Origin of the sequence: Pseudomonas sp. MIACH (assembly GCF_001269925.1) — a bacterium.
In the GTDB taxonomy this organism is placed as follows: domain Bacteria; phylum Pseudomonadota; class Gammaproteobacteria; order Pseudomonadales; family Pseudomonadaceae; genus Aquipseudomonas.
In genome coordinates this window covers 1-56,876 of the sequence record NZ_LHVO01000035.1, presented here as the reverse complement: position 1 = coordinate 56,876, position 56,876 = coordinate 1, and the positions used below count along the sequence as shown (strand labels likewise).

The 56,876-nt window shown below is 60.5% G+C and carries 52 protein-coding genes (1 of these 52 running past the window's edge); 23 read left to right on the top strand and 29 right to left on the bottom strand.

What is annotated here, in order from left to right:
• Together AD670_RS14895 and AD670_RS14890 are read right to left on the bottom strand one after the other, a co-directional pair.
• Positions 1–178, bottom strand: partial view of an NEL-type E3 ubiquitin ligase domain-containing protein gene (locus AD670_RS14895; protein WP_053133575.1) — the 5' end (the start) only. 6,311 nt of this gene lie to the left of the window's left edge; 178 of the gene's 6,489 nt are visible here — the first part of the coding sequence; the start codon lies at positions 176–178; its stop codon lies beyond the left edge, outside the window.
• A gap of 62 nt (positions 179–240) precedes the next feature.
• Complete coding sequence (locus AD670_RS14890) at positions 241–1,377, bottom strand: OpgC family protein (protein ID WP_053133572.1); 1,137 nt, start codon at positions 1,375–1,377, stop codon at positions 241–243.
• A 223-nt stretch (positions 1,378–1,600) separates the two neighbouring features.
• On the opposite strand from AD670_RS14890, the gene AD670_RS14885 reads away from it, so the two are divergent.
• The 3 genes from AD670_RS14885 to AD670_RS14875 are packed head-to-tail and all read left to right on the top strand — an operon-like array spanning position 1,601 to position 4,433.
• Positions 1,601–1,975, top strand: a complete 375-nt coding sequence (locus AD670_RS14885) for a GtrA family protein (RefSeq protein WP_053133569.1) — start codon at positions 1,601–1,603, stop codon at positions 1,973–1,975.
• Positions 1,972–2,925: a glycosyltransferase family 2 protein gene (locus AD670_RS14880; protein ID WP_053133566.1), complete on the top strand. Its 954-nt coding sequence runs from the start codon at positions 1,972–1,974 to the stop codon at positions 2,923–2,925. Before AD670_RS14885 ends, AD670_RS14880 begins: the two co-directional genes overlap by 4 nt.
• A 26-nt stretch (positions 2,926–2,951) precedes the next feature.
• Positions 2,952–4,433 (top strand): glucosyltransferase domain-containing protein, encoded by a 1,482-nt coding sequence (locus AD670_RS14875; protein WP_053133563.1) that lies wholly within the window; start codon positions 2,952–2,954, stop codon positions 4,431–4,433.
• A gap of 192 nt (positions 4,434–4,625) precedes the next feature.
• Here AD670_RS14875 and AD670_RS14870 read toward each other — a convergent pair whose 3' ends face one another.
• The 8 genes from AD670_RS14870 to AD670_RS14835 all read right to left on the bottom strand — a co-directional run bounded on the left by AD670_RS14870 (position 4,626) and on the right by AD670_RS14835 (position 16,742).
• A complete protein-coding gene (locus tag AD670_RS14870; protein ID WP_053133560.1) occupies positions 4,626–4,910 on the bottom strand; it encodes a putative quinol monooxygenase in 285 nt (94 codons plus the stop codon).
• Between the two features lie 12 nt (positions 4,911–4,922).
• Positions 4,923–6,542, bottom strand: coding sequence for an FMN-binding glutamate synthase family protein (locus AD670_RS14865; protein WP_053133557.1), 1,620 nt, complete (start codon positions 6,540–6,542; stop codon positions 4,923–4,925).
• A gap of 81 nt (positions 6,543–6,623) precedes the next feature.
• Positions 6,624–8,888 carry a glycoside hydrolase family 3 N-terminal domain-containing protein gene (locus AD670_RS14860; RefSeq protein WP_053133554.1) on the bottom strand — a complete coding sequence of 755 codons (2,265 nt, stop codon included), beginning with the start codon at positions 8,886–8,888 and terminating at the stop codon, positions 6,624–6,626.
• Positions 8,885–10,516 carry a glucan biosynthesis protein gene (locus tag AD670_RS14855; RefSeq protein WP_053133551.1) on the bottom strand — a complete coding sequence of 544 codons (1,632 nt, stop codon included), beginning with the start codon at positions 10,514–10,516 and terminating at the stop codon, positions 8,885–8,887. The genes AD670_RS14860 and AD670_RS14855 overlap by 4 nt, the downstream gene beginning before the upstream one ends.
• A gap of 159 nt (positions 10,517–10,675) precedes the next feature.
• Positions 10,676–12,055, bottom strand: a complete 1,380-nt coding sequence (locus AD670_RS14850) for an ATP-binding protein (RefSeq protein WP_053133548.1) — start codon at positions 12,053–12,055, stop codon at positions 10,676–10,678.
• Positions 12,052–13,863, bottom strand: a complete 1,812-nt coding sequence (locus AD670_RS14845; RefSeq protein ID WP_053133544.1) for a DAHL domain-containing protein — start codon at positions 13,861–13,863, stop codon at positions 12,052–12,054. Before AD670_RS14845 ends, AD670_RS14850 begins: the two co-directional genes overlap by 4 nt.
• A gap of 10 nt (positions 13,864–13,873) precedes the next feature.
• Positions 13,874–14,863: a cytochrome-c peroxidase gene (locus AD670_RS14840; RefSeq protein ID WP_371263183.1), complete on the bottom strand. Its 990-nt coding sequence runs from the start codon at positions 14,861–14,863 to the stop codon at positions 13,874–13,876.
• A 4-nt stretch (positions 14,864–14,867) separates the two neighbouring features.
• Positions 14,868–16,742, bottom strand: coding sequence for a bifunctional diguanylate cyclase/phosphodiesterase (locus tag AD670_RS14835; protein WP_053133539.1), 1,875 nt, complete (start codon positions 16,740–16,742; stop codon positions 14,868–14,870).
• Positions 16,743–16,961: 219 nt separating this feature from the next.
• On the opposite strand from AD670_RS14835, the gene AD670_RS14830 reads away from it, so the two are divergent.
• The 3 genes from AD670_RS14830 to AD670_RS14820 are packed head-to-tail and all read left to right on the top strand — an operon-like array spanning position 16,962 to position 19,236.
• A complete protein-coding gene (locus AD670_RS14830) occupies positions 16,962–18,278 on the top strand; it encodes an HD domain-containing phosphohydrolase (RefSeq protein WP_053133536.1) in 1,317 nt (438 codons plus the stop codon).
• Positions 18,279–18,310: 32 nt separating this feature from the next.
• The gene (locus tag AD670_RS14825; protein ID WP_053133532.1) at positions 18,311–18,724 is read left to right on the top strand and encodes an NUDIX domain-containing protein; all 414 of its coding nucleotides are present in this window, start codon (positions 18,311–18,313) and stop codon (positions 18,722–18,724) included.
• A 5-nt stretch (positions 18,725–18,729) separates the two neighbouring features.
• Positions 18,730–19,236 (top strand): GNAT family N-acetyltransferase, encoded by a 507-nt coding sequence (locus tag AD670_RS14820; protein WP_053133529.1) that lies wholly within the window; start codon positions 18,730–18,732, stop codon positions 19,234–19,236.
• Positions 19,237–19,340: 104 nt separating this feature from the next.
• Here the strand turns inward: AD670_RS14820 and metR are convergent, their stop codons facing one another.
• Positions 19,341–20,258 carry a transcriptional regulator MetR gene (metR, locus tag AD670_RS14815; protein ID WP_053133526.1) on the bottom strand — a complete coding sequence of 306 codons (918 nt, stop codon included), beginning with the start codon at positions 20,256–20,258 and terminating at the stop codon, positions 19,341–19,343.
• 182 nt (positions 20,259–20,440) lie between these two features.
• On the opposite strand from metR, the gene AD670_RS14810 reads away from it, so the two are divergent.
• From AD670_RS14810 to AD670_RS14790, 5 genes are all read left to right on the top strand, one after another.
• Positions 20,441–21,460 carry an alpha/beta fold hydrolase gene (locus AD670_RS14810; protein WP_053133523.1) on the top strand — a complete coding sequence of 340 codons (1,020 nt, stop codon included), beginning with the start codon at positions 20,441–20,443 and terminating at the stop codon, positions 21,458–21,460.
• A gap of 55 nt (positions 21,461–21,515) precedes the next feature.
• Positions 21,516–22,169, top strand: a complete 654-nt coding sequence (locus AD670_RS14805; RefSeq protein WP_053133520.1) for a DsbA family oxidoreductase — start codon at positions 21,516–21,518, stop codon at positions 22,167–22,169.
• A gap of 126 nt (positions 22,170–22,295) precedes the next feature.
• Positions 22,296–23,216 (top strand): arginase family protein, encoded by a 921-nt coding sequence (locus AD670_RS14800; RefSeq protein WP_053133516.1) that lies wholly within the window; start codon positions 22,296–22,298, stop codon positions 23,214–23,216.
• Positions 23,213–23,593: a transporter gene (locus AD670_RS14795; RefSeq protein WP_053133513.1), complete on the top strand. Its 381-nt coding sequence runs from the start codon at positions 23,213–23,215 to the stop codon at positions 23,591–23,593. The genes AD670_RS14800 and AD670_RS14795 overlap by 4 nt, the downstream gene beginning before the upstream one ends.
• A complete protein-coding gene (locus tag AD670_RS14790; RefSeq protein ID WP_053133510.1) occupies positions 23,590–23,994 on the top strand; it encodes an EamA family transporter in 405 nt (134 codons plus the stop codon). Before AD670_RS14795 ends, AD670_RS14790 begins: the two co-directional genes overlap by 4 nt.
• A 55-nt stretch (positions 23,995–24,049) precedes the next feature.
• On the opposite strand, the gene AD670_RS14785 is transcribed toward AD670_RS14790, so the two are convergent.
• The gene (locus AD670_RS14785) at positions 24,050–24,820 is read right to left on the bottom strand and encodes a MipA/OmpV family protein (protein ID WP_053133508.1); all 771 of its coding nucleotides are present in this window, start codon (positions 24,818–24,820) and stop codon (positions 24,050–24,052) included.
• A 214-nt stretch (positions 24,821–25,034) separates the two neighbouring features.
• Here AD670_RS14785 and AD670_RS14780 point away from each other — a divergent pair, with 214 nt between their 5' ends.
• Genes AD670_RS14780 through AD670_RS14755 form a run of 6 tightly spaced genes read left to right on the top strand, consistent with a single transcriptional unit; the run spans position 25,035 to position 32,391 of the window.
• Entirely contained in the window at positions 25,035–25,736 is a 702-nt protein-coding gene (locus tag AD670_RS14780) for an MtnX-like HAD-IB family phosphatase (RefSeq protein ID WP_053133505.1), read from the top strand.
• Positions 25,729–27,123, top strand: coding sequence for an aspartate aminotransferase family protein (locus AD670_RS14775; RefSeq protein WP_053133503.1), 1,395 nt, complete (start codon positions 25,729–25,731; stop codon positions 27,121–27,123). Before AD670_RS14780 ends, AD670_RS14775 begins: the two co-directional genes overlap by 8 nt.
• Complete coding sequence (locus AD670_RS14770) at positions 27,120–28,079, top strand: carboxylesterase (RefSeq protein ID WP_053133500.1); 960 nt, start codon at positions 27,120–27,122, stop codon at positions 28,077–28,079. The genes AD670_RS14775 and AD670_RS14770 overlap by 4 nt, the downstream gene beginning before the upstream one ends.
• A 31-nt stretch (positions 28,080–28,110) precedes the next feature.
• Positions 28,111–29,235, top strand: coding sequence for a GNAT family N-acetyltransferase (locus AD670_RS14765; RefSeq protein WP_053133497.1), 1,125 nt, complete (start codon positions 28,111–28,113; stop codon positions 29,233–29,235).
• Complete coding sequence (locus AD670_RS14760; protein ID WP_053133494.1) at positions 29,235–31,004, top strand: HAMP domain-containing sensor histidine kinase; 1,770 nt, start codon at positions 29,235–29,237, stop codon at positions 31,002–31,004. Before AD670_RS14765 ends, AD670_RS14760 begins: the two co-directional genes overlap by 1 nt.
• A complete protein-coding gene (locus AD670_RS14755) occupies positions 30,994–32,391 on the top strand; it encodes a sigma-54 dependent transcriptional regulator (protein WP_053133491.1) in 1,398 nt (465 codons plus the stop codon). Before AD670_RS14760 ends, AD670_RS14755 begins: the two co-directional genes overlap by 11 nt.
• Before the next feature lie 30 nt (positions 32,392–32,421).
• On the opposite strand, the gene AD670_RS14750 is transcribed toward AD670_RS14755, so the two are convergent.
• The 11 genes from AD670_RS14750 to AD670_RS14700 form a co-directional block, all read right to left on the bottom strand.
• Positions 32,422–32,760 carry a GlpM family protein gene (locus AD670_RS14750; protein WP_053133487.1) on the bottom strand — a complete coding sequence of 113 codons (339 nt, stop codon included), beginning with the start codon at positions 32,758–32,760 and terminating at the stop codon, positions 32,422–32,424.
• Positions 32,760–34,097, bottom strand: coding sequence for a sigma-54 dependent transcriptional regulator (locus AD670_RS14745; RefSeq protein WP_053133484.1), 1,338 nt, complete (start codon positions 34,095–34,097; stop codon positions 32,760–32,762). The genes AD670_RS14750 and AD670_RS14745 overlap by 1 nt, the downstream gene beginning before the upstream one ends.
• A complete protein-coding gene (locus AD670_RS14740) occupies positions 34,094–35,995 on the bottom strand; it encodes a sensor histidine kinase (RefSeq protein WP_053133481.1) in 1,902 nt (633 codons plus the stop codon). Before AD670_RS14740 ends, AD670_RS14745 begins: the two co-directional genes overlap by 4 nt.
• A gap of 158 nt (positions 35,996–36,153) precedes the next feature.
• Positions 36,154–36,888: an amino acid ABC transporter ATP-binding protein gene (locus AD670_RS14735; RefSeq protein WP_003208734.1), complete on the bottom strand. Its 735-nt coding sequence runs from the start codon at positions 36,886–36,888 to the stop codon at positions 36,154–36,156.
• Entirely contained in the window at positions 36,885–37,556 is a 672-nt protein-coding gene (locus tag AD670_RS14730; protein ID WP_053133478.1) for an amino acid ABC transporter permease, read from the bottom strand. The genes AD670_RS14735 and AD670_RS14730 overlap by 4 nt, the downstream gene beginning before the upstream one ends.
• The gene (locus AD670_RS14725; protein ID WP_053133475.1) at positions 37,556–38,302 is read right to left on the bottom strand and encodes an amino acid ABC transporter permease; all 747 of its coding nucleotides are present in this window, start codon (positions 38,300–38,302) and stop codon (positions 37,556–37,558) included. Before AD670_RS14725 ends, AD670_RS14730 begins: the two co-directional genes overlap by 1 nt.
• A 194-nt stretch (positions 38,303–38,496) precedes the next feature.
• Positions 38,497–39,423, bottom strand: coding sequence for a glutamate/aspartate ABC transporter substrate-binding protein (locus tag AD670_RS14720; protein WP_053133472.1), 927 nt, complete (start codon positions 39,421–39,423; stop codon positions 38,497–38,499).
• Between the two features lie 371 nt (positions 39,424–39,794).
• Entirely contained in the window at positions 39,795–41,333 is a 1,539-nt protein-coding gene (gene glpD, locus AD670_RS14715; protein ID WP_053133469.1) for a glycerol-3-phosphate dehydrogenase, read from the bottom strand.
• 225 nt (positions 41,334–41,558) lie between these two features.
• Complete coding sequence (locus AD670_RS14710; RefSeq protein WP_027604598.1) at positions 41,559–42,314, bottom strand: DeoR/GlpR family transcriptional regulator; 756 nt, start codon at positions 42,312–42,314, stop codon at positions 41,559–41,561.
• A gap of 95 nt (positions 42,315–42,409) precedes the next feature.
• Positions 42,410–43,915: a glycerol kinase GlpK gene (gene glpK, locus AD670_RS14705; RefSeq protein ID WP_053133466.1), complete on the bottom strand. Its 1,506-nt coding sequence runs from the start codon at positions 43,913–43,915 to the stop codon at positions 42,410–42,412.
• Between the two features lie 76 nt (positions 43,916–43,991).
• A complete protein-coding gene (locus AD670_RS14700; protein WP_053133463.1) occupies positions 43,992–44,846 on the bottom strand; it encodes an MIP/aquaporin family protein in 855 nt (284 codons plus the stop codon).
• A gap of 326 nt (positions 44,847–45,172) precedes the next feature.
• Between AD670_RS14700 and ybaK the strand changes: the two genes are divergently transcribed.
• Positions 45,173–45,643: a Cys-tRNA(Pro) deacylase gene (ybaK, locus tag AD670_RS14695; RefSeq protein ID WP_053133460.1), complete on the top strand. Its 471-nt coding sequence runs from the start codon at positions 45,173–45,175 to the stop codon at positions 45,641–45,643.
• A gap of 52 nt (positions 45,644–45,695) precedes the next feature.
• Here ybaK and AD670_RS14690 read toward each other — a convergent pair whose 3' ends face one another.
• Both AD670_RS14690 and argF read right to left on the bottom strand, forming a co-directional pair.
• A complete protein-coding gene (locus AD670_RS14690) occupies positions 45,696–46,805 on the bottom strand; it encodes an ABC transporter ATP-binding protein (RefSeq protein ID WP_053133457.1) in 1,110 nt (369 codons plus the stop codon).
• Positions 46,802–47,722, bottom strand: a complete 921-nt coding sequence (argF, locus tag AD670_RS14685; RefSeq protein WP_053133454.1) for an ornithine carbamoyltransferase — start codon at positions 47,720–47,722, stop codon at positions 46,802–46,804. The genes AD670_RS14690 and argF overlap by 4 nt, the downstream gene beginning before the upstream one ends.
• A 432-nt stretch (positions 47,723–48,154) precedes the next feature.
• On the opposite strand from argF, the gene AD670_RS14680 reads away from it, so the two are divergent.
• Both AD670_RS14680 and grxD read left to right on the top strand, forming a co-directional pair.
• Positions 48,155–50,263: a molybdopterin oxidoreductase family protein gene (locus tag AD670_RS14680; RefSeq protein WP_053133451.1), complete on the top strand. Its 2,109-nt coding sequence runs from the start codon at positions 48,155–48,157 to the stop codon at positions 50,261–50,263.
• Between the two features lie 86 nt (positions 50,264–50,349).
• Positions 50,350–50,688, top strand: coding sequence for a Grx4 family monothiol glutaredoxin (gene grxD, locus AD670_RS14675; protein ID WP_027604591.1), 339 nt, complete (start codon positions 50,350–50,352; stop codon positions 50,686–50,688).
• Between the two features lie 100 nt (positions 50,689–50,788).
• On the opposite strand, the gene bfr is transcribed toward grxD, so the two are convergent.
• Both bfr and AD670_RS14665 read right to left on the bottom strand, forming a co-directional pair.
• Complete coding sequence (bfr, locus tag AD670_RS14670) at positions 50,789–51,259, bottom strand: bacterioferritin (RefSeq protein WP_053133448.1); 471 nt, start codon at positions 51,257–51,259, stop codon at positions 50,789–50,791.
• Positions 51,260–51,460: 201 nt separating this feature from the next.
• A complete protein-coding gene (locus AD670_RS14665; RefSeq protein ID WP_010564137.1) occupies positions 51,461–51,679 on the bottom strand; it encodes a bacterioferritin-associated ferredoxin in 219 nt (72 codons plus the stop codon).
• A 244-nt stretch (positions 51,680–51,923) separates the two neighbouring features.
• On the opposite strand from AD670_RS14665, the gene AD670_RS14660 reads away from it, so the two are divergent.
• Positions 51,924–52,526 carry a peroxiredoxin gene (locus AD670_RS14660; protein WP_003172097.1) on the top strand — a complete coding sequence of 201 codons (603 nt, stop codon included), beginning with the start codon at positions 51,924–51,926 and terminating at the stop codon, positions 52,524–52,526.
• Between the two features lie 64 nt (positions 52,527–52,590).
• Here AD670_RS14660 and rnt read toward each other — a convergent pair whose 3' ends face one another.
• Both rnt and pyrC read right to left on the bottom strand, forming a co-directional pair.
• Positions 52,591–53,265, bottom strand: coding sequence for a ribonuclease T (gene rnt / locus AD670_RS14655; RefSeq protein WP_053133445.1), 675 nt, complete (start codon positions 53,263–53,265; stop codon positions 52,591–52,593).
• Positions 53,262–54,308 carry a dihydroorotase gene (gene pyrC / locus AD670_RS14650; protein WP_053133443.1) on the bottom strand — a complete coding sequence of 349 codons (1,047 nt, stop codon included), beginning with the start codon at positions 54,306–54,308 and terminating at the stop codon, positions 53,262–53,264. Before pyrC ends, rnt begins: the two co-directional genes overlap by 4 nt.
• Positions 54,309–54,464: 156 nt before the next feature.
• On the opposite strand from pyrC, the gene AD670_RS14645 reads away from it, so the two are divergent.
• Together AD670_RS14645 and AD670_RS14640 are read left to right on the top strand one after the other, a co-directional pair.
• Complete coding sequence (locus AD670_RS14645) at positions 54,465–55,373, top strand: OmpA family protein (protein WP_053133441.1); 909 nt, start codon at positions 54,465–54,467, stop codon at positions 55,371–55,373.
• 129 nt (positions 55,374–55,502) lie between these two features.
• Entirely contained in the window at positions 55,503–56,720 is a 1,218-nt protein-coding gene (locus AD670_RS14640; protein ID WP_053133440.1) for an argininosuccinate synthase, read from the top strand.
• Positions 56,721–56,876: the final 156 nt, after the last annotated feature.

Below are 56,876 nucleotides of genomic sequence, written 5' to 3'. Positions count from 1 at the left end.
TCAGCGCCGCGAGGGCCTGGCGTTGCAGCTGCAGGAAACGTTGTTTTTCCTCAGCATCCAGGCCATCCAGGGCCTGGAGCACATTGCGCTGGATCAGCTCCAGCGCCTGTTGCTGGGCCCAGCGGGTACTCGACTGCAAATTGCCGGACAGGCCGTTGAGTAATTGATGAGACGGCATGCGCTCTACCTTTCACGATAAGTGGAAGGCAGATGGAATCACCGCGCATGCCGGCGCTGGGGCTAACTATTTAACTGCCGCGCAGTGCTGCGCTGGCGCAGGTCCAGCTGTTTGTTGAACTCCAGCCACGCTGCCAGCCCGGCCATCAACGCCATCCCCAGCAGGGCACTGAAAATCTGCATGGGCCAGGCATCACCGGCTTGGGCGTTGAGCATGTCCGCCAAGGGGGCCAGTAGCACGCCGAGGCAGAACACTTCCAGGGAGTAGCGGCCCATGCGGCAACTTTGTTCGGCCAGCCAGTTTTGCGTCCAGCCGCGGCCGGGCAACAGTTTGGCGGTGACATACGCCAGGGCCAGGAAGTGCAGCAGGCGCAGTGGCGACAGGTCGGTCTTGCTGATGGGATAGATCAAATCGCTGAGCCAGGCGGGCATCAGCGCGTCGTGCACTTCGGGCCAGCGCCAGGAGAGCGTCAGCACACCGGCCAGCACGGTGTACACCGCCGCCGCCATGAACAGCGGCTGGCGTGCCAGCGCACGCGTGTCTGCGGGGCGCGCCCGTGTGGCCTGGATCGCGGCCGCGCCACCGAGGATAAACAGGAACTGCCAGGTCACCGGGTTGAAGTACCACACGCCATCGGCAATCGCCCGTAGGTTCCAGCCCATCCACGGTGCCAGCAGGTACACCGTCGCCGACCCGACCACCACCAGCCAGGTCCTGCGCAGCAGCAACGGCAACACCAGCGGCAGGCCCGCGAGCAGCACGATATACAGCGGCAACGGGTCCATCAGGTTGGGCTTGAAGCGCAGCAGCAGCTCATCGGTGAGGGCCTGTTGCGGGTGGGTGACGAAATGGGTCAGGCCCATCTCCTCGACCAGGTCGCGGGTTTCCACATGGCTGTTGGCGAAGAACACGATGCCCATCAGCATCGCCAGCAAAAAGATATGCACCACGTACAACACCCAGGCGCGGCGCAGGATTTTCAGTGAGGCGATCCAGTAGCCGTCGCGTTGCAGGATCTTGCCGTAGGCCAGCACCGCCGCGTAGCCGGCGAGAAATACAAACACCTCCGCAGCATCGCTGAAACCAACATTGCGCAGGGTGATCTGGCCGAGGGGATTGTGGGGGACGTGATCCCAGAAAATAAAGATCAACGCCAGGCCCCGAAAAAAATCGATGCGTGGGTCGCGTCCGTTCAGCATGGCAGCGGGCTCTTGAACAATAAGTTTAGTAATGACAGGCGAACGCGCACGTTGTCGTACGCCGCGTGTCGGGCGGGCGCAGGTTGGCGATATTTGTAAACAATTGCAAAGGTTGGGTATTACTGAATGTCTCAACTGCGCGCAGCGGCGACCTGTTAATTCTGACAGTAGACGAACAACAGATGCCATGGCTTGCTGGAGGCTGGCGAAACAGGGGGACGGCATGACCAACCTGTGGAAGGGGTTCTCCAGCTACACAGTGATCGGGGTCGCCAACACGCTGATCCACTGGCAGCTGTTTTTTGTGTTCAGGACCGCGCTGGACCTCAGCCAGGCCGCGAGCAACGTCCTGGCCTTTGGCGTGGCGGCGTCTTTCTCGTTTTATGTCAACGCGATCTACACCTTTGTCGTGCCTGTCTCGCTGACGCGTTATCTGTTGTTTATGGCATGCATGGGCGGTTTGAGCCTGGGAGTGGGGTGGCTGGCGGACCGTTGGCGCTGGCCGGGTATCGTCACGGTGCTGGGCTTTTCGCTGTTGAGCCTGGTCTGCGGTTTCCTGCTGTCCAGGTGGGTGGTGTTTCGTGAGCGTGGGCAATGAAGATTTCGCTGATCGTGCCGGTGTTCAACGAAGAACAGGCGATCGAGCCGTTCTACCGGGCAGTGCGTGAGGCGCAGGATTTGCAGACTCACAGGATTGAAGTCGTGCTTATCAACGATGGCAGCACCGACCGTACCGCCGAACGTGCCCGGGCGCTGGCCATGGCGGACAGCGATATGGTGCTGATCAATCTGTCGCGCAATTTCGGCAAGGAGGCCGCGCTGTTCGCCGGGCTTGAATACGCGACGGGTGATGCCGTGGTGCCCATGGATGTGGACCTGCAGGATCCGGTCGAGGTGATCCCGCGCTTGATCCATGAATGGCAGGGCGGCGCCGATGTGGTGCTGGCCAAACGTCGTGACCGCTCCAGTGACGGCTACCTCAAGCGCCGCAGTGCGTCGATGTTCTATCACTTGCTCAACCGTATTTCCTACACGCATATCGAAGAAAACGTCGGCGACTTTCGGCTGATGGATCGCAAGGTGGTGGACGTGATCAAGGCGCTGCCCGAACAGCAGTTATTCATGAAGGGCGTGTTGTCCTGGGCCGGCTTTACCGTGGCCATTGTCGAATACGATCGAGCACCCCGCACGGTGGGCCAGAGCAAATTCAACGCATGGAAACTGTGGAACCTGGCGTTGGACGGGATCACCTCGTTCAGCACGTTGCCGCTGCGGTTATGGAGCTATATCGGCAGTGTGATTTCGCTGATCGCGTTGGTGTACGCCGGGTACCTGGCGTTGGACAAAGTGCTGTTTGGCAATGACGTGCCGGGGTATCCGTCGTTAATGACGGCGATCTTGTTCCTGGGTGGCGTGCAACTGATTGGGATCGGGATACTGGGGGAGTATGTAGGGCGTATCTATATGGAAACCAAACATCGGCCGCGCTATGTGGTTAAAGGCGTTGTGCGTCGGGTAGAGCAAGCCTGCGAAAAAATCGGTGTTTAGCGGGGGCTTAGAGGAGGCGCCGGAACATGTGTAAGCATGAATGGTCGAGAAGAGAAAGTTTTATATTCTTTTTGGTGGCGGTTTTAGTCTATGTATATCCATTGATTCTGGCTGACTATTTTTACGTTGAAGACAGTTTCAGGGCCGCGTCCGGGTATGCGTCATGGCGGGCTGAAGGGCGTTTTTTAATTGATGGTTTTTATCATTTATTATCCCTGTCAAATGGCACGCCCGACTCTTTTCCATTGGGCTTGCTGGTGGCGGGTTTGTTCATGGCAAAGGCGCTGGAGAAACTCGCATTTCATTATTTCAGTCAGGTGAATGTGTGTTCGTCGGCGGTGGTGTTGCCGATGTTTTTCAGTCCCTTGTTTTTGAGTGATCTCGTTTATAAATACGACGGCCCGGTGATGACGGTAGGGTTGGCGATGATAGTGTTTGCTATCACTTTGAAGTCTGAAAGAAAGTGGGTTGAATGGTGGGGCGCAAGTTTACTGGTTGGCTGTGCACTGTGTGTTTATCAGCCACTCATCAATGCGTTTTTCGGGTTGTGCTGCATCGAGTTGTACAGAGCGATTAACGATCAAAAAGCAACTCGCGAGTGGGTGATGTTGGGTGTTGAAAAGGCAGCTCAAGCAGGCGTTGCCGCCCTTTTTTATCTCTTCGCGATCGTGCCGTTCATGGGCAAGGAACGGCAGCGGCTGCTTGCTTTGGATGAGAATTGGCCGATTGTCATCTTCCAGCGCCTGGAAAGCGCTGAAGAACGGATTCGCCCTTTGTACACGGGTGGGCATGCAGGGTTTTTCGCGGTGATGGCGATTCTGTTTGGGCTGGGTTATGCCTGGGCGTGGTGTTCTGGAATGCGTGAAAGACCAGGCTGGGTGAGTAAAGTTCTGATGAGTGTGGCTTATGTGTCGATAGTACCGTTGATGATAATTTCTGTGCCTGGAATCATGCTGGTTTTTTTCTACGAGAATAATGACTCAAGGGCAATGTTGGGGGCCGGGCCTTTACTGGTTTTTATAGTGCTGGTGATCTACCAGTGGTTAAGTGCTGTGCAGCGCAAGTTAACGGTGTTGGTGGTGCTGCCGGTAATTTTAATGGTGTCCGTTTCTTATAGTTATGGTCGGGTTTTGAGTTTGAAGAGGACGCTGGAAACTGACCTGATGAGTAGTTTGGCCTATTCGATCAGCGCTAATGCAACGCTTGCTTCGGTAAAGGTCTTTTACTTTAATGCCAGTGCTCAGGACTTTTGGTTGCCGGCCTCTGCTGGAACTGTGTCAATCATGCCGGTCATGCCGTATCTGGTGGGCGCTGATTTTTTGTTTTTACCAGAGGCGATGGCCAGGGTGGGGATCACCAATGTGGTCCAAGCCAGCCACGAACATTCGGCCGATGTACGCCTGAAACGCGACGCCCGGCCCATAGTCGATAATTTGTTTTACTCCATATATCTGGAAGATGGCGACGGCTATATCGTCATGAAACAACAGCCTCGTGTTAATCCGTGAAGGGTTTTTTAACCCGAGGTTGGGAGCTATACCGCTTCACCTCGCCATCAATGATCACCCACCGGCCCCGGCACTTGGATTTCCAACTGTCAGGCAGTTGCCCGGCGATTACAGCGAAGTCCAGTAACGGCATGTGAAGCTCCTTGTTTCAACGATGCCGTCGGTGGTCCGGTCCAGCGGGGAAAGGGTGGGCTAGAACGCATCCATCAACAGTACTTTGCACGGCTTGGCCTGATACTCGTTGATCTGCGGCACCAGCCGGGTGAAGTGTTCGGTCCGGCAATGGGTGTCGAGCGCGGCCTGATCGGGCCATTGCTCGATGAAAATGAAGTGCCCTGGGTCTTTCTGATCAACAAACAGATCGTACGAAATGCACAGCGGTTCCTGGCGGGTTTTTTCCACCAGTTCGGCGTACCAGGGCCGCACGATGTCGAGGTATTCGGGTTTGATGAAATCTTCAGCGATGACTTTCAACATGAGCTGGGTCCTTTAAGCGGCGGCGACTTCGTGGGGTTCAAAACTGTCCGCGCGTGCCATCTGCCACATGCGTGAATAGAACTCGCCATTCACTTCACCGGTGAGCAACTCCCCCGGTTTCAAGAACACATGCAACTGTGAGAACAGCTTGATCTCGGTCGCTGACATGCGCCGCACCAGGTGCTTGGCCGACAGCTGCGACGGATGATCCAGGCCTGCCGCCGCGAGCATCTCGGCGAGGGCCTTGAGGGTGTTGCGGTGGAAGTTGAACACGCGCTGGGCCTTGTCCGGTACCACCAGGGCGCGTTGGCGCAGCGGATCCTGGGTCGCGACGCCGGTGGGGCATTTGTTGGTGTGGCAGCTTTGGGACTGGATGCAGCCGATGGCGAACATGAAGCCGCGCGCCGAGTTGGCCCAGTCGGCACCGATGGCCAGTACGCTGGCGATATCGAAGGCGCTGACGATCTTACCGCTGGCGCCGAGCTTGATCTTGTCGCGCAGGTTCAGGCCCACCAGGGTGTTGTGCACGAACAACAGGCCTTCACGCAGCGGCACGCCGATATGGTCGGTGAACTCCACGGGCGCGGCGCCGGTCCCGCCTTCCTTGCCGTCGACCACGATAAAGTCCGGGAGGATGCCGGTTTCGAGCATGGCCTTGGCAATGCCCATGAACTCCCACGGGTGGCCCAGGCAGAACTTGAAGCCCACCGGCTTGCCGCGGGACAGTTCGCGCAGTTGTGCGATGAACTGCATCAGCTCGATAGGGGTGGAGAACGCACTGTGACGCGACGGCGAGATACAGTCTTCGCCCATCAGGATGCCGCGCGTCTCGGCGATTTCCTTAGTCACCTTGTGCTTGGGCAGGATCCCGCCGTGGCCGGGCTTGGCGCCCTGGCTCATCTTGATTTCGATCATGCGCACCTGCGGGTTTTGCGCCTGCACCGCAAAGCGCTCCGGGTCGAAGCGACCGTCGCTGGTGCGGCAACCGAAGTAGCCGCTGCCCAGTTCCCAGGTCAGGTCGCCGCCGTTTTCGCGGTGATAGGGGCTGATGCTGCCTTCGCCGGTGTCATGGGCGAAATTGCCGAGCTTGGCGCCTTGGTTGAGCGCGCGAATCGCGTTGGCGCTCAACGAGCCAAAGCTCATCGCCGAGATATTGAACACCGACGCCGAATACGGCTGCGTGCATTGCGGGCCGCCGACCATCACGCGAAAGGCGCTGGGGTCGCTCAGCGGCGCGGGGCGCATGGAGTGGCCGATAAATTCGAAGCCCGACTGGTACACGTCGATCAGGGTGCCAAAAGGCTTGTCAGCCGTTTCGTTCTTGGCGCGCGAGTAAACCAGCGAGCGTTGCGAGCGCGAGAAGGGCAGGGCGTCGCTGTCGGACTCCAGCAGGTACTGGCGGATTTCCGGGCGGATGGCTTCCACCAGGTAACGGATATTGCCCAGGATCGGGTAGTTGCGGCGCACGGCGTGGGGGCTTTGCAGCAGGTCGAAAATGCCGATCAGGCTCAACACGCCGGTGACCAAGGTAATGGGCCACAGCCATTCGTGTTGGATAAAGGGGAGGCTGGCGAGGGTGAAAATGACGCACACGGCAAAGAAGGCGTAACGGCTTAGCAAGGACAGGCTCATACGGTTTCCTTGGGTTCGGACTCTCAGGTCGATCCGGCATTCTGCGCCAGTAACGAAAGGCCAGACAACCTGCAGGTGTCCTCAGTGTGATCCCCGTGATGGGACAGACTGGCCCGAAATAGACAATGCGCGGCTATCGGTCAGTTCAAACCGGGCCTGGTTTTCGGTGGTCGAATCTGCCCCGACGAAGACGGTGAACGTGCCGGCCTCAACCACCGGCGAAAAATCGCTGTCCAGCAGGGCGAAGTCCTCTTGGTCAAGGGTGAAGGTCAGCTCCCGAGCCTCGCCGGGTGCCAAATGCACTTTGCGAAAACCGCGTAATTGGCGAACCGGGCGGGTCACGCTGGCGACATCATCGCGCAGGTACAACTGCACGATTTCTTCGCCTGAGCGCGCTCCGGTATTGGTGACGGTGACCGTTACGGCCAACGCTTGGGTAGACGCCAGCCGCTGCGCGCTGAGCCGCGGCGCGGAGTAGCTGAACGAGGTGTAGCTCAGGCCGAAACCGAAGGGATACAGCGGCGCCCAGTGCTCATCGATATAGCCGGAAGCATACCTTTCATCGCCGCTGGGCGGACGACCGGTGCTCTTGTGCGCGTAGTAGAGGGGGATCTGACCCACGCTGCGAGGGAACGTGATCGGCAGTTTGCCGCTGGGGTTGACGTCACCGAACAGGATATCGGCCACGGCATTGCCCATCTCACTGCCCAGGAACCAGGTTTCCAGCAGCGCCGGCGCCTGGCGCACGGTCTGCGAGAGCACCAGCGGGCGGCCATTCATCAGCACGATGACCACAGGTTTGCCGCTGTCCAGCAGGGCGCGCAACAGCGCCTCCTGGGCACCCGGCAAGCCCAGGTCCGCGCGACTGCGGGCTTCGCCGCTCTGATCCGCGCGCTCGCCGAGCACGGCGACCACCACCTCGGCAAGGCGGGCGGCCTGCCGGACCTCGATGAGGTTCTGAGTGTCGTCGCTGATGGGCGAAGCGCCGGGCAGGTAAACCACCTCAGTGTCAGGGGCGACGGCGCGGCGTATGCCCTGCAAGACCGTGATCGAATCTTCGGGATGACCCGCCAAGGCCCATGGGCCGATCGTGGCCTCGGCATCCGTGGCCAGGCTGCCGACCACCAGCACGTTACGCAGGTGCTTGGACAGCGGCAGCAGGGCGTCGGTATTTTTCAACAGTACGATGGACTTCTGCGCGGCCTCGCGCGCCAGTGCCCGGTGCTGCGGTGTCAGCACATTGGCCCGTTGCCGCGCCTCATCGCTGTAGCGGTAGGGATCTTCAAGCAGCCCCAGGCGCTGTTTGGCCTGGAGTACGCGGCGCACCGCAGCGTCCACGGCTGCCAGGGAAACCTGGCCATTGCGCACCAGCGAGGGCAGGTATTGGCGGTAAGTCTGGCTCGCCATGTCGATGTCCACGCCGGCGTTGAACGCCAGCCTTGCCCTGTCGGCCGGGCCTCCTGCGATGCCGTGCTGGCTCAGCTCCCAAATGGCGTTGAAGTCACTGACAATGAGGCCGCGAAACCTCCATTGATTGCGCAGCACTCCGGTCAACAGGGCGGTGTTGCTGTGCAGGGGTGTCCCGGCCAGTTCGTTGAACGAGGGCATGATCCCGTCGACGCCAGCCGCCACAGCCGCCTGGAAAGGCGGCAAGTACACTTCCCGCACAGTGCGTTCCGATACGTCGGCGACGTTGTAGTCGCGCCCGCCTTCGGCCGCGCCGTAGGTCACGAAGTGTTTCGCGGTCGCCAGCATAAAGGTGGGGTCTGGAGGCCCGTCACCGTGGAACCCCTGCACTTTGGCGCTGGCCAGCGCCGCGCCCAGGAACGGATCTTCGCCGGTACCTTCCACCACGCGGCCCCAGCGCGGGTCGCGGGCAATGTCGACCATGGGGGCGAAGGTCCAATGCACGCCGCTGGCCGTCGCTTCAACGGCCGCCGCGCGAGCGGTCCGTTGTGCCAGGGCAGGGTCCCAGGCCGCGGCTTCTGCCAGCGGAACGGGAAATACGGTACGAAAGCCGTGAATCACATCGAACGCAAACAACAGCGGTATATGCAGGCGCGAATGCGTGACGACCTGTTCCTGCAACTGGCGAGTCCGCTCGAAACCATAGGCGCCGAGGACTGAGCCAACGGTGCTCATGGGCAGTTGCGCCAGTTCGCCCTGGTCAATGACCGGGCCGGTAGGCGTGTCCTGGACGCCGAGTTGGTTGAGTTGGCCAACTTTTTCTTCGAGCGTCATCTGCTGCAACAAGCGCTCGACGGGGTCTTGCTCGCCGGCGCTGAGAGCGCTGCCGCTGAGACTGAACGCCAGGTAGCACAGCGCCAATTTGCTATAGAGCCTCACGGGCGATTGCCGGTGTCAGCCGTTGAAGGGGTACCGATTGCCGTCGAATCCGAATTGAAGGGGTGGTACTGATACAGCCAGGTCTCTGACAACGGCTGGCCGTCAAGGCGCAGGAAAAGGCGCAATTCCACTGGATCCTTGCCGTCGACGGTCAAATCGAACTGTGCTCGCCAATGGCCGGCGACGTCATCCGGCACCGCTTCGGTAAAGGCCTGGCTGAGCTCGCCTCTGGAGCAACTGATCACGGCCTCGGGCTTGACCCCCGGCGCAAGTTTTTCCAAGGGGGCGCCTTGGAATTCGACCACGAATTTACGCACCCCCACAGGGCGCGGCTGGCCCGGTTGGCCGCCCTTGCCCAGGCGTGTGGCCACGCACACTGCCAATGGCGAAGCGTAGGGCTCCTGGGCCAGCCAGTGCAGGCGATAACGCAGCGCATAGCGGTTGCCCGCTTCCGCTGGCGCCGAGGGCACCCACATCGCGACGATGTTGTCGTGGATCTCGTCGTCGGTGCCGTTTTCCATCAGTTGCACGCTGCCGTCGCCCCAATCGCCCAATGGCTCGACCCACAGGCTGGGACGCCGCTGGTAATTCACACCATCGAGGTAGTGGTCAAAATTGCGGTCGCGCTGTAGCAGGCCGAAGCCCTTCGGTTGGTGGTCGCTGAACGCCGAAACCATAGTGCGTGGCGGGTTGTTCAAGGGACGCCAGATACGTTCTCCGTTGCCGGTCCAGAGCCCCAGGCCGTCACTGTCGTGGACCTCGGGGCGCCAGTCGGCGGCGGTGCGCTTGGCGGTTTCACTGAACCAGAACATCGAGGTCACCGGAGCAATGCCCAGCCGGCTGACGTTCTTGCGCAGGAAAAACGTGCAGTCGATGTCCATGACCACGCCCCGTGTGCGGTGGATCTCGAAGCGGTAGGCCCCGCAGATACTGGGACCGTCGAGCCGCGCGTAGAGGGTCATGGCGTTTGCGTGTGGGTTCTTTGGCGGCTCGAACCAGATGTGGGTGAAGTCGGGAAATTCTTCGGCCTTGCCGGCTTGTGCCACATCCAGGGCAATCGCCCGTGCCGATAGACCGTACTGGTACAACTCGCCGATGGCCCGGAAGTACGACGCGCCAAGAAAGGCCACCCAGTCGTTCTGTTGCCACGCCAACCTGGCTTGGTCGCCCAGGCGGCTTTCCTGGATACGAAAGCCGGCGAACCCACTGTTATGGGGCAAGGCATGGGCCGGGCTGTCGCCTGGCATATCGAAGTACGCCGGGTCGTAGACGATCTCGCGGGCGATGCCGTTGTCCAGGACATACATCCTCACGGGGGTGCGAAAAAACGACCCCAAGTGAAAGAAGGTCACGGGGAACTTGCCGGGGCCTTTGGCGAACAGGGCACGCTCGGGTTTGAAGCGGATCTGGCCGTGGGCGGCGTAGTCGAGTCTCGCCAGCAGCGTGGCCGATGCGGTGCTGGGGTAGGTGTAGGGTTTCAAGGCATCGGCTTGTGCCTGTTCGATCAGGTCTTCGAAGGAAAACGCGCTGGGCGGGTCGGTTGTATCGGTCGCCAGGGCGCCCCTGCCCAGTGGCGTGAGCAAGGCGCCCAGTGAAGCGTATGTAAGGAACTCGCGGCGCGTAGACATGGTGTCCTTTCCTTCGACGATGAGGGTCCGGGCCTCACGTTCAGCACGCCACCGGCATGCAACCGTGTTGCTTGTGTGGAGTGTCGAGTTGGGAAAAGAGTCTGTCTACTGTCAGAAATAACAGGTTGTGGGGGAGGACGGATGGGTCGGCGGCGTGCCCTACGCCGCCGTCTGCCGAATCGGCAGTACCACGCGGAACGTCGTGCCCTTGCCCAACTCGCTGCTGACAGAGATATCGCCACGGTGTTTCTTGACGATGCCGTAGGAGAGCGATAGCCCCAACCCCGTGCCTTCACCCACCGGCTTGGTGGTGAAAAACGGATCGAAGATTTTCTGCACCGCCTCGGGGGCAATGCCGCAGCCGTTGTCTGCCACTTCCAGCCACACGTTCTCGCCGTCCACACCGTTGCTGATGGTGATGGTGCCGCGCTCCGGCCCCATGGCCTGCGCCGCATTGATGACCAGGTTCATCACCACCTGGTTGAGCTGCGAGGCCAGGCATTCGATCTCTGGCAGCGGCGCGTAGTGCTTGATCACATCGGCCTTGTATTTGAGTTCGCTGGCAACGATGTTCAGCGTGGAGTCGATGCCCTGTTGCAGGTTTGCAAATTGCCAGGCCTGGTCGTTGTCCACCCGCGAAAAGTTTTTCAGGTCCTTGACGATCTGCGCCACGCGACCGATGCCTTCCTTGGACTCGCGGATCAATATCGGAATGTCATCCTGTAGAAAGTCCAGTTCCAGGCGGATACGCAATGCCTTGAGCTGCTCGTGCTGTTCACCCGTGGCGAGGTTTTCTTCGGCCTGCCGGTAAGCCTCCAGCATCTGTTGCAACTGGTTGAAGTAGCCGTCGAGAGTACTGAGGTTGGACGAGATAAAGCCCACCGGGTTGTTGATCTCATGGGCCACGCCTGCGGCGAGTTGGCCCAGCGAAGCGAGTTTTTCCGACTGCACCAGTTGGCTTTCCAGGTGCTTGCGCTCTTCGATTTCCTGCTGCAGCGCTTGCGTGCGTTGTTCCACCAGCCGTTCCAGCTGGGTGGTTTGCAGGGTGGCGCGGCGGGCCATGTCCCATTTATTGGCCAGTGTGTTGGCCATCTGCTGGACTTCGATGTTGTCGAACGGCTTTTTCAGGATCAGCAAGCGATCATGGCCGTGCAGGCGCTCCAGCAGGTCTTCCCAGGAATAGTCCGAGTACGCGGTGCACACCACCACTTGCAGGTCGGGGGCGACTTTCCAGAGTTCTTCTATGGTCTTCGCACCGTCCCAGCCTTGGGGCATACGCATGTCGACAAACGCCAGGGCATAGGGCTGCTGTTGCGCCATGGCGGTGATGAGCAACTGCAGGCCTTCTTCGCCGCCATAGGCCGAGTGCAGTTCGAACACCTTGGCCTGGGCTTTGGCGGTATTGCCGAAGAGTGCCGACTCCATGTCATCCAGCACCTGGTTGGATTCAACGGCAGGCATCAGGATCTTGCGGAAGTCATCGTGAATCGACGGCGTGTCATCAATCAACAGGATGCGCCGGTTGGGAGGTTGGTTCATACGGGACTTCCGGCAGGAGTGAGGGGGATTGTCAGGGTGAATATTGCACCTTGGCCCGGCCCGTCGCTATGGGCGGTGAGCTGTCCATTCATTTCCACGGCGGCCAGTGCGCAGCTGTGCAGGCCGAAACCGTGACCTTCCTTGCGAGTGGTAAAGCCGTGGGTAAATATGCGGGTCATGTTCTCGGCCGGTATGCCTTCACCTTCGTCCTTCACACTGATCTGCAGGGTGTCATCATCCAGCTGCAGGACCGTCAGGGTCATCTGCCGTGGCCGGTCGGTGAGGTTGGACATGGCGTACTTGGCGTTGCTGATCAGGTTGACCATGATCAGCAGCAAGCGGTGTTTGTCGCCGAGGACTTCCGGTACCGGCCCATAGTGCTTGACCACCGTGACGTTGTGCCGGCTCAGTGCCCCCGCGTTCATGCGCAGGGCGTCCTCCATCAAGGCGCTGATCTGCACCGGCTCCTTCAGTGAGGCTGCCCCCGCATAGGATTGTTGGGTGGAGACGATGTCCTTGATGTGGTCCACGCTTTTGCTCAATTGCCCCAGCTCCTCGATCAGGCCTTGTTGCTCGACGGCAATGGCGTCCACCAACTGGTTCAAGTAGCCGGGCAGCAGCTTGCCCTTTTCATCCTCGGTGATAAAAGTGCCCAGGTCGCCCTGGCGCTCGTTGATCAGCTGCATGGCTTTGCCCAGGCCCATTGCCTTGCTGCTGCGCAGTTTGCGGGTGACCAGGTCGGCGGAGATGTTCACGCTGTTAAGCACGTTGCCGACGTTGTGCAGCACGTTGGTGGCGATCTCCGCCATGCCGGCCTGGCGCGCGCTGTCCATCAGCTCGCTTTGGGCATCCTTGAGCTGTTGGGTGCGCCGTTCCACGCGCTGTTCCAGGGTTTCGTTCACTGCCTGCAAAGCGCGATTGACGCGGTTGATCTCGGCGAAACTGCGCAGCAGGCGAATCGTCAGGTACAGCAGCAGGGCCACCAGCAGGGTCGAGAACACCAGCAGGTAGCGGTGGTATTGCTGTTCGACCAGGTCGACGGCCTGTTGGTCCTGGTTGAGGTGGGTGGTCAGGTCATCCAGGCGTTCGGCCACCGGGATCGCGGCGATCTCTTCGAGCAAGGTGTTCACCACGGGCTGCTCGCGCAAGATCAGTTCGATGTGATTGCTCAGGATCTCCACCGGGGCGCGGAACTCGCTGGGCAGCAGTTCCTTGTTGACGGCCAGCTTGCCCAGGCCGACGAGGATGTCGGCGGCGCGCTCTTGGGTGGTGACCTGGGCGAATTCCAGGCTGCTGAGCAACAAGTCGTAGGTGTCGGTGGCCACGCTTTGCAGCTGCAGTTTGCTGTCGCCGTCGACCTGGTTGAACTGCGCCTGGATATCGTCTTCGGCCGTCGGCAGGAAGGCCAGGGAATTGCGCAACACGGCATTGTGGGACTTGAACTGGTCGATGCGCCGGGCTTTTTCCTGGATGGCCGCTCGATAAGCCTGCTGGCTGGCTTGCCAGGCGGGCAGGTCCTGCGGGCTGTGGTACGAGTCGTGCGCTTCCAGCTCGGCCCACAGCCGGGTCATTTCTGTCAGGGGGGCCACCAGGGGGTCGTAATTGTGGGTAATGGCGATCCTGGCCTTGAGTACTTCGCTGTCCCACTGGGCGTTAAGTTGCTGTAGCTGCCGGATCAGGTCCCTGGACTGGGTGTAAGAGGACGCCTGGTTGCTGGACGACTTGACGTACAGAAAGATCAGCGTCGAGGCCAGCAACAGGGTGATGAACCCCAAGGCCAGGCTGGTGCGGCGGCGATAGAGGGTCATGACGGTCTGCTCATAAAGGCTTGCCCGACCATTCGCCGGTCAAGGTCTTGAGAAACTGGATAATCAGGTCTTTATCCTCCTGCGAGGGGTTGCGCCCCAGTTGGAACTTGAACATGACGTCGACCGCTTCTTCCAGGGTCTTGGCCGACGCATCGTGAAAATACGGCGCCGTGACCGCGACGTTGCGCAGGCTGGGCACCTTGAACACATGGAGGTCTTCTTCATCCTTGGTCAGCAGGTAACGCCCCAGGTCCGACTCGACGGGGTTGCCGCGTGCCTTGAAGTAGTCGCCCATCACCCCGAACTTCTGGAACATGTTGCCGCCGATGTTGATGCCCTGGTGACAGGCGATGCAGCCGTAATCCTTGAAGCGCTGGTAACCGTACTTTTCCTGGATCGTGAGGATTTCCGTGTTGCCCAGCAGGTACTGGTCAAACCGTGAGTTGGGCGTCAGCAGCGTGCGTTCGTAGGTGGCCAGGGCGTTTTGCACGTTGGCGGCGGTGACGCCATCGGGGTAGGCCTGTTTGAACGCTGCCTGGTAGACGGGCAGGGCGGAGAGGTTCTGCACCACGGTTTTCCAGTCGCTGCCCATTTCCACCGGGCTGATGACCACTTGCTCGACCTGTGCCTCCAGGGTGTCCACCCGGCCGTTCCAGAACTGTTTGAAATTCAGGCTGGCGTTGAACATCGAAGGGGTGTTGATCTCCACGGGCTTGCCGTCGAAACCGATGGAGAACGGTTTATTGTCGGCGCCCCCGGATTCGAGGTGATGGCAGCTGGCACAGGACAGCGTGTTGTTGACCGACAGGCGCGGCTCATTGAACAGTTTGCGCCCCAGCTCGACCTTGGCCGGGTCGAGTTGCGGTACCGGTGGCAACGGTTTGAGCGCTTCGTCCAGCGGCGCGGCCGTTACGGTCATCCCCAGACTCAACCCCAACGTCAGGATGAGGCCGAAACAGTAGGTTGAGACGTCGCTCAAGCGAGCACTCCTTGCAAGCATAGGGCTATTGATCGGGCATCAGCGTGAGGCTACCCAGCTGCAGTAACTGGGCGAAATCCTTCGCAGGTACCGCCTTGCTGAACAGAAAACCCTGGCCCTCTTCACACTGCTGGGACCTCAGGAAGTTCAGCTGTTCGACGGTCTCCACCCCTTCGGCGATGATGTTCAGCTCCAGGCTCCTGCCCATGCCGATGATAGCGCTGATCAGCTGCGCGTCCTGGCTATTTTCGTGCAGCCCGCGCACGAATGATTGATCGATCTTCAGCACATCGATAGGAAAGCGTCGCAGGTAGCTGAGGCTGGAGTAGCCGGTGCCGAAATCATCCAGGGCCAGGCGCACGCCCATGGCCTTGATCCGGTTCAGAATATCGACCGTATCGTCGACATTCTGCATCAGCACGCTTTCGGTGATCTCCAGCTCCAGCAGGTTGGGCGGCAGGCCGGTCTGCTTCAGGATGGCAGCCAGATTGTCGACAAACTCCCGTTGGCGGAAGTCGATGGCCGAGATGTTCACCGAGATGCGCAGCGGCGCCAGGCCCATGGTGCGCCAGGCCTGTGCCTGTTCGCAGGCGTGGCGCAGCACCCACTGGGTCACGGCGACGATCAGCCCGCTGTCTTCCGCCACTGGGATGAAGTCCGCCGGGTGAACCCAGCCCGAGCGCGGTTGAAACCAGCGGATCAGCGCCTCCGCGCCGGTGATTCGCCCGGTTTTAAGGTCCAGCTTGGGCTGGTAGTGCAGCGCAAACTCATTGTGTTCCAGGGCCTGGCGGATCGCGCTTTCCAGGTTCTGCTGGTGCTGGGCGCGCAGGTTCATGTCTTCGGTGTAGAAGCTCAGGTCGTCCGGGCCACGCTCCTTCGTGGTGTGCATGGCGGTTTCGGCGTGCTTGATCAGCTCCACGGCGGTGCTGCTGTCATTCGGATAGATGCTGATGCCCAGGCTGGCGGTGACGCTCAGGTCGTGTCCCGCGATATGGCGTGTGACGCTGATGGCCTTGAGTACCTTCTGGGCGATGTGCTGGGTTTGTAGGGGGTGCTGGACATCATTGAGCAGGATCACAAACTCGTCCGAGACATAGCGAAACACCGAGTCCGACTCCCGTACGGCTGCCACCAGGCTTTGGCTGACCTGCTGGAGCACCTCATCCCCCACCGGATAACCCAGAGCGTTGTTGATGCGCTTGAAGCGGTCGAGGCCGATAAACATCACCGCCAGTTGCGTGTCATGGCGCCGGCCCAGGGCAATGGCCTGGGTCAGGCGGTCGCCCAGCAACGCGCTGTTGGGCAACTCCGTGAGCGCGTCGTATTGCAACAGGTGCGAGACTTTCAGCAACTCCTGCACGCGTTCCTCAATGGTGCGTTCCAGCCCGATCACCTTGAGGGCGGCATCCTGGGCGAGCTGCCATTTCCAGGTCAGGGCGCTGGCCATCTGGCGGATTTCCAGGTGGTCGAAGGGCTTCTTCAGGATCAGCAACTGGTCGTTGTACTTCAATCGTGCTTCGATCGCTTCAAACGAATAGTCGGAATAGGCGGTGCACAGGGCGATCTGCAGGTTGGGATCGACGTTCCACAACTGCTCGATGGTGTGCAGGCCGTCCCAGCCAGGCGGCATGCGCATGTCGATGAACGCCATGGCGTAGGGGGTATTGGCTGCCAGGGCCCGATTCACCAGGTCCAAGGCTTCCTGACCCTGATAGGCGGAATCCAGCATAAACGCCTGGCGCGCAACGGTCGTTGTGCCGAACAGGGTTTGCTCAAGGGTATCCAGGGAAGGCTCGTCGTCGGCGTCGGCGCACAGGATCTTGCGAAAGTCCAGGTGGATGGACGTGGTGTCATCGACGATGAGGATACGACGGTTGGCCCGTTCTGAGTTCGGGCTCATAGTGCGCGTCTCATCTGCAAAAGGTTCGACGGCATAACCATTCCTTCCTTGATTCCATGGCGGAGCGGGGCGCAGACCTGCTGTGGCAGTGTAGTCGAGGTCCCTTGAATTCGGCGGCCAGTTGGCGTCAAATCAACCCCGCGCCTTAAGCGAGGGAAGACGGCTTGGCACACGGGTTCAAATCAGCTCAATTCAGTTCAATGTGAAGGCGCAGCAGGCATGGATGAACTACTTGCGACGAAACCCACTATTTTGCTGGTCGACGATGAAGAGTCGATCCTCAACAGCTTGCGTCGCCTGTTGCGCGGCCAACCCTTCGATATCGTGCTCGCGGGCAGCGGCGCCGAGGCCCTGGAGGTCATGGCCGCTCAGCCCATCGACCTGGTGATGAGCGATGCGCGCATGCCCGGCATGGACGGCGCGCAGTTGCTGGCCGAGGTTCATCGCCTTTATCCCGCCACCAGTCGCATCCTGCTCACCGGCTACGCCGACCTGCCGACGATCATCAAGGCGATCAACGAAGGGGCGATCCACCGCTATATCGGCAAACCCTGGAACGATGACGAACTGAAGCTGATCCTGCAGCAGGCCCTGGAGCTTCAGCGCCTGGAACGCCTGGCCCATCAGCAGAACGAGCAGCTCAAGCTATTGAATGCCACCCTGGAAAAGCGCGTGGCAGCACGGACCAGTGAGCTGCAACAGACCGCCGACATGCTCGACCTGGCCTACGAGGAGCTCAAGCGCAGCTACGTGACCGGTACCGAAGTGTTTTCGCTGTTGGCCAACCTGCGCCTGCCCAAGAACAAACAGACCAACCGTGCACTGATCGAACTGGTGCGCGTGTACTGCACCGCCCAGTCCATCGACGAAGCCAGCGCCCGCGACATGGCCATGGCCGCCGCGTTGTACAACATCGGCAAACTGAGCTGGAGCGACAGTATGTTGATCGAGCCGGCCGACAAACTGCACAGCACCGACCGCGAGCGGTACCGCGGCTATCCGACCCAGAGCGAATCGCTGTTGATGACCCTGGAGCCGATGAAGGATGCGGCGCGGATTATTCGTCATCACCAGGAGCGCTGGGACGGCAGTGGTTTCCCCGACCACCTCAAGGGCGAGGCGATTCCGTTCGGTTCACGCCTGCTGAAACTGGCGGTGGACTTCATCGAATTGCAGAAAGGCCTGATCCTTGAGCGGCATCTGAACAGCGATGAAGCGCTGTTGTATATCCGCAAATATGCCGGGCGCCTCTACGATCCGGAGCTGGTCGAGGACTTCATCCTGGCGTGCGCTGCGTTTCTCAGTGACGTGACCCTGGGTGATCCCACGGTCAAGGTGCTCTCCACCCGTGAACTGGAAGACGGCATGGTCCTGGCGCGTAACCTCAACGCCGATAACGGCATGTTGCTGCTCAATGCCGGCAAGGTGCTGAACCTGCCGTTGGTGGACAAGCTGATTGCGTTCGAGGCGATGGAAGGCGCCAAGTACAGCGTGTTTATCAAGGAGCCGGACGAGACCGACGCGGTGCTTCATTAATTTTCATTGTTTGAATTCAAGGTTTTCAGTTCATGCCTAGCACTATCCGTATCGCCGCTGCCCTGTTGATCGGCAGCGACGGCCACACCCTGCTGGTGCGCAAGCGCGGCACCCAGGCCTTTATGCAACCCGGTGGCAAGATCGACGCCGGTGAACAGCCCGCCGAGGCCCTGGCCCGCGAGCTGTACGAAGAGCTGAACCTGCGCATCAAGCCCGGCGACGCGGTCTACCTCGGTCACTTCTCGGCCCCTGCGGCCAACGAGCCGGGGTTCACTGTGGACGCGCAATTGTTCCAGGTGCAGATCGATGTACCGGTCAGCCCGGCGGCTGAAATCGAGGAGGTGCGCTGGATCGACCCTGCCGGTGATGGCGGCCTGGTGTTGGCGCCCCTGACCCGTGACCTGATCCTGCCGTTTTACCGCGCGTCACTGACCACGCCGGCCTGACGCGAATGAGCATCCGTGCGCTGGGGGCCAACGACGCCGAGGCTTATCGAGCGTTGATGCTGGAGGCGTATGGCGCTTATCCCCAGGCGTTCACTTCTAGTGTGTCCGAGCGTGCAGCCATGCCGTTGAGCTGGTGGGAAAAGCGCCTGGAGAGCCCGCTGGACCGTTTGCTCGGCGCGTACGTCGACGGGGAACTGGCCGGCATCGTCGGCCTGGCCTTCGAACCTCGGGAGAAGGCGCGGCACAAGGTGACCCTGTTCGGCATGTACGTGAACGCGGCTTACCAGCACAAAGGCTTGGGCCGGCGATTGGTCGAGGCAGCGCTGGATGAAGCGCGCCGACATCCGCGGCTCAAAGTGATCCAACTGACCGTCACCGCCGGCAACGATGCAGCGTTTGCGCTGTACCGACGCTGCGGGTTTATCCAGTACGGCCTGGAGCCGCTGGCGGTACGGGTGGGCGTGGACTACTTCGACAAAATCTACATGTGGCGCGAACTCACGGCGCACTGAGATCCAAGGTAGGAGGGGGCAAGCCCGCTCGCCACAGTTACAGTGTTCCTCCTTAACTGACCGGCATTAGGACTTGCCCCTCCCACATTTGGAACGGTGTGGTTTCAGCGTACCGCGCTGACGCCATCCAGGGTTGAAAACGACGTGTCCTTGGCCGTCAGCAAAAAGTCGCGCATATACGGCGCATCCAGCATGTCCGCACGAATCCCCGCATACAGCGTCGCAAACAAGCCTTTCTCGCCCAGACGCTTGGCCTTCACGTAGCCGCGCGAGCTGTATTCATGCAGTGCCCAATGGGGCATGCCGCACACGCCACGGCCGCTGGCCACCAGTTGCATCATCATCACCGTGAGTTCCGAGGTGCGCACCTGGGCCGGTTCCACGTCGGCCGGTTCCAGGAAGCGGGTGAAGATGTCCAGGCGGTCGCGTTCCACCGGGTAGGTGATCAGGGTTTCGGTCAGCAGGTCTTCGGGCACGATGTACGCCTTGTTCGCCAGCGCGTGCTGGTTTGCCACCGCGAGCATGGCTTCGTAGGTGAACAGCGGCACATAGGTGATACCCGGCAGCTCCAGCGGGTCGGAGGTCACCACCAGGTCCAGGTCGCCACGGGCCAGGGCCGGCAGTGGCGCGAACGCAAAGCCCGAGGCCAGGTCCAGCTCGACCTCCGGCCAGGCATCGCGGAACTGGTCGATGGTCGGCATCAGCCACTGGAAACAACTGTGGCACTCGATCGCCATGTGCAAGCGCCCGGCGGTGCCACCGGCCAAACGCGCGATGTCGCGCTCGGCGCCGCGTAGCAGGGGCAGGGTGGCGTCGGCCAGTTGCAGCAGGCGCAGACCCGCGCTGGTGAAGCGCACGGGTTTGGTCTTGCGCACGAACAGCGGCATGCCCAGGCGCTCTTCCAGCTCCTTGAACTGATGGGACAAGGCCGATTGTGTCAGGTGCAGGCGCTCGGCGGCCTCTACCAGGCTGTCGGCTTCGCGCAAGGCGTGCAGGGTCTTGAGATGACGGATTTCGAGCACGGGCTCTCCATGAAGACAATTTGTGACGAATTCGAATCGCGTGAGTTTGTCTCATGTTGCAATCCATGTCGACCATGACCGCCGGGCACTCTTCATCAAACTGTCATGGAACTGTGGCAGCGCGCTTGAACAAACTTCATCAGACTCGCGCTCTACTGGGGTTCTGCGTTTCGGTGTTTTTCATGCGCGTGTTGCTTTTACTGGCCGCTCTACTGTTCGGCCTGCCGTCTTTTGCGGCTTCTCGATGTGATGTCAATGTCCCGACCCAAACGGTCGACCTGGCCCAGGTGAGTATCGCCTACCAGAGTATCGGCCGTGCGTCCGACCCGGCCTTGCTGCTGGTTATGGGCCTGGGCGGGCAACTGATCCACTGGCCCGACGAAGTCGTCGTCGCCCTGTGCCAGCAGGGTTTCCGGGTGATCCGCTATGACAACCGCGATGTGGGCCTGTCCACCTGGCGCCAGGCGCCGGCGAGCGCCAACCTGACCTTTGAAGTGCTGCGCTACAAGCTCGGCCTGCCGGTATCGGCGCCGTACACGCTGACGGACATGGCTGATGACGCCCTGGGCTTGATGGATGCCTTGCAGATCCAGCAGTTCCACGTACTGGGTGCGAGCATGGGCGGCATGATTGCCCAGCACCTGGCGGCGATGGCGCCGCAGCGCGTGGAAAGCCTGACCCTGATCATGACCAGCTCCGGCGCCGAAGGCTTGCCGGCCCCGAATGCGGCGCTGGTGCAATTGTTGTCGCGCCGCAGCGCGCCGAATCGCGAAGTGGCGCTGGAGCAGCAGGCCGACTTGCTCGCGGCGCTGGGCAGTCCGAACGTCAAGGACGATCGCCAGGCCTTGCTGCACCAGGCGGCGCTGTCCTACGACCGCGCCTTCAACCCGGACGGCGTGAAGCGCCAGATCATGGCGATCCTCGCTGAACCGAGCCGTGTGCCGCTGCTCAACCAACTGCGTGTACCGACGCTGGTGGTCCACGGCACCGCTGATCCGTTGCTGCCGGTGATGCACGGCGTGCACCTGGCAGCGCATATCCAGGGCAGCCAGTTGAAGTTGATTCCTGGCATGGCCCATCGTTTCCAGGAAGCGTTCAAGGCGCCGCTGCTGACGGCGGTGTTGCCGTACCTGCAAGCCCATCGCGAAGATGCCGCCCATTGGGCGCAGATCGATCCGGTCGCGCCTTCGAAGCTGCTGTGACATTGGTGTATCGTGCAACCTTTACGGCGTATTGAAGCCTGCGAGGTTGCCTACCATGAGTACTCCCCTGAAAATCGATTTCGTCAGCGACGTGTCCTGCCCCTGGTGCATCATTGGCCTGCGCGGCCTGACCGAAGCCCTTGACCAGCTCGGCACCGAGGTGCAGGCCGAGATCCATTTCCAGCCGTTCGAACTGAACCCGAACATGCCCGCCATCGGGCAGAACATCGTCGAACACATCACCGAGAAATACGGCTCCACGGCTGAAGAATCCCAGGCCAACCGTGCACGCATCCGCGACATGGGCGCCGAGCTGGGCTTTGCCTTTCGCACCGACGGCCAAAGCCGTATCTACAACACCTTCGACGCACACCGCCTGTTGCATTGGGCCGGGCTCGAAGGCTTGCAGTACAACCTCAAGGAAGCGTTGTTCAAAGCCTACTTCACCGATGGCCAGGACCCTTCCGATCACGCCACCCTGGCGATCATCGCTGAAAGTGTCGGCCTGGATATAAAGCGCGCCGCCGAGATTCTCGCCTCCGATGAATACGCCGCCGAAGTCCGCGAGCAAGAGCAGTTGTGGATATCCCGTGGGGTGACGTCGGTGCCGACCATCGTGTTCAACGACCAGTACGCCGTCAGCGGTGGCCAGCCGGCCGAAGCCTTTGTCGGTGCGATTCGCCAGATCATCAGCGAAGCCAAAAACTAAAGTCGAACACTGATCCACATGTGGGAGGGAGTAAGCCCCCTTCCACATGTGGTTCTCACTGACCTTGAGGTAAGCGCTGGCCCGCCCCTTGCATTGACCCCCTAAAGCCATAGGGGAAATATCACCTTGAATATTCTTGACCTCGACCACAGCCTCACCGGTCAGGCACCGATTGCCCGGCGGTTGGCCAGTGGCCGTGCCACGCGCATCGACCTGCTGGACCTGGGCCCGAAGCTGCGCCTGTGGTCCAGCGAAAAAACCTGGAAGCGCTTTGCCGAACGCCTGGCCCAGCGGCCCCGGCCTACGGATGCGCGCCCGGAGATCCTGTTCGTCGGCTCCGGCGATTATCACCACCTGACCCCGGCGTTTCTGGCCGACCTGAAAGAACCCATCAGCCTGATCCACTTCGACAACCACCCCGACTGGGTGCGCTTTGCGCCCAAGCGCCACTGTGGCTCGTGGGTCAACCGCGCGCTGAAGATGCCGGCGATCAAGCGCATCGTCACCCTCGGCCCGTGCAGCGATGACCTGCATAACCCGCAACTGCGCGGCGGCAACCTCGGCGCCCTCAAGCGTGGGCACTTGCAGTTGTTTCCCTGGCAGCACCCGCCGTCGAAAGTCTGGGGTCGGGTCGGCGATGGTGCCGGTCACCAGCAGCAGGAAAACCACCTGCACTGGCGCAACCTGGCGGAGTTGGACTGGGCAGCATTTCTCGAACAGATGATCGCCAGCCTGCCCACCGAAGCGATCTGGATCACCATCGACAAAGACGTGCTGGCCAGTGAAGACGCCGCCACCAACTGGGACCAGGGCGGCATGCGCCTGACCCACTTGTTGCAAGCCTTGCGGGCGTTGGCGGCGGGTAAACGGATTATCGGCATCGACGTGTGCGGCGAGTTCGCCACGCCGGCCTTCAGCAATGCGTTCAAGCGTTGGGAAGCCAAGTCCGACCAGCCGCCACCGGAGCGCTGGAGCCCGGAGGATTTGCAGCGCAACGCCGCTACCAATGAAGCCCTGATCGATCTGTTTGAGGAGCTGTTCCCGTGACCCTGACCGTGGTGTTGCTGGTGGCCTTTTCCATCGTGCTCGATGTGATCGGCCAACTGTGTTTCAAGCTCGGCCTGGACCGTTTGCCGGAGCTGGACGGCGGCTTTCGCCTGAATGCGTTCTGGGGCCAGGTATTTAATGCGCCGCTGCTGTGGGCGGGGATCGGTGCCTACGCAATCGAGTTTTTCGTGTGGCTCGAAGCGCTGTCTCGTGCGCCGTTGAGCCTGTTGTTTCCGGCAGCGGCGCTGGCCTATTGCGGCGTGGTGCTGGCCGGCAAGGTGGTACTGGGCGAAACCGTCAGCCGCCGGCGTTGGATGGGCACCCTGGTGATTACCTTGGGTGTGATGCTGGTAGCGATTGCAGGGAGTCAGGCATGAGTACGCAAACGATGAATACCGGTTGGTTGCATGGGCGCCTTGGCACCGTGGTGCTGTGGGCCTTGCTGATCTGCACCGAGAGTGCCGGGCAGCTGTTTACCAAGGTTGCCGGCGACCAGTTGGGGCAGATGGATTTCAATTGGCAGTGGTTGTCCGAGGTGGCGCGCAACCCGGGGATCCTGGCGGCGATCGCCAGTTATATCGGCGCGTTTTTCGTGTGGATGCTGATCCTGCGGCGCAGCAGTTTATCCCTGGCGTTCCCGCTGAGTTCGCTGGTGTTTGTGGTGGTGTTGCTCGGTTCGTGGCTGGGGCTGGGGGAACATATCAGCCCGCTGCACTGGGTAGGCGTTGCGGTGATTATCGGCGGAATCGCGCTGCTGGCCGAGGGCGAGGAAAACTGAAATCCGGCCCCATGTGGGAGGGGGCTTGCTCCCTCCCACATGTTGTCCGAAGTGATCAATCGAACTTGTAGCTGATCGCCGTCTGTACCTGGCCCTGGTTCACGTCGCCGGTTTCCTTGACGATGCTGCTGTTGGCCGCCGAACCCACCAGGTGTACCCAGCTGGCGCTGGTCAGCAGTGACCAGTTGGAGGCCAGGGGGAACTCGAAACTCTGGGTCAACGTGAGGTTCTGGAAGCCGCCGCTGGCGTTATACGGCCGAATACCAGAGGCCGCAGATTCATTGGCGTCGACCCCGAAATAGGTCTGGGTCTGGCGCGCATCGGCAAAATTCGCCGCCAGGCCGCTGCTGCCGATAACCCCGCCACCCAGTGGGTAGCCCAGCTCGCCGCCGACCTTGCCCAGCGCGCCGCTCTGGGAATGCCCGCCACCGACGGCCTGGCCCATCCGGGCATACACGCGCCAGAAGTCGGCCGGCGCGTATTGAATAAAACCGCCCACTTCAGCCATGTCCGACACATTGCGCAGGCCCTGCAGCTCACCGTTGGAGGTACGCCCCTGCAGGTAGTTGATATAGGGGCCGGCCGTCAAACCGTTGGTGTTGAGGGCGCTCCAGGTCAGGCCGTCATCGGTGCTCAGGCTGACAGTGCCCCAGTCCAGGTCCAGGTAGGGCACGGGGCGGGTTTCGTAGCGGCTGCCGGTCGGATCATGGGGCTGATAACTGAGGCCAGCGCCGACTTCTCCGGTGATCGGCGCGGCCAGGGCGGTGTCGGCATAACCCCACAGCCCCAGTAAACCGGCGAATACAGCAGAAGTGAGTTTGAGCATGGAGCGATTTCCTTTCTGGACATGCGCGCATGAACGCGCGAAGGGCGTCCCTGGCGCAAGCACTCATCTTGTTTGTAGCAAGCTACAAAAATTGTAGCTCCTGCGACACATATCCCCGCGCGCCCCCAGCCCCGCCGGGCTTCAGCCAGTTGGCACACTCCCTGCTCTACCCCTTGTGCAAGCGCACACAGCGCGCTCCTCAAGGTAAACGCAGATGATCCACTGGCATATCGTGTGTGACTTCGACGGGACCATTACCCCCACCGATGTCATCGACAACGTCCTCCAACGCTTCGCCGGCCCCGAGTGGGAAACCATCGAACAGGAATGGCTGGATGGGCATATCGGTTCCCGCGAATGCCTGAGCCGCCAACTGGCGCTGATCCAGGCGACCCCGGCTGAACTGCTGGCGTATTTCGACAGCGTCGAGATCGACCCGGACTTCCCGGATTTCGTCGATCACGTCATGGGCCTGGGCGCGTCCATCGAAGTGGTCAGCGACGGCATCGAGCAAGGCATCGCGCGGATTCTGTCGCGCAACTACGTGACCTTGCTGCCGATCCTCGCCAACCGCCTGCGCCAGGTCGACCAGAACAGCTGGCGCATCGACTTCCCGTATTCCAGCGATGCCTGCCGCGCGGCGTCCGGCAACTGCAAGTGCAAATCCACCCCGCGCAACAAGCGTGTGCTGGTGATCGGCGACGGCAAGTCCGACATGTGCGTGGCCTCCACCGCCGACTTCGTCTTCGCCAAAGGCAGCCTCGCCCTGTACTGCGAGGCCAACAACATTCCTCACGCGCGCTTCGACACCTTCGCCGAAGTGCCTGCATTGCTCGCCCGACTGCCGCAAGGCATCGCCGCCAACGCCACCACCTTTACTGCTGCCGACAATCAGGAACTCTTCCACCATGTCTGATATCCGTATCGCCACTGCCGAAGACCAGATCCTTCTGGATAAAGAAGCCAAGTACTGCTCCTACGGCGACACCGTCCACTACATCGAGCCGCCGCGTATTTTCAGCCGTTGCGAAGGCTCCTACGTGTGGGACACCGAAGACCAGGCCTACCTCGACCTGCAAATGTGGTACTCGGCGGTCAACTTCGGCTACGCCAACCCGCGCCTGAACAACGCGCTGAAACAGCAGATCGACACCCTGCCGCAAATCGCCAGCCAGTACCTGCACAAAGGCAAGATCGAGCTGTCGGAAATGATCGCCGTCGACGCCAAGAAAAAATTCGGCCTCGACGGTCGTGTGCACTTCAACGTCGGCGGCTCGCAGTCGATCGAAGACTCCCTGAAAGTGGTGCGTAACGCCACCAACGGCAAAAGCCTGATGTTCGCCTTCGAAGGCGGCTACCACGGCCGTACCCTCGGCGCGTCGTCGATCACCTCCAGCTATCGCTACCGTCGCCGCTATGGCCACTTCGGCGAGCGCGCGCAGTTCATCCCGTTCCCGTACCACTTCCGTGGCCCCAAAGGCATGACCAAGGAAGAGTACGGCAGCCACTGCGTGCAGCAATTCGCGCGTCTGTTCGAGACCGAATACAACGGTGTGTGGGACCCGAAAGTCGGCCAGAGTGAATACGCCGCGTTCTACGTCGAGCCGATCCAGGGCACCGGCGGCTACGTGATTCCGCCGATGAACTTCTACCGCGAACTCAAGCATGTGCTGGATCAGCACGGCATCCTGATGGTCTCCGACGAGATCCAGATGGGCTTCTACCGCACCGGCAAACTGTGGTCCATCGAGCACTTCGACGTGCAACCGGACGTGATCGTGTTCGGCAAGGCGCTGACCAACGGCCTCAACCCATTGGGCGGCATCTGGGCGCGTGAAGAGTTGATCAACCCGAAGATCTTCCCACCGGGTTCGACCCACTCCACCTTCGCCTCCAACCCATTGGGCACGGCGGTGGGCCTGGAAATGTTCAAGATGACCAACGAAGTCGACTACGGCGCGATGGTCATGGCCAAGGGCAAATTCTTCCTGGAAGGCCTGCAAGACTTGCAGAAACGTTTCCCGATCATCGGCGACGTCGACGGCCTGGGCCTGGCCCTGCGCTGCGAAATCTGCGGCCCGGATGGCTTCACGCCGGACAAGGCGACCCTGGACTACATGGTTGAAGAAGGCATGAAAGGCGACATGGTGGTGGATGGGCGCAAACTCGGCCTGATCCTCGACGTGGGCGGCTACTACAAAAACGTGATCACCCTGGCACCGTCCCTGGAAATCAGCTACCCGGAAATCGAGCTGGGCCTGAAGCTGCTTGAGCAACTGCTGGTACGGGCGACTAAACGGTGAGCACAGCTGAGATCGACCTCGGTGAAGGTACTGCCGGATTCGTTCTCGGTGAAGGTCCGGTCGGGATCCTGTTGATCCACGGCCTGACCGGCACCCCGACCGAATTGCGCCAGGTCGCCAAGGGCCTGGTCAAGGCGGGTAACTGCACGGTGTACGTGCCCACTTTGGCCGGGCACTGCGGCGACAACAGCGACCTGCAGGCGACCGGCTGGCTGGACTGGTACGAAGGCGTGCGCAAGACCTTCGTACAGGTCAGGCAACGCCACGAACAGGTGTTTGTCGGTGGCTTGTCCATGGGCGCGGTGATGTCGATGTACGTGGCCGCCGAGCACCCCGGGCAAGTCGCCGGGCTGCTGATGTATTCCACCACCCTCAAGTACGACGGCTGGAGCATCAACAAACTGGCGTTCCTCACGCCATTGCTGATGAAAATCCCGTTTGGCGTGCACGTCTGTCGCTTCGAAGAGAAGCCGCCTTATGGCATCAAGAATGAACGCTTGCGGGCAATCGTCGAGCGGCAGATGAAGGAAGGGCAGAGCAGCGAAGCCGGTCTGTTGACCATGGAAGGCATCACCGTGCGCGAGTTGCACCGCATGAACGCCGTGGTCAGGAAACGCATGCCCAAGGTCAAGGTGCCGGCCCTGGTGCTGCACTCCATCGAGGATGACATCACCAGCCGTTGGAACGCCGATTACGTGGAGCGGCATCTGGGCGGGCCGGTGACCAAGATCCTGCTCGACAACTGCTACCACATGATCACCGTCGACCTGCAATACCGCCGGGTGATCGAGTTGAGTGCCGACTTTGTCGAGCAGCACACGGGCTTCAACCCAATACAGGTCGATGTGGGAGCTGTCGAGCTTCAGCGAGGCTGCGATGCAGGCGCCTCGGTCTTTCAGGTACACCGAGGTGATGCCATCGCAGCCTCGCCGGGGCTCGACAGCTCCCACATTTGATCGGCGTTCACCACAGAAATAAGGGATACCTGTGATCACCACCCAAGCCTTCCCGACCATCCGGGCCCTCCAGCGTAGCGCCTGGAACGACTGCTTTCCCGGTGCGTTGGAGGACTGGGATTATTACGTCGCCGTGGAAAACGCCGCCATCGCGGACTTCCAATGGCGTTACCTGGCGGTTTACGACGATGGAACGCTGGTGGCCGTTGCCGCCGCGTTCATCACCCATTATCGGCTCGACACCACGGTGTCGGGCGCCGGCAAGCGTTTGGCCGAACGTGTGGAGCGGCTGTGGCCGGGGATTTTGCAATTGGGGCTGTATGCCATTGGCTCGCCGGTGGCCGAGCGTTGCGACGCCGGGGTTGGCAGTGGCGTGCCCGCGTCGCGTCGCCCGTTGCTGCTTAAACACCTGTTGGACGCCGCGCGCCAGGATGCCGATGACTTCGGTATCGGCCTGCTGGCGGTTAAGGATGCGCCTTCCCGGGACCCGCATTGGCTCGACAGTTGCCGAGCGGCGGGTTTTCAAAACATGCCGAGTTTGCCTACGGGGGTGTTGCCGCTGCCCTACGGATCGTTGGATGCCTACCTCGGCTCGCTGGGTAAATCCACGCGCAAAGACTTGCGCCGCAAGCTGCGCGCACCGGGACCACGGGTGGAGTGGCGGCGTAATATCGACGACGTGCTGCCCGACGTCATGCGCTTGTACGAAGCCACGCTCAAGCGCGCCGAGTTGCAGTTCGAGCGCCTGCCTGCCGGCTATTTCACTGGCGTGCTGGAACGTCTTGGAGCGCGCGCCGTCTGTGTTCTTTACTGGGTAGACGAGCAGTTGGTGGCGTTCAACCTGATCCTGGTGGACGAGCACCGGCTGGTGGACAAGTTTTTCGGGCATGACGTCGAATTTACCCGCGATTACAACCTGTACTTCCGCAGTTGGCTGACCAATGTCGACTACTGTATTGCGCACAATATTGCGGTGTATGAGTGCGGCCAGGCCGGGTATGCCAGTAAGCTGCGCCTGGGTTGCGAGTTCCAGGGCAACAGTGTGTTTTTCCGCCACCGCAACCGGCTGGTCAACGGCCTGCTCAAGCTTGTAAAACTGTTTATTCGACCGGATCGTTCCGACCCTGCCATGGCTGCTGCGATAAGCGAAACCTGATGATCACCAAGACCCGCCAGAAAGCCCGCCCCTTTGCCATTTCGCGCTGGAGCGTCCAGCGCAAGCTGGTGCTGGCGTTCTGGCTGGTCAGCGTGATTCCCACCATGATCGCGGCGGAGCTGGCCGCGACCACGCTGTCGCAGATTTTCGACAGCAACGTGCGTATCTGGCTGCAGGAATCGACCAAAATCGTCAAGGACGAGATCGGCGACATCCTTCACGACAACGCACGCATGGCCAAGCTGTTCCTGCGCTACACCAGCCCGCCCTCCAGCCGGCTGGCTGCCAAGCATGACCGGCTGACCGCGGACATCGCCGATGCCACCGACATCGATGTGGTGGCGCTGATCCGTACCAGCGATCAGAAGGTGGTGTTCAGCACCGCCTCGGATGACATCGTCAAACAGATCAGCCTGACCAGCAACGCGGTGCTGCAGACCGTGCAAGTGGCGGGGGTGAGTACCGGGATTGTGGTCTCGACCTTCGAAACCAGCCAGGACGGCGTCGACTACCGCTTGTTGGTGGCGACCTACCTGGACAGCAGCTTCCTCACCAGCGTGGCCGATGTGCACTCCCTCGACCTGCGCCTGTACCTGGCCAACCCCGAGGGGTTCTCGGAGATATTCTCGACCCAGCGCTTCGTGGATCACCCGTCGCGCATCCCGAAAAGTGTCGAGACCGCGATGCGCAGCACCAAGCAGCCCAGCGAGCAGTTCACCAACAGCTACAGTGGGTTGTACTGGCCGATCTTCAATGACGCCGGTGACCTGCAAGGCGTGATTTTCAGCGGCCTGCTGCGCCACACCAGCCTGGTGGGCCTGGTGAACCAGAGCAACCTGTTCGTGCTGATTTTCCTGCTCAGTTCGGCATTGTCCCTGGCGGCCGGTGTGCTGGTGTCGCGGCGCTTGACCAAGCCGTTGCGGGACTTGTCCGAAGGCGTGGGTGCGGTGATCTCAGGCAATTACGCGCACCGCGTGCTGGTCAGTGGTGGCGACGAACTGGCGCAATTGAGCAGCACTTTCAACCATATGACCGAGCGCCTCGGCGAGCTGCACCACCTCGAAGCCCAGCTGCGCCGGCGTGATCGTCTGCACGCCCTGGGTGAGGTCGCCATGGGCCTGGCCCACGAGATCCGTAACCCGTTGGGCATCATCAAGACGGCTACCCAGTTGTTGCACCGCCGCGCAGACCTGCCGGACGCCGACAAGCGTCACCTGGAATATGTGATCAGCGAGGTCAGCCGCATCAACGACTTGATCACCGAGTTCCTCGACTTTGCCAAACCCAACCCACCGCTGCGCGTGCTGCAGCCGGCGCGCCCATTGGTCGAGGAGATCCTGGGTTTCTGCGCGCCGGAACTGGCCAGCCATAACATCGATGCGCAGATCGATGACCAGGCGCCGGGAGCGACGATCTACGCCGATGCCAAGCAACTCAAGCAGGCCTGCCTCAATCTGATTCTCAACGCCATCGATGCCATGCCCGAAGGCGGGCGCCTGACCCTGGGCATTCGCAGCGTGGGCGACAACACTGTCATCACCATCGCCGACACCGGCCAGGGCATCGCGCCGGAGATGATCGAGCGTATCTTTACGCCCTTCGTCACCACCAAGGCCTCGGGCACGGGCCTGGGCCTGGCCAAAGTCTATTCGATCATGGAAAGTCACGACGGCAGCATCGAATGCGCCAGCGAAAACGATGCCGGCGCCACCTTCAGCCTGTACATTCCAGCGATAGGCGAAGACGACGAGGACAGTCATGACGCATAACATTCTGGTAGTCGACGACGAACCCAAGCTCTGCGACCTGCTGGCGTCGGCCCTGGGCCAGAACAGCGTGCAGGTGTTCATTGCAGGCAACGGCCTGCATGCGCTCAAGGTGCTGGAGCAGGAAGACATCGACCTGGTGATCAGCGACTGGCGCATGCCGGGCATGGACGGGCCGGCCTTGTTGGCCGAGATCAAGCTGCGCTATCCCCAGGTGCCGGTGATCGTGATGACCGCCTACAGCACGGTGAAAAACGCCGTGCAGTCGATGCGCAACGGTGCCTACGACTACATCGCCAAGCCGTTTGATATCGACGAGCTGGACATCACCGTGGCCAAGGCCCTGCAGTTTCGCGACATCATGCGCGACAACGCGCGCCTGCGCGCCGAGCTGGACGAGCAGACGCAGTTCGACAGCCTGGTCGGCGACAGCCCGGCGTTTCGCAAAGTGCTGCAGGCGGTGGATTCGGTGCGCGACAGCAGCACCACCATCCTGCTGACTGGCGAAAGCGGCACCGGCAAGGAAATGGTCGCCCGCGCCATCCACAAGCATGGCAGCCGTGCCGACAAACCGTTCGTGGCGGTCAACTGCGCAGCGATCCCGGAGGGGCTGCTGGAAAGCGAAATGTTCGGCCATCGCAAGGGCGCGTTTACCGGCGCCGTGTCTGATCGGATCGGGCGTTTCCAGCAGGCTGACAAGGGCACGCTGTTTCTTGATGAGGTGGGCGATATGCCCCTGGCGCTGCAAGCCAAGATCCTGCGCGCCTTGCAGGAGCGGGTGATCGAGCCGGTGGGCGATCCCCGCGAGCGCAAGGTGGATGTGCGGGTGATTGCCGCTACCAACAAGAACCTGCTGGAAGCGGTGGCCAACAAGGAATTTCGCGAAGACTTGTATTACCGCCTCAACGTATTCCCGATCCCGCTGCCGGCCCTGCGCGAGCGCGTGGAAGATATCGCGCCCCTGGCGCGCCACTTTGCCCAGACCCTCAGCGCCACTGCCGGCAAGCGTATTACCGGCTTCAGCCCTGAAGCGTTGCAGGCCATGGCCGCGTATCACTGGCCGGGCAATATCCGTGAGCTGCAAAACTGTGTGGAGCGCGCGACCATCGTGGCGGCGTCACCCGTGATTGAGGATATCGACTTGCCGGGCTACCTGTTTGCGTCTAAGCCGAGTGAAGGCGGCGTGACCGCGATCCTCAGCGACGGGCCGGGCATTCCCCAGGACCTGGATGCGGCGCTGGCGGAGGTGGAGAAGGCTTATATCCTGGCGGCGTTGCAGGAGAGTAATGGTGTGCAGGCTGCGGCGGCGGCGAAGATCGGGATCTCTGAGCGCAGTTTCTGGTATCGACTGAAGAAGCTGGGCATCCAGGTCGACAAGATCGTCCGCTGACACGCCTCGATTAAAAATGTGGGAGGGGTGTCAGGCGTGGACGCGTACCCACACGCTCACCAACACCGTCGCGGCCATCAGCCACGCTACCGCTGCTACGGCTAAAGAGGCCTCCAGCCGCATCCGGTCCACCACCACATACAACGTCGCCAAGTACACAAAGTACGGAATGATCGACCACATCCCGAACAGGATCGTGGTCTTCAAATCGTCCAGCGAGCGGCCCTTGCCGACGATGTAATGGGCGATCAACGCAAAGGTCGGAAACAGCGGCACCAGCCCCGCGATGTAATAGTTCCTGGTCTTGGCCAGCGCCGCCAGGATCAACACCACCGCCGCGCCAAGGGCGGCCTTCAAAAAAAGATCCATCAGTGGCTCAACCCGTACTTTTTGACTTTGTCGAACAGGGTGGTCTTGGCCATGCCCAGTTCCTGGCTGGCCTGGGTCAGGTTGCCACCGCTGCGTTGCAACGCGTCTGCCAGCAGGTTGCGTTCAAAGGCTTCGACCGCCTCGGTAAAGGCCAGGCCTTGGCCGCTGCTGCTGTTGCCACTTTTCTTGAAGGCGGGCAGGCCGAGGGCGAAGCGTTCGGCGACGTTGCGCAGTTCACGCACGTTACCGGGCCAGTCGTGGCTCATCAGGCTGGACACGGTCTGGTTGTCCAGTTCCGGCGCGGTGCGGTCAAAACGCAGGGATGACTGCTGCAGGAAATGTTCGAACAGTTGCAGGATGTCTTCGCGGCGTTCGCGCAGGGGCGGCAGTTCCAGGGTCACCACGTTGAGGCGGTAGTACAGGTCGCTGCGGAATTGGCTGGCGCGGCTGAGTTCGTCGAGGTCGGACTTGGTGGCGGCGATTACCCGGCAATCCACGGCCACGCTCTGGTTCGAACCCAGGCGTTCCAGGGTGCGTTCCTGCAACACCCGCAGCAATTTGATCTGCAGGTTGATCGGCATGCTTTCCACTTCATCGAGGAACAGCGTGCCTTCGTGGGCGTGCTCGATCTTGCCGATACGGCGCTTGCCTGCGCCGGTAAAGGCATTGGCTTCGTGGCCGAAAATCTCGCTTTCGAACAGGTTCTCCGGCAGGCCGCCGCAGTTGAGGGCGACGAACTGGTGGGAATGCCGGCGGCTGAAGTCATGCAGGCAACGCGCGACCAGTTCCTTGCCGGTGCCGGTCTCGCCTTCGATCAGCACGTTGGCCGAGGTGTCGGCGACGTTGGCGATCAGTTCGCGCAAGTTCTGCATGGCCGGCGAGCGACCGATGATGCGGCCTTCCAACGAATCCCGCTCGGCCAACTGGCGGCGCAGTGACCAGACTTCCCGCGCCAGTCCGCGTTGTTCCAGGGCGCGCCGGGCGACGTCGACCAGGCGTTCGGGGGAGAAGGGTTTTTCCATGAAGTCGTAGGCGCCATTACGCATGGCGCCTACGGCCATGGAGATATCGCCGTGCCCGGTGATCAGCACCACCGGCAGGCTTTTATCCAGGGCCTTGAGCCGGGTGAGCAACTCCAGGCCGTCGATGCCCGGCAGGCGGATATCGCTGATCACGATGCCGGCAAAGTTCTCGCCGATGCATTTCAACGCTTCTTCGGCACTGCCCACGCCCACACTGGGGATGTCTTCCAGCGCCAGGGCCTGCTGACAACCGAGCAGCACATGGGGGTCGTCTTCGACGATCAGGACGGTGAGGTCTTGGGGATCAATATTCATGTCGACTCAGCTGTTTGGGCGCCCACCAGCGGCAGGCTCAGGACAAAGGCAGTACCGCCGCCGACCGGGTGTTCCACGGCGAGGCTGCCGCCGGTGGCCGCCGCGAGGCTGGCGGAGAGGGTCAGGCCGAGGCCCAGGCCTTGCTCGCCGGGTTTGGTGGTGAAGAACGGTTCGAACAAATGCTTGCGGACCTCGGCGTCGATGCCATGGCCGTTGTCGCGCACGCGCAGGCGGTATTTGCCCTCGGCGATGCTGCCTTCCAGCCATAGCTCGGGAGCGGGTTGCGCCTGCATGGCGTCGAGGGCGTTGCCGATCAGGTTGACCAGGATTTGCTCCAGTCGGGTCTGGTCGATCTGCAATTGGGCCGCGGTGAAGTCGCGATGCAGGGTCAGCGGCAGGCTGTCCAGGCGTGCACCCAGGACCTGGAACGCGGCGTCTACCGCTTTGGGCAGGCTCGCTTCGCCCTGGTCATCACCGCGCCGCGCGAACGAGCGCAGGCTGGCGGTGATGCGGCCCATGCGGTCGATCAGTTCGTTGATGGTCTTGAGATTGGCGCTGGCGGTGTCCAGCGCGCCGCGTTCGAGGAAGCGCACGGTGTTGCCGGACAAGGTGCGCAGCGCCGCCAACGGCTGGTTCAGTTCATGGGCAATGCTGGTGGACATCTGGCCGATGGCTGCCAGTTTGCCGGCCTGTACCAGTTCGTCCTGGGCGCGGCGCAGGGTTTCCTCGGCCTGGCGCCGTTCGCGGATCTGGCCCTTGAGCCGTTCGTTGCTGGCGCGCAGGTCGGCGGTGCGTTCGGCAATCCGCCGTTCCAGTTGGCTGTTGGCTTCCTGCAAGGCTTCGCGCGCAGCGAGGCGGGTGGCGATGACTTTGCGGCGTTCGTTCCAGGCAATCAGCAGGAATGCCACCAGGCCAAATGCGACAGCCACCAGGATGCCCTGGTTGATCGCTGCGCGGCGCAGGTCGTTGAGCGGGGTGAGCAGGGTGAAATTCCACGGTGTGTCGTTGAGTGGACGGGTTTGTGCCAGGTAGCTGACTTCGTGCTCGTCGTTGACCACTTCGCTGTTGGCCGGGAAGGTCAGCTTTTCGCTGCGGTCATTCAAGCGCTCGCGGGCCAGGGGTTCCAGCTCGTTCAGCGTGGCCCAGTAATATTGCAGGCTGTGGGCCAGGTGTTCCTTGATCTCATCGCTCAGCGGGCGCACGGCCTTGAGGCGACGGGCCGGGTCGCTGGAGAGGATGATGATGCCGTTCTCGTCGCTTACAAAGGCTTCGAGACGCGCGCGTTGCCAGCGTTCTTCCAAGGCTTCCAGGCGTACTTTGACCACCGCCACGCCGATGATCTTGCCGTGCTCTTCCAGGCCGTGGGCCAGGTAGTAACCGGGTTCGCCGTTGGTGCTGCCGATGCCGTAGAAGCGTCCGGGCTGACCGCGCACGGCATTCTGGAAATAGGCACGAAAGGACAGGTCTTCACCCTGGTAACTGTCGGCATCGCGCCAGTTACTGGTGGCCAGCACACGGCCGGTGGTGTCCATCACGTAGATGGCCCGGCTGCGACTGCGTCGGTTCAGGCCTTCGAGGTAGTCGTTGACCGCTTTGCGGGTTTCCTGATTGGGCTCGGCCAGCAGCTTGGAGACGCTGGACTCCAGCTCCAGCAGGCTGGGCAGGTAGGTGTATTTGCTGAGTTCACTTTCAACGGTGCGGGCATGCAGCTCCAGCTGGCGCTCGCCGTTGTCGCTGAGGGTGCGGATGCCGTAGTACTCACTGATCCAGAAGCCGATATAACCCAGGCCGATCATCAGGGCGATGATCAACGGCGGCAGGAACAGTTGGCGAATCAGGCGAGGTTTCACGGCAAGTGATGGCGGTGCGGCGCGAAATTGGTTGGGGTCGCATTTCATCACAGATGCCTTGGGTCAGCTACCGCCCTCCGGCCAACTGTAGGAGCGAGCTTGCTCGCGAAAAACGTCAACGATGACGCGTGCATCCTGGATGTCCGCGGTGCTCTTGGGTTCTTCGCGAGCAAGCTCGCTCCTACAGGGTGGGAGTGAGGCTGTTTTTAGTGCTGCAGGATTTTCTCAAGGAAGTGCTGCGCGCGTTCGGAGCGGGCGCTGATGTCGCCGAAGAATTCTTCTTTCGGGCAGTCTTCGATGATCTTGCCGGCGTCCATGAAGATCACGCGGTCGGCCACTTTGCGGGCAAAGCCCATTTCGTGGGTCACGCACATCATGGTCATGCCTTCCTGGGCCAGTTGCACCATCACGTCCAGTACTTCGTTGACCATTTCCGGGTCGAGGGCCGAGGTCGGTTCGTCGAACAGCATGACGATCGGGTCCATGGCCAGGGCGCGGGCAATCGCCACACGTTGCTGCTGACCACCGGAGAGCTGGCCAGGGTGCTTGTGGGCGTGCGCCGACAGGCCTACGCGCTCAAGCAGTTGCAGGCCTTTCTTGGTGGCCTCTTCCTTGCTGCGGCCGAGCACCTTGATCTGCGCGATGGTCAGGTTTTCGGTGATGGTCAGGTGCGGGAACAGTTCGAAGTGCTGGAACACCATGCCCACGCGTGAACGCAGTTTCGGCAGGTTGGTCTTCGGGTCGGCGATGGAGGTGCCATCGACGACCACGTCGCCTTTCTGGAACGGTTCCAGCGCGTTGACGCACTTGATCAGGGTGGACTTGCCCGAGCCCGACGGCCCGCACACCACGATCACTTCGCCTTTTTTAACCTCGGTGCTGCAATCGGTCAGCACCTGGAAGTCGCCATACCACTTGTTGATGTTCTTGATAGAGATCATACGGCAAACCTTTTTTGCAGACGCTTGACCAGCAGCGAGGCGGAAAAGCTGATGATGAAGTAGACGACACCGGCGAAGATCAGGAACTCATTGGAGCGGCCAATGATGTCGCCGTTGGAGCGGGCGGAGTTGAGGAAGTCCACCAGGCCCACGGTGTAGACCAGCGAGGTGTCCTGGAACAGGATGATCGACTGTTGCAGCAGCAACGGGGTCATCTTGCGGAACGCCTGGGGCAGGATGATCAGGCGCATGGTCTGGCCGTAGGTCATGCCCATCGCTTGTGCGGCGGCCATCTGACCCTTGGGGATCGACTGCACGCCGGCCCGCACGATCTCACAGAAGTACGCGGCTTCGAACATCATGAAGGCCACGACGCACGAGGTGAACGCACCGATCGGCGTGTCTTCGCCGGTGATCCAGCGCAATACGAACGGCACCGCCAGGTAGAACCAGGTGATTACCAGCAGCAATGGGATCGAGCGGAAGTAGTTCACATAGGCGCCGGCCACGCGCGACAGCAGTTTGCTGGACGACAGGCGCATCAGCGCGAGGACGGTGCCCAGGGCGATACCGCCGATCACACCCATGACCATCAACTGCAGGGTCATGAGCATGCCGTTCCACAGGCCTGGGATCGCGGGGATGATGCCGCTGAAATCAAGTTCCATTATTTACCCCCCACGGAGATCAGGCCGGGCACGGCGACTTTCTTCTCGACCACGCGCATCAGCAGCATCAGGCTCATGTTCAGCGTGAAGTAGATCAGCGTTGCCAGGGTGAAGGCTTCAAACAGGTTGGCCGAGAACTCGGCGGTCTGCTTGGTTTGCGCCAGCAATTCCATCAGGCCGATCAAGGACGCCACGGAGGAGTTCTTGAAGACGTTGAGAAATTCCGAGGTAAGCGGCGGAATAATGATCCGGTAGGCCTGGGGCAGCAGCACGTTCCAGTAGATCTGCGGCAGCTTGAAGCCCATGGCCCGCGCGGCGGATTCCTGGCCGCGTGGCAGCGCCTGGATGCCGGTACGCACTTGCTCGCAGACACGGGCGGCGGTGAACAGGCCCAGGCACACGACAACGCTCAGGTAGGCCGAGGTGGTCGGGTTCAGGTCTTGCTTGTACCAGTCCTGCAGGTTCTGCGGCAGCAGGTCGGGTATCAGGAAGTACCAGATGAACAGTTGCACGAGCAGCGGTACGTTACGAAACAGCTCCACATAGCAGGTCGCAATGCCCGCTACGAGGCGGTTTGGCACAGTGCGCATGACCCCCAGAATGGAGCCCAGCAACAAGGCGATAATCCATGCCACGACAGCGATGGCGATGGTCCAGCCCAGGCCGGCGATGTACCAGTCGAGATAAGTCTCGCTGCCCACGCCGGTGGACTTGAAGAACACGCCCCAGTCCCAGTTGTAATTCATTAGGGTCTCCCCTCGAAATCGATCGATGTACAAGCACCCGCTTGGGGAAGGTCCATTCCCGCCTGACGATGAACGCCAGGCACACACGATCGGCTCGAAAACCGCCAGGTCGAGTGTTCCAAGGTATAGCCAGCAGGTAGTAACAGACGCCTGGGGGAGGGTTGGCTCCCCCAGGAGATAAGGTTAGATCAGTGTCAGATTTTTACTTCAGGCGCTGGCTTATCGCTCGGAGTGGCGATCAGAGCCTTGACCTTTTCACTCATCGGGAAGTTCAGGTTCAGGCCTTTCGGTGGGATCGGGCTTTCGAACCACTTGCTGTAGATCTTGTTGATCTCGCCGGATTTGTACAGGCCGACGATAGCGTCATCTACAGCTTTCTTGAACGCTGGGTCGTCTTTACGAACCATGCACGCGTAGGCTTCGAAGGATTGCGGAGTACCGGTGATGACCCAGTCGTCCGGCTTCTTGGCCTTGGCTTCTTCACCGGCCAGCAGGGCGTCGTCCATCATGAAGGCGACGGCGCGGCCGCTTTCGAGCATCTGGAAGGATTCGCCGTGGTCTTTGGCGGAGATGACGTTCATGCCCATCTGCTTGTCGGCGTTCATCGCCTTGATGATGCGCTCGGACGTGGTGCCGGCGGTGGTCACGACGTTTTTGCCTTTGAGGTCGGCAAAGTCAGCGTAGGACGGCTTGCCTTCCTTGTCTTTCTTGACCAGCAGACGGGTGCCGATTTCGAAAATATTGACGGTGAAGTCGACCTGCTGGGCGCGTTCGGCGTTGTTGGTGGTGGAACCGCACTCAAGGTCTGCAGTGCCGTTCTGGATCAACGGAATACGAGTTTGCGAGGTGACCAGGTTGTACTTGGCCTTCAGGTCGGGCTTGTTCAGGTCTTTTTTCAGGGCTTCAACGATGGCCAGCTGAATGTCGTGGGAGTAGCCCACAGGTTTGCCCGAACCGTCCGCGATGTAGGAAAACGGAATGGAGCTGTCGCGGTGAGCGAGGGTGATGGTGCCGGAGTCGTTGATTTTCTTCAGTGTGCCGGTGAGTTCGGCGGCAAAAACTGGAGTGCTGATCAGAGCAGCAGCGATAGCTGCGCCCAGGATAGGGGGAACGATGCGCATCAATACTTCCTCGACATTTGTTTTTTTTATGAAGCCGGCTTACGGCTCTCTTGTACAGCGAATGCCCATGACGGCTCCTGAGGTGCCTCAGGCAATCGTCAAAGAGTGTAGAGCATGAGTCGTGCCAGACCCTGAGTAAAAGGTTAACTATATGATTTATATGAAAATTAACTTTGTGTTACAGCGCATATTTGCCGGTTTGATCCGGCAAACCGAATAGGTTGGGGGATCGCGTTCGGAAAACCGAATGCTGTAGGACGTGCGTAGGAGCGAGCCTACTGGCGAAGAATGCAAAAACGCCGCGTTTATTCTGAATAAACGCGGCGCTCTGAGGTTTTTGCGAGCACGCTCGCCCCTACAGTAAGGAGGGGTCAGGCTGCTTCGATCTTGCTGCGGCTCTGCTCAACCTTGGACAGGTAACGCTGCACGTTGTCCTGTTCCTGCGCAGTGGTGAACAGGCCGAGTTTGGTGCGGCGCCACAGCACGTCCTGGGGTTGGGTTACCCATTCTTGCGCACACAGGTAGTCGACCTCGCGGGTATACAGGCCGCCACCCAGGTGATCGCCCAGGTCTGCCAGCGATTGCACGCCCTCCAGCAGGCGCCAGGTGCGGCTGCCGTAGGTGGTGGACCAGCGGCGTGCGATCTCGCTCGGCAACCAGTCGAATTTGCTGCGAATAGCCTCGGCCAGGGCTTCTGGCGTGGTCATGTCCTCGCCACCGGGCAGGCTGGCGGTGGCGGTCCAGCTTGGACGCATCTGCGTGAAGTACGGCGCCAGTTGCGCCATCGCTGATTCGGCGAGCTTGCGATAGGTGGTCAGCTTGCCGCCGAACACCGACAGAATCGGCGCCTCGCCCACGCCACCGGACAGCGACAGGGTGTAGTCGCGGGTGATGGCCGACGGGTTGTCCGACTCGTCGTTGCACAGTGGGCGCACACCCGAGTAGGTGTGGACGATGTCGTCGCGGCTCAGCTGTTTCTTGAAGTGCGCGTTGACGACCTTGAGCATGTAGTCGGTTTCACCTTCGGTGATCGCCACTTTCGCCGGGTCGCCGGTGTATTCGCGGTCGGTGGTGCCGATGATGGTCAGGTGGTTCAGGTACGGAATGGTGAAGACGATACGCTGGTCTTCGTTCTGCAGAATGTGCGCGTGGGCGCCTTCATACAGTTTCGGCACGATCAGGTGGCTGCCCTGGATCAGGCGGATGCCGTAGGGCGAATCCAGCTTCAGGTCGTCCTTGATGAACTTGGCGACCCATGGGCCGGCGGCGTTCACCAGCGCACGGGCGCGGATCGAGAACAGGCTGCCATCGGCGCGTTCCATGTTCATGTCCCACATGCCGTTGCTGCGATGGGCGCTGATGCAGCGGGTCTGGGTGTGGATATGCGCGCCTTTTTCACGGGCGGCCATGGCGTTGAGTACTACCAGGCGGGCGTCGTCGACCCAGCAGTCGGAGTATTCGAAGCCTTTGGTGATTTCGCTTTTCAGCGGGCTGTCGGGACCGAACTTGAGGCTCTTGGAGCCGGCGAGTTTCTCGCGCTTGCCCAGGTGGTCATACAGGAACAGGCCGGCGCGGATCATCCATGCCGGGCGCAGGTGCGGGCGGTGGGGCAATACGAAGCGCATCTGCTTGACGATGTGCGGGGCCTTGGCCAGCAGTACTTCACGTTCGGCCAGGGCTTCGCGCACCAGGCGGAATTCGTAATGTTCGAGGTAGCGCAGGCCGCCGTGGATCAGCTTGCTGCTGGCGGAGGAGGTGTGGCTGGCCAAGTCATCCTTTTCGCAAAGGAATACCGACAAACCGCGCCCGGCTGCGTCTGCTGCAATCCCGACGCCATTGATCCCGCCACCGATTACGGCAACGTCATAGACTTCGGCAAGCGGTGGAGCAGGCAAGGTAGAAGGGTTCATCGGCTGGCCTCGGGATCTTTTTCGTATTGGAATTCGAACATTAATGTTCATTTGCGAAAATGGTAGCTGATAAACGCGGGCACAGCCACCCGACTTCGATTGAAAAAACTCATCGAAGGGCGGGAAAAGGAAAATTTGTGAACATGAAACCGAGGCAGGCGTAAGAAATGGCCTGTCAGATAGATCGTCATCGGGGGCAAGCCCCCGATGGCGTCAGCGCTGACGCTATACGACTTCCAGGCGAACCTTGTGCTGATTCAACAACTGCACCAAGGCGGGCACCGGCTCCTGATCCGTCACCAGGCAGTCCACCAGGCTGATCGGTCCCAGGCGAATCATGGCATTGCGCCCGAATTTGCTCGAGTCCGCCGCCAGGATCACCTGGCGCGCATTGGCGATGATCGCCTGGGAAACCCGGACTTCCTGGTAGTCGAAGTCGAGCAGGCTGCCGTCCTCGTCGATGCCGCTGATACCCACCAGCGCGAAGTCGACCTTGAACTGGTTGATGAAATCGACACTGGCCTGACCCACCACACCGCCGTCACGGCGCACATTGCCGCCGGTCAGCAATACATCGAAGTCGTCCTTTGCGCTAAGCATGGTGGCGACGTTGAGGTTATTGGTGATGATTTTCAGGTGATTGTGATTGAGCAGCGCACGGGCAATGGACTCGGTAGTGGTACCGATATTGATGAACAACGAGGCGTGATCGGGAATTTGTGCCGCAATGGCTTCGCCGATGCGCTGTTTCTCGTCGCGCATCTGGTCGGCACGCATGGCGTAGGCGGTGTTCTCGACACTGGAGTCATAGGCTGCGCCGCCGTGGTAGCGGCGCAACAGATTGGCGTCCGCCAGTTGATTGATATCGCGGCGGATGGTTTGCGGGGTGACAACGAACAACTGCGCCATCTCCTCGATACTGACGTAGCCGCGTTCGCGGACCAGTTCGAGGATTTGTTGTTGGCGGGGAGGCAGATTCATGGGGCGTCCTTTGGGCTGCCATACAAAAGTGGCCCATGATGACGCAGGAATCTGCTCCCTACCAGTTACAACCCAATATGGGTCCGGCGCGTGGCTTATTCGGCGCCTTCGTGCGGTTCCCAATCACGGGTGCGGCTCACCGCTTTTTGCCAGCCGGCGTAGAGTTTCTCTTTGGCGGCTTCTTCCAGTTGCGGTTCGAATTCGCGCTCGATCACGGCTTTGCCGCGCAATTCGTCCAGGCTGCCCCAGAAGCCACAGGCCAGGCCCGCAAGGTAGGCGGCGCCGAGTGCCGTGGTTTCACGCATTTGCGGGCGTTCGACCTGGGTGCCGAGAATGTCGGCCTGGAATTGCATCAGGAAGTTGTTGGCTACCGCGCCGCCGTCGACACGCAGGGCCTTGAGGCGTTCGCCCGAATCCTGTTGCATGGCGTCGAGTACGTCGCGGGTCTGGTAGGCGATCGACTCCAGGGCTGCACGAATGATGTGATCCACACGTACGCCACGGGTCAGGCCAAACAGTGCGCCACGGGCATACGGGTCCCAGTACGGAGCGCCCAGGCCGGTGAAGGCCGGGACCAGGTACACGCCGTTGCTGTCCTTGACCTTGCCGGCGAAGTATTCGGTGTCGGTGGCGTCGGCGATGATTTTCAGCTCGTCCCGCAACCACTGCACGGTGGAGCCGCCGTTGAACACTGCGCCTTCCAGCGCGTAGGCCACTTCGCCACGCGGGCCGCAGGCGATGGTGGTGAGCATGCCGTGCTTGGATTTCACCGCTTTGTCGCCGGTGTTCATCAGCAGGAAGCAGCCGGTGCCGTAGGTGTTCTTGGCCTGGCCGGGTTCCACGCACATCTGGCCGAACAGCGCCGCTTGCTGGTCACCGGCAATACCGCCGATGGCGATGCCGCTTTTGGTGCGGCCGTAGATCTCGGAAGAAGACTTCACTTGCGGCAGCATTTCCCGCGGTACGTCGAGGATCTCCAGCATCTTCGCATCCCACTCCAGGGTGTGGATGTTGAAGAGCATGGTGCGCGAGGCGTTGGTGTAGTCGGTAACGTGGGTCTTGCCGCCGGTAAATTTCCAGATCAGCCAGCTGTCGATGGTGCCGAACAGCAACTCGCCGTTGCGCGCACGTTCGCGGCTGCCTTCGACGTTATCGAGGATCCACTTGAGCTTGGTACCGGAGAAGTACGGGTCGGTGACCAGGCCGGTGGTGTCGTTGATGTATTGCTCGTGGCCGTCGCGCTTGAGCTGCTGGCAGATCTCGGTGCTGCGGCGGCATTGCCAGACAATGGCGTTGTAGATCGGGCGGCCGGTGATCTTGTCCCATACCACGGTGGTTTCACGCTGGTTGGTGATACCGATGGCGGCGACCTGGTCATGGTGCAGGCCGGCTTGTGCCAGGGCCTCGACCATCACTGCGCTCTGTGTGGCGAAGATTTCCATCGGGTCATGTTCGACCCAGCCGGCTTGCGGGTAATGCTGAGTGAATTCACGTTGGGCGGTGCAGACCACGTTGGCGTCACGATCGAAGATGATCGCCCGGGAACTGGTGGTGCCCTGATCAAGGGCAATGATGTAGTTCTTATTCTCGATATCGGTCATGTCTATTGCCTTGGACGAAATAAGGAAGTCGGAAATCAGCCTGGGCCGCGAAGGGCAGGGGGCCAGGCTGGCGCTTTCAGGAAATACGAGTCTTGCCGTTGACAGCCGTGTCAGTTGTTTCAGCTACAGCAGGTGCGGCGCTCGGCAAGTGGCGGGCAATCAGCCCGCGATAGGCCGCAGCACCGAGGCATGCGCCGACAATCGGCGCGAAAATCGGAATCAGGAAGTAAGGAATGTCGCGACCGCCAGTAAAGGCCATTTCACCCCAGCCAGCGAAAAAGGTCATCAGCTTGGGCCCGAAATCCCGCGCCGGGTTCATCGCAAAGCCGGTCAGCGGGCCCATGGCGCTGCCAATTACCGCAATCAGCAGGCCGATCAGCAGTGGGGCCAGCGGGCCGCGTGGCAAGCCGTTGTTGTCATCGGTCAGAGCCATGATCACGCCCATCAGGATCGCGGTGATGACCATTTCCACCAGGAAGGCCTGGGCGGTGCTCAGCAGCGCGTGGGGGTAGGTGGAGAACACTGACGCCAATTCCAGGCTGGCTTGGGTGCCGCGCACCAGATGGTGAGTTTGTTCGTAATCGAAAAACAGGTTGCTGTAGAGGGTGTAGACCAGGGCGGCCGAACAGAAGGCACCGGCGACCTGGGCAAGAATGTAGAAGGGCAGTTTGCGTTTGTCGAAGTCGGCAAAAATACACAGGGCGATACTGACCGCCGGGTTCAGGTGAGCCCCGGAAATACCGGCGCTCAGGTAGATCGCCATGCTGACGCCGATCCCCCAGATGATGCTGATTTCCCATAACCCAAAGCTGGCACCCGCGACCTTGAGCGCAGCGACACATCCCGTACCGAAGAAGATCAGCAGCGCAGTGCCCAGGAACTCGGCCATGCATTGGCTTGAAAGTGAAGGCTGTTGAAGAGCAGTTGTCATGGAAAACCTCGATTGTTGTTCTTGTCTGGCGCACTGCCTCAACGGGCGGTTGCGCGATTTTCACCGTGACGAGGATCCCCATCCAAGGCGCGGCTTACTGCTGGAATGCTGTAGATGTATTCCTACAGTATTCGGAAACGAAAAAATATAGACAAGAATGACTGCTGTCAAAGGTCGAAAGTGAACTGTCGGTCACTTTCGAACTATTGGTTTGATGAATGATCACGCTGGCTACGTTAAGCATTGTTGGCGAGGAGGGCGGACTAGAGCGTTTTGTGTGGGCTTGGCCTAGAATTGGCCATCTGTTTGCCACGCCCGGAGGCGTCATGACACCCGCACTGGATTTGTTGAAAAAAGTTCGCGCCGAACATCGCATCCACAGTTATGAACACGACCCCAAGGCGGCCTCCTATGGCCTGGAGGCCGCAGAGAAATTGGGCCTCGACCCGGCACAGGTGTTCAAGACCTTGTTGGCCAGCAGTGAGAAGGGCGAGTTATTGGTGGCCGTGGTGCCGGTCGTCGGAAGTCTGGATCTCAAAGCCCTTGCCCACGCGGCCGGGGTGAAAAAAGTCGAAATGGCTGACCCGGCGGCGGCGCAGCGTTCTACCGGTTACCTGCTGGGAGGCATCAGCCCATTGGGGCAGAAGAAGCGTTTGCGCACATTTATCGACGTGACGGCGCAGCCGTTTGCGACAATTTTTGTCAGTGCGGGCAGAAGGGGGCTGGAAGTGGAGTTGCCTGCCGCGGTGCTGGCGGAACATACCCAGGCCAAATTCGCAGAAATTGGCCGGGTTTAATCACGGTCTGTCGGAGAACCAATGTTGGGGGGGGCAAGCCCCCTTCATTGACTCAGCCAGCCGGGCTGTAGCGCCGTACGCCGGATTCGGATCGAGGCACCTGCGCCGCGACGCTGCCTGAAGCCTGGAACAGCACTAAATGCTCAGCGGCCACGCGAATACCCACGTCCGCGCCCACCTGATGGTCAGCATGGCTGGGGAAAATCGACTCCAGCTGCGCGCCGGTCGGCAGTTGCAGGCGGTACAGGGTCGACGCGCCAAGGAAAGTCTTGCCGACGATCCGCGCCGTCAATGGGCTGTCTGGCGCATAGACGATGTCGTCCGGGCGCAGCAATACGTCGACTGCGCCCCCCGTAGGCCAGGTGTAGGCGCGGTTACCGCGCAGGTCGCCCAGTTCGGTATGCACGGAGTCGGGCGAACTCAATTGGCCGCGGATGAAATAGCCTTGGCCGATAAAGCTGGCGACATACGGGGTCTGCGGCTCGTGATAGAGGTTGTAGGGCGTGTCCCACTGCTCAAGGCGACCTTCCTTGAAAACGCCCACATGGTCACTCACGGCGAACGCTTCTTCCTGGTCATGGGTCACCAGGATTGCACTGGTGCCGCGCGCCTTGAGGATGTCGCGCACCTCGTGGCTGAGCTTGCGCCGCAGTTCGCCGTCGAGGTTGGAGAACGGTTCGTCCAGCAGTAGCAGTTGTGGCTCTGGCGCCAGGGCGCGGGCCAGGGCGACGCGTTGCTGCTGGCCGCCTGACAGCTCGTGGGGGAAACGCTTGCCCAGGTTCTTCAGGTTGACCAGTTCCAGTAACTCGGCGACCACACGGTCTTTTTGCGGGTGTTTGCGAATGCCGAAGGCGATGTTGTCGGCCACGCTGAGGTGGGGAAACAGCGCGTAGTCCTGGAACACCATGCCGATGCGACGTTTCTCCGGTGCCAGGGTAAAACCGGCGCTGGAGATCACTTCGCCCGCGAGGCGGATTTCGCCTTCGTGCACCGGCTCAAATCCGGCAATTGCGCGCAGGGTCGTGGTTTTGCCGCAGCCCGAAGAGCCGAGCAGGCAACCGATATCGCCGGCGTTGAGGTGCAGATTGAGGTTCTGCACCACACGTTGATCCTGATAGCCGCATGCCAGATCGCGCAAGCTCAGCAGTAATGGCTGGCTCATGCGTGGTGGTACGCCGGTTCGACGAGGAATTCGAGCAGGGCTTTTTGCGCGTGCAGGCGGTTTTCGGCTTGGTCCCAGGCCACGGAGCGCGGGTCGTCGAGCAGGTCGAGGCTGATCTCTTCACCACGGTGTGCTGGCAGGCAGTGCATGAACAGCGCATCGGGCGCGGCCAGGTCGAGCAGCTCACGCGTGACCTGGTACGGCGCGAACAAGGCGAGGCGCTTGGCCGTTTCGTCTTCCTGGCCCATGGAGGTCCAGACGTCGGTGCTGACCAGGTGCGCGCCGATCACCGCATCCTTTGGATCGCGCAGGATTTGCACACGGCCATCGGCCTTGGCCAGGAACTCGGCGGCCGGTTCGAAGCCGTCCGGGCAGGCAATGCGCAGGTGGAAGTCGAACTGAATCGCCGCTTCTATATAGCTGTTGCACATGTTGTTGCCGTCACCGATCCAGGCCACGGTCTTGCCCTGGATCGAGCCACGGTGCTCAAGGAAGGTCTGCATGTCGGCCAGCAATTGGCACGGGTGCAGGTCATCGGAGAGGCCGTTGATCACCGGCACGCGCGAGTTGGCGGCGAATTCGGTCAGGGTGCTGTGGGCGAAGGTGCGGATCATCACTGCATCGAGCATGCGCGACATGACGATGGCGCAATCGCTGATCGGCTCGCCACGGCCCAGTTGGGTGTCACGCGGCGACAGGAAGATGGCCTGGCCACCCAACTGGATCATGCCGGCTTCGAAGGACAGGCGGGTGCGGGTCGACGACTTCTCGAAAATCATCCCGAGCACGCGGTTTTTCAAAGGCTCGAACAGTACGCCGCGGTTACGCAGGTCTTTAAGCTCAATGCCTCGACGGATCACGCTGACCAGCTCTTCGGGCGTGCAATCCATCAGGGAGAGAAAGTGCCTTGCGCTCATCATTAACTACCTTTTTGCAACAGACCGCAGATACTCAAAGCCTTGTTTATTGTGACAACGGGCGAGACCTGCGGCGAAAGCCGCACGGGGCGACGAAATAGGGGAAGGCGCGATCTTATAATTAAATGTCGCGTCTTACCAATAGGGGCTACGGTTTTATGGGTGTTCAAGAAGGGCGCGAAAGCGCTTTTGAAGACGGTTTCCAGACAGCAGCGGGTCATTTGTACACTGGCGTTGCAACCTTTTGCAATGCGCAGGGGCGGGCCCAGGCCAGGCTGCGTCGGTTTTAGGCGTCGCCTGGAGGCTCTGTAACATTTGCTCATGTTTGCTTATCGCCTGGCCTGATGGCTATCGATTCACAGGGCGAACGATGCTGGTGCCTGTCGTGGTCACGGCCCATAGTCGAACCAAAGCCCTATAAAGAGACTGGCCATGACCAAGACTCTCCACCACCGTGCCTGCCATCTGTGTGAAGCCATTTGTGGCTTGACCCTGGAAACCACCCAAGCCGAAGACGGCAGCCTGGCGATCACTTCGATCAAGGGCGACCCGCTGGACAGTTTCAGTCGTGGCCACATCTGCCCGAAGGCTGTGGCATTGCAGGACATCCAGAATGATCCCGACCGCCTGCATCAGCCCATGCTGCGGGTGGGCAGCGAATGGCAGCCAATCCCGTGGGATGAGGCATTTGCCCTGATCGCCGAGCGGCTGGCGGGCATCCAGGCCCGGCATGGGCAGAATGCGGTGGCGGTGTACCAGGGCAACCCCAGCGTGCACAACTATGGGCTGATGACCCACAGCAACTACTTCCTGGGCCAGCTCAAGACGCGCAACCGGTTTTCGGCCACCTCCGTGGACCAGTTGCCCCATCACCTCACCAGCCACCTGATGTACGGTCACGGGCTGTTGCTGCCGATTCCGGACATCGATCACACCGACTTCATGCTGATCCTGGGCGGCAACCCGCTGGCCTCCAACGGCAGCATCATGACCGTGCCCGATGTGGAGAAGCGCCTCAAGGCCATCCAGGCCCGGGGCGGTAAAGTGGTGGTGGTTGACCCACGGCGCAGTGAGACGGCGGCGATTGCTGATCAGCACCTGTTCGTGCGCCCTGGCGGCGATGCGGCGTTGCTGTTCGGGGTACTCAACACGTTGTTTACCGAGCACCTGACGCGTGACAGTCATTTGCCGGTGGAGGGCCTTGAGGAGGTGCGCCGCGCGATCGCTGGTTTTACCGCCGAAGCCATGAGCCGCCAGTGTGCCGTGCCTGCTGGGCAAATCCGCCAGTTGGCGCGGGACTTTGCGGCTGCGGACAAAGCTGTGTGTTACGGGCGCATGGGGGTTTCAACCCAGGCATTCGGTACGCTGTGCCATTGGCTGGTGCAGTTGATCAACCTGGTCACTGGCAATCTGGATCGTGTGGGCGGCGCCCTGTGCACGACGCCGGCGGTGGATCTGGTGGCGTCGACCGGTGGCGGGCACTTCAATCGCTGGCAGAGCCGGGTTTCCGGGCGTCCGGAATATGGTGGTGAGTTGCCGGTATCGGCCCTGGCTGAAGAAATGCTTACCGAAGGCGAAGGACAAATCCGCGCGCTGGTGACGGTGGCTGGCAATCCGGTGCTGTCGACGCCTAACGGTCGCCAGTTGGAGCAGGCCCTGGATGGGTTGGAGTTCATGGTCAGCGTCGACCTGTATATCAACGAGACGACGCGGTATGCCGACCTGATCCTGCCGTCCACCTCGGCGCTGGAAAACGATCATTACGACACCACCTTCAACATGTTTGCAGTGCGTAATGTCACGCGCTTCAATCGTGCGATCCTGCCCAAACCCGCAGGGGCGTTGCACGACTGGGAAATTTTCGTTGGTTTGGCCAAGGCATTCGCGGCGCAGACCGGTGGGGTGCTCAAACCGACGATGCCGCCCGCGCAGATGATCGATTTCGGGTTGCGTGCAGGGGCTTACGGTGATGCGTCCAGTCATAAACTGTCGGTAGCGATGTTGGCTGATCATCCCCATGGCATGGATTTGGGGCCTTTGCAGCCCAATCTCGCGGCGCGTTTGAAAACACCGGACGGCAAGGTGCAGGCGGCGCCGGCGGTGATTCTTGCCGACCTGGCGCGTTTTGCGGCGCAACCCATGCCTGTGGCTGACGAGTTGCTGCTGATCGGCCGTCGTCATGTGCGCAGCAATAATTCCTGGATGCATAACTATCATCGGCTGGTGAAGGGTAAGCCCCGGCACCAGTTGCATATGCATCCCGACGACCTGAGCAGTCGACAGTTGAGTGATGGTCAGCGGGTGCGTGTCAGTTCGCGTATCGGCATGATCGAGGTGGAAGTGGTCGCCAGCCTGGACATGATGCCCGGCGTGGTCAGCCTGCCCCATGGTTGGGGCCACGGCCGGCCGGGCGTTCAGATGAGCATTGCCAGCGGGCAGCCGGGGGCGAGTGCGAATGACTTGACCGACGAGCGGCAACTGGATGAGTTATCGGGCAATGCGGCCTTGAATGGCGTGCCGGTCCAAGTCGCTGCTGCATAAGCAGGCCGAGCACCGCGTTGGAATTTTGCGTTACAATGCGCCACCGTGCCGACCTGTGAGTCGCAAAGTTCCAGCCGAGGTGTTCCATGGATATCATCGAAACGATCAAAGAGCAGATTGCCAACAACACCATTCTGCTTTACATGAAGGGCGCGCCTAACGCTCCTCAGTGCGGTTTCTCCGCGAAGGCTTCCCAGGCTGTGATGCAGTGTGGCGAGAAGTTCGCTTACGTGGATATCCTGCAAAACCCGGAAATCCGCGCCAACCTGCCGAAGTACGCCAATTGGCCTACTTTCCCACAACTGTGGGTAGCCGGTGAGCTGGTCGGCGGTAGCGATATCATCACTGAAATGGCAGCGGATGGTTCGTTGCAGGCGCTGATCAAAGACGCAGCGGCCAACGCCGCCGCCAAGACCGACGCCTGATCTGCAGGAGCCGGCAAGCCGGCTCCTGCAAGTCATCGGTCAATAAAAAGCCCCGCTTCTCATTCGAGAGCGGGGCTTTTTTGTACCTGTCGCCTAAGGGTTATTCACCCATCTGCGATTGCAGGTAGTTTTCCAGGCTGACTTTGTCGATCAGGCCCAGTTGGGTTTCCAGCCAGTCGATATGTTCTTCCTGGTCTTCCAGGATATCTTCGAGCAATTCACGGCTGCCAAAGTCACCCTTGGTTTCGCAGTGCGCGATGGCGGCCTTGATGTCGCTGTGGCTCTTGCGCTCAAAGCCCAGGTCGCTGCTGATCATTTCCTGGGTGTGCTCGCCGATGTTCAGCTTGCCCAGGTCCTGTACGTTCGGCAGGCCCTCCAGGAACAGAATGCGCTTGATCAGCGCGTCGGCGTCCTTCATGGCCTTGATGGATTCTTTGTATTCGCGCTTGCCGAGCTTTTCCAGGCCCCAATCGTCGTACATGCGTGCATGTAGAAAGTACTGATTGATCGCGACCAGTTCATTGGCAAGGATTTTATTGAGTTGCTGGATGACTGAGATGTCGCCTTTCATGACTGGGGTCCTGCCCTGTAATAGCTGTGTATAGGGCGGAGTTTGAGCGGCCAATTCTCTAGTGTCAAACCTAAGTTATTGAATAATAAATGAAAATTAATCGGAATAAGAATGTTTGTGTTCCGCGTCTTGGCGCTAACTAATTGAATTACAGGCATAAAAAAACCGGACGCTAAGTCCGGTTCTTTAAAACACGCCTAATTAAGCGTGTGTAAATTCTGCTGAGTAGGGGAGCGCGGCCTGGGCTGTTTGCAGCTGCGTCAGGGTTTCCCGTACCACTTGCTTGGCGAGGCAAGCACATTTGCCACACTGGCTAGCGACGCCGGTGGTTTCACGTACTTCCTTGTAGCTGCAGCAACCTTCGTAGATTGCTTCGCGGATTTGTCCGTCGGTGACGCCGGTACACAGGCACACATACATAAGGGAGAACCGTCGCGGGTTTAAGGCTTAAGTGCGGTGGATCTTAATGTTAACGAGAATGATTGTCAAAGTAGATTTGTAGGCTATTCGGCGGCACGGCCCTCGGGCTGACGAGCGGTTTTTTCAGTGTATGATGGTCGGTCTTCACGAAGCGTGACTGCGTCACAGGGCTGTCGCCTAAACGCGGCAGACTCAGGGCCGGTCCTTTTACTTCAATCGTCACCCTCACATCAGGAGATACCCAATGAGCGTACTCGTCGGCAAACAAGCCCCGGATTTCGACGTACCAGCCGTACTCGGCAATGGCGAAATCGTTGACAGCTTCAAACTGTCTGAAGCCATCAAAGGCAAATACGGCCTGGTGTTCTTCTACCCGCTGGACTTCACCTTCGTCTGCCCGTCGGAGCTGATCGCTCTGGATCACCGCATGGACGATTTCAAGGCGCGTAACGTTGAAGTGGTAGCCGTTTCCATCGACTCCCATTTCACCCACAACGCCTGGCGCAACACCGCCATCAATGATGGCGGCATCGGCAAAGTCAAATACACCATGGCTGCCGACATGAAGCACGACATCGCCAAAGCCTATGATGTTGAGTCCGAAGGCGGCGTGGCTTTCCGTGGCGCGTTCCTGATCGATGACAAGGGCGTTGTGCGTTCCCAGATCATCAACGACCTGCCGCTGGGTCGTAACATGGAAGAGCTGATCCGTCTGGTTGACGCTCTGCAATTCCACGAAGAGCACGGCGAAGTCTGCCCTGCTAACTGGAAAAAAGGCGACAAGGGCATGAACGCTTCGCCAGAAGGCGTTGCGGCTTACCTGACCGAGAACGCTGGCAAGCTGTAAGCCAGGTTCGAGGTAAAAAAAACCGGCCTGAGAAGGCCGGTTTTTTTATGCGCGGGATTTGACCTCAGTCGCCGAAGTCTTCCCAGCCGCCCATCTGCTTCCAGCGGTTGACGATGCCGCAGAACAGCTCAGCCGTTTTCTCGGTGTCGTAGCGGGCCGAGTGGGCTTCGCGACCGTCGAAGTCGATACCGGCCGCCTGACAGGCTTTGGCCAATACGGTCTGGCCGTAGGCCAGGCCGGCGAGGGTGGCAGTGTCGAAGCTGGAGAACGGGTGAAACGGGTTGCGCTTCATGTCCAGCCGCGTCACGGCGGCATTCAGGAAGCCCAGGTCGAAGCTGCTGTTATGGCCCACCAGGATCGCGCGCTTGCAGCCATTGGCCTTCAACGCCTTGCGTACGCCACGGAAGATATCGGTCAGCGCCGCCTCTTCAGTGACGGCCATGCGCAATGGGTGATCGAGCTTGATCCCGGTGAACTCCAAGGCTGCCGCTTCGATGTTGGCACCCTCAAACGGCTCGACGCGGAAGAAGTGGGTGTGTTCTGGATACACAAAGCCCTGTTCGTCCATGCCGATAGTCGTTGCGGCGATTTCCAGCAGTGCATCGGTGGCGCAATTGAAGCCGCCGGTTTCTACGTCGATAACGACAGGCAGGTAGCCACGGAAGCGTTCGGCCATCGGGTGGCGTGAACCACCACCGCTGCCTTGTTCCTGGTCGTCATCGTAATGGTCTTCACTCACTTGCTTTCCTCCAGCAGGCGCCAGCGCAGTGTTTCACCGGCGCGCAGCGGGATAACGGTCAGCTCGCCAAATGGCAGGCTGGCAGGGGCGGTCCAGTCTTCACGGACCAGGGTGATACGGTCGGTATTCGCCGGCAGGCCATAGAAGCGCGGGCCATTGAGGCTGGCGAAGCCCTCTAGTTTGTCCAGGGCGTTGCGCTGCTCGAACGCTTCGGCGTAGAGCTCAATGGCGGCGTAGGCGGTGTAGCAACCGGCACATCCGCACGCGGCTTCTTTTGCGTGTTGGGCGTGTGGCGCAGAGTCGGTGCCGAGGAAAAACTTCGGATTACCGCTGGTCGCGGCATCCAGCAGGGCCACCTGATGGGTATTGCGCTTGAGGATCGGCAGGCAATAGAAGTGCGGCCGAATCCCGCCCACCAGCATGTGGTTGCGGTTGTACAGCAGGTGATGGGCGGTGATGGTCGCGCCAACGTTGGCCGAGGCCTCGGTGACGAACTGCACGGCATCGGCCGTGGTGATGTGCTCGAACACCACTTTGAGGGTCGGGAACAGCTCGACCACGCGGCGCATGTGCTCGTCGATGAAGATTTTCTCGCGATCGAACACGTCCACATCGCCACGGGTGACTTCACCGTGGATAAGCAGCGGCATGCCGACTTCGGCCATGGCTTCGATGGCGGGCAGGATCTTGTCGATACTGGTCACGCCGGAATCGGAGTTGGTGGTCGCGCCGGCCGGGTACAGCTTGGCGGCGTGCACGAAACCGCTGGCCTTGGCCTCGCGAATCTCGGCGGGCTGGGTGCGGTCGGTGAGGTAGAGCACCATCAACGGTTCGAAGCGGCTGCCGGCCGGCCGTGCAGCGAGGATACGCTGGCGATAGGCATCGGCTTCAGCGGCGTTACGCACCGGTGGTACCAGGTTAGGCATGATGATGGCGCGGCCAAACGTACGCGCTACATCGGCCACGGTTTGGGGCAACGCAGCACCATCGCGAAGATGAATATGCCAGTCGTCGGGACGCAGCAGGGTCAGGCGGTCGGACATTGGGGATTCCAGGCGGGTCAATCTGGTGGGAATGCTACCGGAAAAGACTCTTGCAGGCACTCGCTATCAAGTTTTGCAGGATGCATCCGATAGCCTTTCGTATGCCTTATCGATGTATGACGCTTTGAAGTGTTGTAGAAACCAGTGGAGCCTCCCGTGCGCCAGCATTATCTAGCCCTGCTCAGTGTGTTCGCCAGCCTGCCTGCGATGGCCCTCACGTTCCAGACACGTCTGGAGAATATTGAGTGGAAGGTGGAGGGGGACAAGTTCGAGTGCCGCCTGACCCAACCGATCACCGACTTCGGCTCGGGTGAGTTCGTGCGCCGGGCCGGCGAGCAGGCGACGTTTCGTCTGAAAGCCTATAACGGTTCGCTGGGCGCCGGATCGGCCACCTTGTTGGCCGCTGCTGCTCCCTGGCAGCCCGGTCGGGGTGATATCAATCTCGGTGCCGTGCGTGCCGGCAGCGGCGATGTACTGTTCAACAGCTCCCAGGCCCAGGCCGGGCGTCTGTTCAACGGTTTGCTCGATGGGCGCTCGCCCACCGTGCGGCACTACGGACGTGAGGGCGGCTATTCAGAGATTCGCCTGCTGCCGGTGAAATTCAACAAGGCCTACAGCGACTATCAGTTGTGCACGGCCAAGCTGCTGCCGATGAATTACGATCAGGTCAAGCAGACCGAAGTGGGCTTCCCCGGTGGTGGCATCGAGCTGGACGCAGCGGCGAAGCAGAAGCTGGCGGTGATTCTCGAATTCATGAAGGCGGACCCTACCGTCAACCATATCGAGCTGAACGGTCACTCGGACAACAGCGGTAATCGCCTGAGCAACCGTGATGTTTCACGCCGTCGCGCGCTGGCCGTGATGGACTACTTCAAGGCCAACGGTATCCAGGAGTCCCAGATCACCCTGCGGTTCCATGGCGAAAGTTACCCCTTGGCGCCCAACACCAATGCCGCCAACCGCGCTCGTAACCGCCGTGTGAATATTCAGCTTGAACGTGTGGCCGCCCCCGAGAAACCGGCGCCCCAGGCCACTGGCCCGAGCAACCCTGCGCACACGTCGTAACCTGCGACCATCGGTCGCTCGCTCGACATAATCTGTCGCTTTATCTTCATTTGCTGTCGCGCCCCTGTAAATCCACGGTTTTGATCGGTAGAATCGACGCCTTTCCGTACAACCCCGTGGAGTGATGGCATGGCCGACGTAAACAAGGTCGTTCTCGCGTATTCCGGCGGCCTGGACACTTCGGTGATCCTCAAGTGGCTGCAGGATACTTATAACTGTGAAGTGGTGACCTTCACCGCTGACCTGGGTCAGGGCGAAGAGGTCGAACCTGCACGTGCCAAGGCGCAAGCCATGGGCGTGAAAGAGATCTACATTGACGACCTGCGCGAAGAGTTCGTCCGCGATTTCGTCTTCCCGATGTTTCGCGCCAACACCGTCTACGAAGGCGAGTACCTGCTGGGTACTTCCATCGCACGTCCGCTGATCGCCAAGCGCCTGATCGAAATCGCCAACGAAACCGGCGCCGATGCCATTTCCCATGGCGCTACTGGCAAGGGCAACGACCAGGTGCGTTTCGAACTGGGTGCCTACGCGCTCAAGCCCGGCGTGAAAGTGATTGCCCCTTGGCGTGAATGGGACCTGCTGTCCCGTGAAAAGCTGATGGATTACGCTGAAAAGCACGCGATCCCGATCGAGCGTCATGGCAAGAAGAAGTCCCCGTACTCGATGGACGCCAACCTGCTGCACATCTCCTATGAAGGCGGCGTGCTGGAAGACACCTGGACCGAGCACGAAGAAGACATGTGGAAATGGACCGTCTCCCCGGAGAACGCTCCAGACAAGCCGCAGTACCTGGAACTGACCTACCGCAACGGCGATGTCGTCGCGCTGGACGGCGTCGAAATGACCCCGGCCACCGTATTGGCGACCCTGAACCGTATCGGTGGCGAACACGGTATCGGCCGCCTCGACATCGTCGAGAACCGCTATGTGGGCATGAAGTCCCGTGGCTGCTACGAAACCCCGGGCGGCACCATCATGCTGCGTGCCCACCGCGCCATCGAGTCCATCACCCTCGACCGTGAAGTGGCTCACCTGAAAGACGAGCTGATGCCCAAGTACGCCAGCCTGATCTACACCGGCTACTGGTGGAGCCCTGAGCGTCTGATGCTGCAACAGATGATCGACGCTTCCCAGGCCCACGTGAACGGCGTTGTGCGTCTTAAGCTGTACAAGGGCAACGTGATCGTTACCGGTCGCAAGTCCGATGATTCGCTGTTCGACGCCAACATCGCCACCTTCGAAGAAGATGGCGGCGCCTACAACCAGGCAGATGCAGCGGGCTTTATCAAGTTGAATGCGTTGCGCATGCGCATTGCTGCCAACAAGGGTCGCTCGTTGTTCTGAGTATTTAGCGTGTTGTGAAAAATGGCCCCTTGTATAAGGGGCCATTTTTTTTGCCTGAGAATTTGGACTAATCCAAGTTGTTTAAACTTGTTCAGTCAGTTTTCAAACTTTTTGACGCGCTGGAATTTTTTCGGTGGTGTTGTGCGCTATCTACAT

What these genes read in the sequence shown, in the direction of transcription:
- AD670_RS14890 (WP_053133572.1), bottom strand. Translation starts at nt 1,377, where the DNA reads ATGCTGAACGGACGCGACCCACGCATCGATTTTTTTCGGGGCCTGGCG.
- AD670_RS14885 (WP_053133569.1), top strand. Translation starts at nt 1,601, where the DNA reads ATGACCAACCTGTGGAAGGGGTTCTCCAGCTACACAGTGATCGGGGTC.
- AD670_RS14880 (WP_053133566.1), top strand. Translation starts at nt 1,972, where the DNA reads ATGAAGATTTCGCTGATCGTGCCGGTGTTCAACGAAGAACAGGCGATC.
- AD670_RS14875 (WP_053133563.1), top strand. Translation starts at nt 2,952, where the DNA reads ATGTGTAAGCATGAATGGTCGAGAAGAGAAAGTTTTATATTCTTTTTG.
- AD670_RS14870 (WP_053133560.1), bottom strand. Translation starts at nt 4,910, where the DNA reads ATGTTGAAAGTCATCGCTGAAGATTTCATCAAACCCGAATACCTCGAC.
- AD670_RS14865 (WP_053133557.1), bottom strand. Translation starts at nt 6,542, where the DNA reads ATGAGCCTGTCCTTGCTAAGCCGTTACGCCTTCTTTGCCGTGTGCGTC.
- AD670_RS14855 (WP_053133551.1), bottom strand. Translation starts at nt 10,516, where the DNA reads ATGTCTACGCGCCGCGAGTTCCTTACATACGCTTCACTGGGCGCCTTG.
- AD670_RS14850 (WP_053133548.1), bottom strand. Translation starts at nt 12,055, where the DNA reads ATGAACCAACCTCCCAACCGGCGCATCCTGTTGATTGATGACACGCCG.
- AD670_RS14845 (WP_053133544.1), bottom strand. Translation starts at nt 13,863, where the DNA reads ATGACCCTCTATCGCCGCCGCACCAGCCTGGCCTTGGGGTTCATCACC.
- AD670_RS14840 (WP_371263183.1), bottom strand. Translation starts at nt 14,863, where the DNA reads ATGCTTGCAAGGAGTGCTCGCTTGAGCGACGTCTCAACCTACTGTTTC.
- AD670_RS14835 (WP_053133539.1), bottom strand. Translation starts at nt 16,742, where the DNA reads ATGAGCCCGAACTCAGAACGGGCCAACCGTCGTATCCTCATCGTCGAT.
- AD670_RS14830 (WP_053133536.1), top strand. Translation starts at nt 16,962, where the DNA reads ATGGATGAACTACTTGCGACGAAACCCACTATTTTGCTGGTCGACGAT.
- AD670_RS14825 (WP_053133532.1), top strand. Translation starts at nt 18,311, where the DNA reads ATGCCTAGCACTATCCGTATCGCCGCTGCCCTGTTGATCGGCAGCGAC.
- AD670_RS14820 (WP_053133529.1), top strand. Translation starts at nt 18,730, where the DNA reads ATGAGCATCCGTGCGCTGGGGGCCAACGACGCCGAGGCTTATCGAGCG.
- AD670_RS14810 (WP_053133523.1), top strand. Translation starts at nt 20,441, where the DNA reads ATGCGCGTGTTGCTTTTACTGGCCGCTCTACTGTTCGGCCTGCCGTCT.
- AD670_RS14805 (WP_053133520.1), top strand. Translation starts at nt 21,516, where the DNA reads ATGAGTACTCCCCTGAAAATCGATTTCGTCAGCGACGTGTCCTGCCCC.
- AD670_RS14790 (WP_053133510.1), top strand. Translation starts at nt 23,590, where the DNA reads ATGAGTACGCAAACGATGAATACCGGTTGGTTGCATGGGCGCCTTGGC.
- AD670_RS14785 (WP_053133508.1), bottom strand. Translation starts at nt 24,820, where the DNA reads ATGCTCAAACTCACTTCTGCTGTATTCGCCGGTTTACTGGGGCTGTGG.
- AD670_RS14780 (WP_053133505.1), top strand. Translation starts at nt 25,035, where the DNA reads ATGATCCACTGGCATATCGTGTGTGACTTCGACGGGACCATTACCCCC.
- AD670_RS14775 (WP_053133503.1), top strand. Translation starts at nt 25,729, where the DNA reads ATGTCTGATATCCGTATCGCCACTGCCGAAGACCAGATCCTTCTGGAT.
- AD670_RS14760 (WP_053133494.1), top strand. Translation starts at nt 29,235, where the DNA reads ATGATCACCAAGACCCGCCAGAAAGCCCGCCCCTTTGCCATTTCGCGC.
- AD670_RS14755 (WP_053133491.1), top strand. Translation starts at nt 30,994, where the DNA reads ATGACGCATAACATTCTGGTAGTCGACGACGAACCCAAGCTCTGCGAC.
- AD670_RS14750 (WP_053133487.1), bottom strand. Translation starts at nt 32,760, where the DNA reads ATGGATCTTTTTTTGAAGGCCGCCCTTGGCGCGGCGGTGGTGTTGATC.
- AD670_RS14745 (WP_053133484.1), bottom strand. Translation starts at nt 34,097, where the DNA reads ATGAATATTGATCCCCAAGACCTCACCGTCCTGATCGTCGAAGACGAC.
- AD670_RS14740 (WP_053133481.1), bottom strand. Translation starts at nt 35,995, where the DNA reads ATGAAATGCGACCCCAACCAATTTCGCGCCGCACCGCCATCACTTGCC.
- AD670_RS14735 (WP_003208734.1), bottom strand. Translation starts at nt 36,888, where the DNA reads ATGATCTCTATCAAGAACATCAACAAGTGGTATGGCGACTTCCAGGTG.
- AD670_RS14730 (WP_053133478.1), bottom strand. Translation starts at nt 37,556, where the DNA reads ATGGAACTTGATTTCAGCGGCATCATCCCCGCGATCCCAGGCCTGTGG.
- AD670_RS14725 (WP_053133475.1), bottom strand. Translation starts at nt 38,302, where the DNA reads ATGAATTACAACTGGGACTGGGGCGTGTTCTTCAAGTCCACCGGCGTG.
- AD670_RS14720 (WP_053133472.1), bottom strand. Translation starts at nt 39,423, where the DNA reads ATGCGCATCGTTCCCCCTATCCTGGGCGCAGCTATCGCTGCTGCTCTG.
- glpD (WP_053133469.1), bottom strand. Translation starts at nt 41,333, where the DNA reads ATGAACCCTTCTACCTTGCCTGCTCCACCGCTTGCCGAAGTCTATGAC.
- AD670_RS14710 (WP_027604598.1), bottom strand. Translation starts at nt 42,314, where the DNA reads ATGAATCTGCCTCCCCGCCAACAACAAATCCTCGAACTGGTCCGCGAA.
- glpK (WP_053133466.1), bottom strand. Translation starts at nt 43,915, where the DNA reads ATGACCGATATCGAGAATAAGAACTACATCATTGCCCTTGATCAGGGC.
- AD670_RS14700 (WP_053133463.1), bottom strand. Translation starts at nt 44,846, where the DNA reads ATGACAACTGCTCTTCAACAGCCTTCACTTTCAAGCCAATGCATGGCC.
- ybaK (WP_053133460.1), top strand. Translation starts at nt 45,173, where the DNA reads ATGACACCCGCACTGGATTTGTTGAAAAAAGTTCGCGCCGAACATCGC.
- AD670_RS14690 (WP_053133457.1), bottom strand. Translation starts at nt 46,805, where the DNA reads ATGAGCCAGCCATTACTGCTGAGCTTGCGCGATCTGGCATGCGGCTAT.
- argF (WP_053133454.1), bottom strand. Translation starts at nt 47,722, where the DNA reads ATGAGCGCAAGGCACTTTCTCTCCCTGATGGATTGCACGCCCGAAGAG.
- AD670_RS14680 (WP_053133451.1), top strand. Translation starts at nt 48,155, where the DNA reads ATGACCAAGACTCTCCACCACCGTGCCTGCCATCTGTGTGAAGCCATT.
- grxD (WP_027604591.1), top strand. Translation starts at nt 50,350, where the DNA reads ATGGATATCATCGAAACGATCAAAGAGCAGATTGCCAACAACACCATT.
- bfr (WP_053133448.1), bottom strand. Translation starts at nt 51,259, where the DNA reads ATGAAAGGCGACATCTCAGTCATCCAGCAACTCAATAAAATCCTTGCC.
- AD670_RS14665 (WP_010564137.1), bottom strand. Translation starts at nt 51,679, where the DNA reads ATGTATGTGTGCCTGTGTACCGGCGTCACCGACGGACAAATCCGCGAA.
- AD670_RS14660 (WP_003172097.1), top strand. Translation starts at nt 51,924, where the DNA reads ATGAGCGTACTCGTCGGCAAACAAGCCCCGGATTTCGACGTACCAGCC.
- pyrC (WP_053133443.1), bottom strand. Translation starts at nt 54,308, where the DNA reads ATGTCCGACCGCCTGACCCTGCTGCGTCCCGACGACTGGCATATTCAT.
- AD670_RS14640 (WP_053133440.1), top strand. Translation starts at nt 55,503, where the DNA reads ATGGCCGACGTAAACAAGGTCGTTCTCGCGTATTCCGGCGGCCTGGAC.